Genomic DNA, 48,120 nt, shown 5'->3' with positions numbered 1-48,120 from the left:
ACAGAAGTCCAAGCCACTAATCCTCCGCAAACCCCCCAAATTACAGAAGTCCAAGCCACTAATCCTCCCGAAAACCCCCAAATTACAGAAGTAACAGAAACTAATCCTCCCGAAAACCCCGAAATTACAATAGATGTTTCACCACAGAACCAATCTCTAAGTCAACCAGAAACAAGTGCAGGTGCAGGGCTTTCTCATAAGGAAATGCAGAGATTAACAGGCGTTCCCATTAACACCATCAGAAGCAAGGCAAGCCTTGGCAAGACCATCACAACTAAAGATGGCGTGACCTACCGCTATGATAAAAATTCCAAGGTGTTGAAATGGGTCAGAATTTAGGGTTCTGTTGCAAAAACTCTTAGCAATCTGTTATACAATTTTACGAAAAGGATGATACCAATCGGTAATGTAGAGACGCGCCATAGCGCGTCTTTACAGAATTTAAATGTATCGCGATTAACGTGAAATGGTATTAGAAGTAAAATTGATGATAATCATGTTGACTTTCAAGCTTACAAATGAATTCCAAATCTTTGCAACAGAACCTTTTTTAGAATCAGGTCATGCTTACTAAACAGCACAGACAACTAGTTAGTTACAAAAAAATTACGATTTATGAACGAACTTACAAATTACCTGTTCTAAAAAATACCAAATTAAAAGCTGTTCAAAAAAAAATCAAAGAACGTCGAAGATTAATTAAAGAAGGCGTTCGGTATCATCAGCTTTGGGGAATAATTAAGCGAAAAGAAGAAAATAGTCAGGAGAAAATTTTTCAAGAAAGCCAATTATTAATAAAAGATTATACCCACCTTATTGATTTTCTAGAAAATTATAAGGATAGTTATCAAAGCTTTTTGCTGAAGCTGACTGATGATTTTAAAAAGTTGTTTATACAAAAATACATTGAAATAAAAAGCTTGGACAATGAAAGAAAAAAACTTGAAATTAAAAATGATAAAAATCAAAAAATACTTGATGAATTAAAATGGGAAAAACAAGAAAATTTTAAAGCAATTTTACTATTGAGTAATGCTTGTTTTTTAATGTTAGAAAAAATAAAATTGCTTAGTGAAGGACTGAAAACGCTGGCAGAAGATACCAAAAATCAAAAGAAAATTGTCCAGCAAGTAGCCAAAGATTTGGAAGTTTATCAAGAAATTTACGAATATCAAAGAAAAGCCTATAAAATTCGTCAAGAAATAGTAGAAATAGCAGAAACTGCAATTAATTTTGAAAAAAATTTGCACGATTACTTTAATCCGTTTCAATCGTTAATAGATGAAGTAGTCAAAGTAGATGAGGATTTTTACTCAACTGTCGGAGAAATTAAAAATTTAGCGGATAATATTTTCAAGTCTCAGTCAAATTTATTAATTCCCAAAGAAACTGACGGAGTTTCTGAAACTTTTCTAGACTTTATGGTATCAAGTTATGAAAAGAAAGAAAGATTAAAAGATGCGTTGATTCAATGTCAATTATTAGATTGGCAAATGCATAATTTTGATTTAGCGAATAATCCCTTTTTTTTAGACAAAGAGATTGACTCAATATCTAACTATATCTCCAAGCAACTTATCGAGCAAAGAAAAGAGATAGGGATAGTAGAAACAAATTTTGTCTCTATAACGCCTCTCGCTCCTGTTCAAGAAACCGGATTGATAAAACTGACTAATGACGATGCGACTGACAATGCTACTTTAACAAAAGAAGTTAAAAAGACAAATAACATCGATTATACCAAACTGCGGGAACTCCTCGCCCAGCATAAGTGGAAAGAAGCTGACATTGAAACCACTAAATTAATGCTAAAAGTCATAGGTAAGAGCTATTGGAATGAAGTTTATAAGGAAGATATTGATAACTTTTCTTGTAAAGACTTTCAAATTATTGATAAATTATGGCAAGAATACAGTCATGGTTATTTTGGCTTCAGTGTTCAGCAAAGTATTTGGAGCGAAATGGGTAGCCAAGTAGACTATGAAACAGAAAAGAGACTCGGCGATCGCCTTGGTTGGCGAAAACAGGGAAACTGGTTAGATTATGATCAACTCACTTTTGAATTATCCCTCACAACACCGATAGGACATCTACCCGCGCAATGGTTGCACTATGACCAAGATACCTTTGACTTATCCCCATCATCTGCAGAACACCTTTCAATGGGAGCCTGGCGGGTGGGATCTTGGTTAGTTTGGCAGATGCACTTATTCTTTTCTCGTGTAAAAATTTGTAACGAAACTTTCCTATGCGTTAATCCCACATTTCTTAATAATAACGAAAAGTAAAGTCAAAGCTAATTTGAGGATAGACATGAGTAACACTAAACTTTCTGATATAGAAATAGAAATTTTACTTTTTGGAAAATGGCGTTATGATACGTCTTCAGAAAAAATAACTATTCAATTTAAAGATGATATGACTTATGAGCAAACCAGAATTCAAACATTTATTTTCTCTAAACCTAAGGAACTTATAACAGGTAATAAATTTACTGGTGTATGGTATATAACTGAAAGAACACTGTATTTAAATCTTAAAACTGTTCCAAAATCCTTTTTGAATTTGAGGATCCCGCTAGCTTTTAATATTTCTATTGCAGATATGATAGCTACTTTAGGTTCTATATTTCTAGCAGAAAAGTATCAAGTCATTGACATTAATAGCTCTAAATTTATAATAATGGATAAAGAGCAATCAATTATTGGCACAAAAATAAAATAATAATATCCCCTAATTTTAATGATGTTGTTGGTCAATTCGTGTGGGGTGATACCCCTGATAAACTCGTTTCCAGCCTGAGGCTGGAAATGCCAGCGAAGAGGCTCTGCCTCTAAGTACCGGAGGCCGAGCCTCCTAGTAGTGCATTCCCTGGCTCAGCCAGGGAACGAGAAACTTAGGGGGTGTGGCTCCTCATTTATTCGCCAACAACATCTTTTAATTATGGGGATTCTCTTTTTACTTTTTACTTTTCTCTTTTTACTTTTTAATGCTAGGTTAGCTGGCAACCCAAACTTGGCTCTCAAGTCTTCGTAAACAATGCCCTGAATTGTCAGCCTACTTGTTATTTCTGGCTTGATTACTTGGTTAGTCTAATTACAAGTTTCCGCAAAAGCATAAAGAACTACTTCGAGTTTTTCCGACTGCAATGGTGTGGAGTTGAGTTTACTTTCCTAGCGTCAGCACTTGTTGCATGAATTCGACCTACTCACAATGTGAGTATAATTATAGACTACAATCCCTCGTTGTGTTTTTCCGGAGATTGTTAAAAACGAGCGCTATCTCCACTTCCTTTGTTAATCGTAGATTAACATAGGTCGGAAGACGTTTCGTTTTTAACCCGCAATTCCTCAAGGGCACCGAATCAAAGATTAAGTAAGTCGGCGCAAATAATCATCACTGGTTTGTAGTAGCGCTTTAGCGCTGTTCGCGCAGCGTGGCGTCAGCCATAGCGCTACTACGAGCCAAATACAGAGATTTTACTTTTCTTTACATAGTTTGGTTTTTCCACGCTGACTTACTTACGGTGTGAGCCCCCTTGTGGAAATAGGTGAAGTTTTTACAAACGCTCGGCGATCGCTAACTAAGATTTTTTCACTTTCAACACGTCGGCAAAAGAGATAGTGCTTTTTCTTATACCAGAAGAATTAAATGTACTGTATAAAGCAATACGGTTCAGATAAGACCAGAATCTTTATCAGGAACACAATGTAGAGTTCTCGGATGGCGCGTCTTTACACACATTATTTTTTACACATCAACCTTAACTGAACCGTATTGCTGTATGAAGCTGTAGCCAATAACCTTTGTACCCACCGCTCATAGCACAATTGCCTGCTGGTATTACAACAGCTCACCCTACTGCCTCCAGTTCTCTTTGTCAATTCGCTATCAACTTGTAGCAAGCTGTACTTAGTGTCATTTTTTTTTGGAGTGATTAGAATTGGAATAACGAAGAATAGGAAATTATAGCGATTCTCATTTGAATCACATCTACCACCAGGAATAATGTAGAGACGTAGCATACTATGTCTCTACAGCCGTGTATTGCCTACTACCGAAAAGCCCACTACCTACAAAGTTGTCGTAAATCACGAACAACAGTATTCAATTTGGTTTGCCGACCGGGAAAACGCTCTCGGTTGGACAGATGCTGGTAAAACCGGGACAAAGTCAGAATGCCTGGGTTACATCAAGGAAGTATGGACTGAGATGAGACCACTTAGCTTGCGTCACCAAATGGAACAATCGGCACAATCAAACTAAGTATTAAATTTAACTTCAGATAAATGAAAAAGAATAATATTGAAGATATTTATCAACTATCCCCAGTGCAGCAGGGAATGCTCTTCCACACCCTTTATGCTCCCGATTCTGGAGTGTATTGTCAGCAATTTAGTTGTACTTTTACAGGCAAACTGGATGTTGACGCATTCACTGCAGCATGGCACCAAGTGGTAGCGCGGCATGTGGTCTTGCGAACTGCTTTCATTTGGGAACGCCAAGATGTGCCACTACAGGTAGTGTACCGACAGGTGAAACTACCTGTAGAAATTTATTCTTGGACTGGGCTATCTGCGGATGAGCAGCAACAGCAACTACAAGTGTTTCTTGAGTCCGATCACCATCGTGGCTTTGAACTGTCCAAGGCACCATTGATGCGCCTAGCTGTCATTCAAATGTCAGATGATGCCTACCGATTTGTGTGGAGTTATCACCACATACTTCTAGATGGGTGGTCACTGCCGTTAGTGTTTAAGGAAGTACTGGACTATTACGAAGCAAAGTCTTTGGGGCAACAGTTACAACTGCAACCGAGTTGTTCCTACCGCGAGTACATTGCTTGGTTACAGAAGCAGAAGTTGACAGAAGCCTGCCAATTTTGGCGGCAAACACTCTTAGGTGTGACAGCACCAACACCGCTCGTAATTGATAAAGCACACCACAGCAATCAAGTGCAACAAAGCTATAGCGAGGAGATTCTTCTGCTATCAAGTGAAGCAACAACAGCCCTGGTGAAGCGTGCAAGGAAATATCAACTGACGTTAAACACCTTAGTACAAGCAGCTTGGGCAATACTACTCTGGCGATACAGTGGCGAAACCGACGTGGTTTTCGGCGTGACTGTCTCAGGTCGTACAGCTGCCATAACAGATGTAGAGTCGATAGTTGGGCTATTTATCAATACCCTGCCGATGCGGGTAACACTTTTGGGTGAGGACACAGTTCTAGCTATTCTCAAGCAAATACACAAGCAACAGGTGGAAATGAGTACTTACGAGTACACGCCACTGGTAGAAATTCAGCGGATGAGTGATGTGCCGCAAGGGCTGCCATTGTTTGAAAGCATCGTGGTGTTTGAGAATTATCCGGTAGATGCGGCTTTAGAACAGCACTCAAGGAAGTTGCACATCAGTGATGTTCGTACCATAGAGAAAACCAACTATCCACTCACACTCATCGCTCAGCCGGGTGTGCAATTGTCGTTGCGCTTCATGTACAATAGTCAGCGCTTTGATACTGCTGCGATCGCTCGCATGGCAGATCATTTTCAAACCCTCTTAGAAGGGATTATTGCCAATCCTTCACGACAGCTATCAGATATACCACTACTGAGTGCCGCCGAACAAAATCAAATATTGGTGGAATGGAACAACACGCAAGCAGATTATCCGAAACAATTGTGTCTGCATTCCTTGTTTGAGGAACAGGTTCAGAAGACGCCGGATGCGGTAGCGGTGGTGTTTGAAGATGTAGAGACGCGCCATGGCGCGTCTCTTACCTACCGGGAGCTTAACACAAAAGCGAATCAACTAGCGCACCACCTACAGAGATTAGGTGTGGAACCAGAAGTGTTGGTCGGTCTGTGCGTAGAACGCTCGTTGGATATGGTTGTGGCATTGCTGGGTATTCTTAAGGCGGGTGGAGCGTATATGCCGTTAGATCCGGCACACCCGTGCGATCGCTTGGCATTTATGCTAGAAGACGCTTCTGTACCAGTGCTGCTAACCCAAGAGCGGTTGGTAGCAACATTGCCCGAACATAAAGCTAAGGTAGTATGCTTGGATGCCGACTGGCAAGAGATTGCTCAAGAAAGCGAAAGCAATTTCCAAAGCAAAGTAACACCCGAACACTTGGCTTACGTAATTTACACTTCGGGATCGACTGGCAAACCAAAAGGAGTTCAAATTCTGCATGGTGCTTTGGTTAACTTCTTAAATGCCATGCATTTAACTCTAGGGCTGAGCCAGAAAGATATCCTTCTATCAGTCACTACATTATCTTTTGATATTGCCGCACTGGAATTGTACCTACCGTTGATTGTAGGCGCAAGTTTAGTTGTAGTCAGCCGCGAAGTTGCCACTGATGGAACCGAGTTGTTAAAGCGTCTGTCATCCTCTGGTGCTACAGTCATGCAAGCCACTCCAGCTACTTGGCAACTGCTTTTAGCATCAGGATGGCACGACAGTAGGCAATTGAAAATTCTCTGCGGTGGTGAAGCACTCAAGCGCGAACTCGCCAATCAGTTGCTTGAACGGTGTACTGAACTGTGGAACCTATACGGTCCTACAGAAACCACCATTTGGTCAGCAGCCCACAAGGTAGAGACTCTCAACAGCGCTTCTTGCGCTGACGGCATCATCTCTATCGGTCGCCCAATTGCCAACACGCAATTTTACATTTTAGACAAACACCAAAAGCCAGTTCCTGTAGGAGTTCCTGGAGAACTACATATCGGCGGTGTATCCTTAGCTCGTGGTTATCTCAACCAACCAGAACTTACATCTGAAAAGTTCATTCTCAACCCTTTTAGCAACGAGCCTGGGGCACGCTTGTATAAAACTGGGGACTTGGTTCGCTACAACAGCGATGGCAATCTGGAATACCTGAGACGGATTGACGAACAAGTGAAAATACGGGGCTTCCGAATTGAACTGGGAGAAATTGAGGCGGTACTGAGTCAATACCCAAACGTGCGAGAAACCGTTGTGACCGTAGGAGTTGATGTTTCACAGGATAAGTGCTTAGTGGCTTACTTAGTTGTGAAACAACAGCCTTCCCCCAAAATTAGTGACCTCCGCCACTACCTCAAGCAGAAGTTGCCCGAGTACATGGTTCCTGCTGCCTTTGTCTTCTTGGATGCCATGCCATTAACACCCCACGGCAAGATAGACCGTCGCGCTTTGCCTGCACCGGATACATCTAGTTTCAGTCGTTCCAACTTTGTCGCACCCCGTAACCCCATAGAAGAGGTCTTAGCCGTTATCTGGGCAAAAGTTCTGGGTACTGAACACATAGGCATTCACGATAACTTCTTTGAGCTTGGGGGGCATTCCTTACTAGCAACACAAGTGATTTCTCGGATGCGCCAAGCTTTCAATGTAGAAATTCCGCTACAGTTGCTGTTTGAGACACCGACTATTGCTGATTTAGCAAGTGCGATCGCTGTAAAGCGGGCGCTTTGCGCCATCGCCTACGGCGGGGCGCAGCCCATCGCTTCGTTAAGCAACGCTTATGCACTTAGTAAGAGTCAGGGTATGGAAGAACTAAAGACCATTCCCCGAGTTGCCAACCGAGACTCAGCGCCTCTATCGTTTGCCCAGCAGCGATTGTGGTTTTTTGAGCAACTTGAGTCAAATAGTGCGGCTTATCATATTCCTCTCTTGTTGCGGTTGCAAGGTCATCTCAAGGTAGATGTCCTGCAACAGTCATTAGATGCAATTGTCGCTCATCATGAAATTCTGCGAACCAACTTGATTGCATCGGATGGCGCGAACGTGCAGATAATTCGTGAACCTCGCCCAGTAGAACTCAAGCTCATCGACTTACAAACTTATCCAAAAACCGAACAACACAAGGTTTTACAACATCATCTCCATCAGGAGATGCAACGCCATTTCAACCTAGTTGAGGACTTAATGCTGCGTGGGTGCTTGCTGCAACTCTCTGCACAAGAGCATATCCTGCTACTGGTCATGCACCATATTGCTTCGGATGGTTGGTCTATCAAAATTTTAGGCGAGCAGTTGACAAATTTGTATCAAGCATTCACCAATGGTTTGCCTAACCCTCTGCCAAAGTTACCCATTCAGTATGCTGATTATGCAGTTTGGCAACGCCAGTGGTTCTCTGGTCAGATACTTGAAAACCAACTCAACTATTGGAAACAGCAGTTGAAAGGTGTAAGCCCAGTGCTGGAGTTACCTACCGATAGACCCCGACCATTGGTGCAGTCTTATCGAGGTGCAAGATATGATTTTTTCGTCCCCCAAAGCTTATCGCAAGCACTTTCTGCACTCTCACGTCAAGAAGGTGTGACTTTGTTCATGACATTGCTTGCAGCGTTTGAGATCCTACTCTACCGCTATAGCGGACAAGATGACATTTTAATTGGTTCGCCCATTGCAGGCAGAAATCGCGTTGAAATCGAAGACTTAATCGGATTTTTTGTCAATACTTTGGTAGTCCGTGGCGATTTGTCGGGCAATCCCAGCTTCCGGGAACTTTTGCAACGGGTCAGATCTGTAGCACTGTCGGCTTACACTCACCAAGACTTGCCGTTTGAAAAGCTCGTGGAAGAACTGCAACCTGAGCGTTCTTTGTCCTATCATCCTCTGTTTCAGGTGATGTTTGTGTTGGAGAATTTACCAGCACAAACATTGGAGTTACCAGGATTAAGCATCACGCCGATGGATGTGAATGCTGTGACATCGAAATTTGATTTGAGTTTATTACTTACACATACAGAACAAGGATTGCGTGGAACATGGGAATATAGCACTGATTTGTTTGATGCTGGCACGATCAGCCGTATGAGCAGACATTTCCAGACATTGTTGGCGGGGCTTGTTGATAATCCACAACAGCGCATTTGTGAACTACCACTGCTTACTGATGCTGAAAAAGAACAGATACTAGTGAAGTGGAACAATACTCAGACAGAGTATCCTAATGATAAGTGTATCCATCAATTATTTGAAGAACAAGTAGAGCAAACACCCGATGCTGTTGCAGTCGTCTATGAAGACCAAAAGCTGACTTACCGGGAGTTGAATGCACGTGCAAACAAATTAGCTCACCACTTGCAAAACTTGGGAGTGAAACCAGAGATGCTAGTAGGTATTAGCATGGAGCGTTCTTACGAGTTGGTAGTGGGTAGCTTGGCTATTCTTAAGGCTGGTGGCGCATATGTCCCCTTAGACCCAACTTACCCCAAGGAACGTCTGTGCTTGATGCTAGAAGATGCACAACCACAACTGCTGTTAACCCAACAGCACTTGCTCGAACAATTACCTTCTAATGGGAGAAAAGTGGTTTGTATCGACTCAGACTGGGAGGCGATAGCGAGAGAAAACGCGACAAACCTTGCTTGTCAGCTCAAGGCTGGTGATTTGGCATACATAATTTATACCTCTGGTTCTACAGGTCAACCAAAGGGAGTTGCTGTCCCCCATCAAGCAATTAGCCGGCTCTTGTTCAATACCAACTACATCAATATAGAACCAAGCGATCGCGTTGCTCAAGTTTCAAATATATCTTTTGACGCTGCCACTTTCGAGATTTGGGGAGCACTTGTTCATGGAGCACAGCTCATTGTCATTACTGAAGATATCGCTCTGTCACCTGATGAATTTGTCACAAAGCTGCAACAGCAAGAAATTAGTACAATGTTCCTGACAACAGCCTTGTTCAATCAGTTAGCAAGCGTTGTCCCTGATGCTTTCAAAAATATACGTCACCTTTTATTTGGTGGCGAAGCTGCCGATGTTCATAGCGTCAAAGCGATTCTGAAAAACGGTTTACCCCAACGACTACTGCACGTCTATGGACCGACAGAGTGTACAACTTTTTCGACTTGGTACTTAATTCAAGATATACCCGAAGAAGCAACAACAATCCCGATTGGTCGTCCGATTGCCAACACGCAAACTTACATTCTTGACCGCTATCTCCAACCCGTACCCATTGGTGTCGTGGGTGAATTGTACATTGGTGGTTCTGGTTTAGCTAAAGGATACCTCAACCGTCCAGAATTGACAGCTGAAAGATTCATTCGCAATCCTTTTAGTCGTGAACAGCAAGCGCGTCTGTATAAAACTGGGGATTTAGTGCGCTATTTGCCAGATGGGAACATTGAGTTTGTTGGGCGTATCGATAATCAAGTCAAAATCAGGGGTTTCCGTATAGAGTTGGGAGAAATAGAGGCAGTACTCAGCCAACATCCTGCTATACAATATGCGGCAGTCATTGTTCGTCAAGATACTCCTAGCGACAAACGTTTAATAGCCTACGTTGTTCCAAATCAAAACCAAGCAACTACAGTCAGTGACTTGCGTCACTTCTTGAAGCAAAAGTTGCCTAATTATATGATTCCAGCAGCGTTTGTAATGCTTGAGGCGTTGCCTTTGACTGCCAACGGCAAAGTTGATCGTCAAGCTTTACCAGCACCCGAGAAAGTAAAACAAGAGTTAGAAGCAACTTTTGTCGCTCCCCGTAATGAGTTAGAACGCCAGCTAACAGCAATTTGGGAAGATATTTTAAGTGTCAAACCGATTAGTGTTAGGGATAACTTCTTTGACCTAGGAGGTCATTCCTTGCTTGCGGTGAGTTTGTTCGCGCAAATAAAGCAGAAATTCGGCAAAAAATTGCCTCTTGCTACCCTTTTCACTTCAGCTACGGTGGAAGGTCTTGCCCAAATGCTTTCTATACAGGAAAAAATACCTGATAACGAAGTTTTAGCAGTATCACACCAAGACAAGCAAGCCACTTGTTTGTGCCTCGTACCCATTCAAGCTCTCGGTTCTAAGCCACCTTTCTTCTGCATTCATCCAGCTAATGGAGATGTTTTATGTTATAGACCTTTAGCACTGCATCTAGGAACCGATCAACCATTTTACGGGCTAAAATCACAAGGACTTGATGGAACACAGCCTCCTTTAACCCAGATTGAAGACATGGCAGCGCTTTACATCAAAGAAATTCAGACGATTCAACCGATTGGTCCTTATTTTATCGGTGGGTTCTCCGTAGGAGGTGTTATTGCTTATGAAATGGCGCAACAGCTTCGTAGACAAGGTCAGGAAGTAGGTCTTATCGCAATGTTAGATAGCAGTGTTCCGGGTTCTACAAAGCGATCGCCATTTAGGGAACGATTTTTTATACACATAAAAAATTTTTTCCAATTTGGACCCGACTACCTCAGTAAAAAACTTGTGAACTGGAGCAAGTGGGGCAAATTCTATATTACAGAGAAATACACCAGTTTTTTGGGAAGAACCCTACCTTTACCTGAGACTGACAACTACATGTTTATTCTTCACCAGCAGGCTTGGGAAACGTATACTTTCCAACCTTACCCTGGTCGAATCATCCTCTTCCGAACTGACGATAACTCTCGAGACACACAAGAAGCATATGTTGGCTTTCAAACCGATCCGCTATTAGGTTGGGGCAATCTAATTACTGGAGAAATAGACCTCCATAACATTCCCTGCGGTCACTCTACCATTTTAGGGGAACCCCATGTAAGGGTGGTAGCAGAGAAATTGAAAGATTGCTTGGAGAAGGCTTATAAGGAGGCTCTAATGATATAAGACGAAATTGTAATTGTACAAAGAGGCAATGGCAAGTGATATCATGTTCGGCTAATTAGTTATAATTCCCACGTTAACTGCACCCCACCCCTTTATCCCCTCCCCCTTCGGGTTCGCCAGTCGCCTACGGCGGGAAACCCGCCTGCAGCGCTGGACTCACCGCATGCGGGGAACTCGGGGTCCCCTCTGGGGATTAGGGGCAGGGAGCCTAAGCGCAGATGATTGCGGGGTGGGGTTCTCCAGGAATGATAAGTAATCTACCGAACCTGATATGAGACCGGAACCCTACACTGTACTGCTTGCAGTACAGTGTAGCTACTTCACTTAATGTAAGTGTCCATTTTGCGACGAAAAGGATTTGTCTTTTGACAAACCATGACTACGCAAAACTTCTAACTGCTGAGACATGAGCTGTAGCTGTTGTGTGATAATTTTTTCTACCAATGCTTTAGATGGTATCCCTCCCCCATTGCCATGAACTGACGCAACAGGTTTAGAACCATTGGTGGTATTCACATTGACGACATTGTCAACCGTATTTTGCGATTCAATCCAGTAACGTTTTCTTTGGAACGCATAGGTAGGAAGTGGCAGTAGCTGACGCGAATCATCGCCTTCAAATCTTGTCCAGTCAATATCTACTCCTTGCAGATACAATAGTGATAAACTTTCCAGCAATGTTTGCCAATTATCGGACTTTGCAGTCAAAGAAGGTAACCAAACAGCATTTTCTACTTGCTGGCAGCGTTTGCCCAGACTACAGAGAACTGGCTTGGAACCAATTTCTATAAATAATTCGTAACCCTCTGCCAACAAGGTATTCAACCCTGCCATAAATTTTACAGCTTCACGGGTGTGGCATCGCCAATATTTGGCATCGGGTACAACTCCTGAAGGCAGCCAAGTTCCAGTAACATTGGAAATTAAAGGAATGCGCGGTGCTTGGAATTGTACTCCACTTGTGGTTTGCTCAAAAGCATCTAGCATTTCGTCCATCAAAGGAGAGTGGAAGGCGTGAGATACTTTTAAGCGTCGAGTCTCAATTCCTTGGACTTCGAGTTTAGCGATGACTGCCTCAACTCCGGCAATGGTACCAGAGATGGTGATATTATCAGGAGCGTTAACTGCAGAGATGGTAACTTCTTGGCTGTAAGATTCAATCGCCGCTTGCACTTGAGCCTCATTGCCAAATACCGCAGCCATCGCACCCATTGACTTGATTCCCTGCATCAAGCGCGATCGCTCGGCAACAAGCTTGAGTCCTTCTTCCAGTGTAAAGACTCCAGCTATGCAAGCTGCGACATATTCACCGAAACTGTGACCAATGACGGCTGTTGGTTCTACACCCCAAGACTTCCACAACTGCACCAGAGCGTATTCCACAGCAAATATCGCTGGTTGGGTGTAAGCAGTTTCATCGATGCAGCTACTTTCGGTTTCAGTTTGAGGATACAAAACCGACAGCAGAGGTTTATCTAGATAAGACCGCAAAAATTTATCGCATTGGTCGATGCAAGCGCGGAAAGTCGGTTGAGTTTCATAAAGTTGGCGACCCATATTTACATATTGGGAACCCTGACCTGTAAACAAAAAGGCGATTTTGGGATGCTTTTTACCGCCAATTTTACCGCTTACCAACTGAGACATTTTTTTACCAGCAGCGTAAGCACCAAGTACCATTTGTAATTCCAGGTTAGATTTCGCGATCGCAACTAGGCGATGATCGAAATGCGATCGCCCGGTATTTGCCGTGAAACAAATATCTGGTAATGATGCATCAGGGTTATTACCAAGATAATTCTCATAACGTTGTGCTAAATCGCGCAAAGCATTTTCACTTTTAGCAGATAGCGTGAGAAGATGCACCTGCCGTTCAATTGCTTCTTTACTTTGACTTTTGACTTTTGACTTTTGACTTTCTACGGGTGCTTCTTCTAAAATCACATGAGCATTGGTACCACCAAAACCAAAAGAAGATACACCAGCCAAGCGTTGTTTATTGCCTCTATTCCAAGGCACAACTGTAGTAGGGATGGACAAGTTTGTGCCAGCAAAAGAAATGTGGGGGTTAACTTGTTTGAGGTGCAAATGGGATGGAATTTCCTCGTGATGTAGCGATAGGACAGTTTTAATTAAACCAGCCATTCCTGCTGCTGCTTCCAAATGCCCAATATTGGTTTTGACAGAACCAATAACACAAGGTTGCTCAGACGAACGTCCTTCCATAAGGACTGCTTTGAGGGAGTTTACCTCGATAGGGTCGCCTAAAAAGGTTCCAGTACCATGTGCTTCAACGTAGCTAATTTCACTTGGTGACACACCAGCATTTTGCATTGCTTGGCGAATCACTGCTTGTTGGGCTAGTCCATTGGGTGCTGTGAGTCCGTTGCTGCGTCCGTCTTGGTTAATTGCTGAACCTTTAATAACTGCAAGGATATTATCTCCATCACGTTGAGCATCACAAAGACGTTTGAGAACTACGACACCACAACCTTCTCCCCGTACATAACCATCAGCATCGGCATCAAAAGTTTTACAACGACCATCGCTAGACATCATCCCAGCTTGGGAAAATGTAATAGTTAACTGTGGGGTGAGAATTAAATTTACACCAGCAGCTAAGGCAAGTTCGCATTCTCCCTGACGCAGACTTTGACAAGCCTGGTGAAGTGCAACTAAGGATGAAGAACAAGCTGTGTCTACTGCCCAACTCGGACCACGCAAATCTAACAAATAGGAGATACGGTTAGCGGCGATGCTAAAAGCGTTACCTGTACCTGTATAAGCATCGAATCCAGCAACTTGTTTGGGTAGCAACTGAGAGTAATCAAAATTACTAATCCCAACAAATACACCTGTATTGCTTCCTGCTAACTTATCTGGTGCATAAGCTGCATTTTCGAGTGCTTCCCAGCTAACTTCTAATAATAATCGTTGTTGCGGGTCGAGAGACTCTGCTTCGCGTGGGGAAATTCCAAAAAATTGCGCGTCAAATTTATCTACTTGTTCTAAAAAGCCACCCCAACGAGTATTCATTTTACCTGGTGTAGCGCGGTTTGAGTCATAGAAAGTATTCGCATCCCATCGCTCAGAGGGGACTTCGCTAATCGCATCGACACCACGGCGTAGTAATTGCCAAAAGGCTTCTGGGTTATCAGCGCCTGGGAAACGGCAACCAATACCAACGATCGCAATCGCATTATTTTCTTTTTGTTCTTTTTGTTCTTTTTGTTCTTTTTGTTCTTTTTGTTGCTGCGATACTACCTTTTGTTGTGGGACTCCACCGCCTAAATGTTGTGCTAAAGCTGCGATTGAAGGATAATCATACAACAGAGTTGGTAAAAGTTCGCGTCCCAACCATTCCTGTAATTCTCCCGAAATTCTCACCGCTGCCAAGGAACCCAGACCGTATTGTGCGAGAGGTTCGTTAATATTGATTTCTTGGGAGGAAATTTGCAATTGTTCGGTGACTTTGGTAACTAACCAAGCTGCGATCGCTTCGGTGTTTGCTGTCTCAATTTGGGTTTGTTCTAACTGCGGTGCGGTTGACTCCAAAGTTTCTAATTTACTCTTGTTGTGAGAATCAGCACTCCAAATAGCAACCACGTCGAGAGTACCAGCTTCAAACTCAGCCCGACAGGTACTGCGCCGTACTTTACCAGAAGAAGTTTTCGGTAAACTATTTGTTTTAATCAAAACAATGGCATGAGTCTGCAAATCATGGTGTTCGGCTACGGCTTTACGAATTGCTCCTATCACTTCATCAGCGTTAAACTTGCGGAGATGACTGCGTTCGACTTCTTGGACAATCACCAACTTTTCACCAGTTTTGATTTCAACTGCAAAGGCTGCACCACCACCCGGACGTAGTGCAGGGTGACTATTTTCCACAGTGAATTCAATATCTTGAGGATAATGGTTGCGACCCATGATGATAATTAAATCTTTGAGACGACCAGTGATAAACAACTCACCATCGTGCAAAAAGCCTAAATCCCCAGTCCGCAGAAAAGGACCAGTTTTATTGTCGGCAAGGTACGCATTAAAAATATTTTTTGTTTGTTCAGGGCGATTCCAGTAACCTTGAGCGATACTAGGTCCTGATACCCAAACTTCTCCCACCTGTTCATCTGGACAAGCCAGAAATGATTCGGGGTTGACAATCAGCACTTTTTGGTCAGGGCTACTTTTACCACAACCAACAATCGCTTTGCCACCATCAGAAGCACTAGTATATATGACTTGATTTTGTTCCAAAGCTGTGGGTTCAATATGACGAACAATTGGAGCCTCAGATTTCAAACCCCCAGATACAATTAAAGTTGTTTCCGCCATTCCATAGCAAGGATAGAATGCTGAGTGACGGAAACCGCAAGGAGCAAAAGTTTCGGCAAAACGTTCCATTGTTTCGGCACGTATCGGTTCTGCACCTGTAAACGCAACTTCCCAACGACTTAAATCAAGAGTTGCTAGTTGTTCGGGGGAAATTTGGCGACAAGCAAGGTCATAAGCAAAATTTGGACCTCCACTGGTGGTTGCTTTGTAATTAGAAATCGCCTGCAACCAACGGAAAGGCTTTTGGAGAAAAGCAACTGGTGGCATGAGAATACAAGGTCTACCAAGATACAATGGCTGGAGCAAATTCCCAATTAATCCCATGTCATGGTATAACGGCAACCAACCTACAACAATAGTCTCGTTTGTATGGTCAAAAGCCCTCAAAATCATTTGCTCATTGTGCAATAAATTACCATGACTCACCATCACCCCTTTTGGGGTTCCCGTAGAACCCGAAGTGTACTGGAGAAAAGCCAAAGTATCACTGTTGATATTTGGATGGTGCCAATCTACAGCTATGTCAGTGTTAATATTATCGGTTGTTAACCAGGGTATTGCAGCCAATGTATTATTTTCAGCCAATTGAACCGCCATGGTTGTTAATTCGGATGCTGTAGTCAGTGCTACCACTGCTGAAGCATCTGATACAATCGCCTGTAACCTAGACATTTTTTGATTGCGTCGGGGTGGATAAGCAGGAACCGCGACAAAGCCAGCATATAAACAACCAAAAAAGGCGGCGGTAAATTCTAGTCCAGGTGGATATAGTAACAAAGCCCGCGAACCTGGTACTCCGTGTTGAAGAAGTTGAGTGGCGATCGCCCGTGCTTTTTTATCTAATTCTTGATAACTTAGATTAACGCTTTCTGTTTCTCCATCAAGAAGAAAAGTATAAGCTGTTTGTTCAGTTTGATTTTGCGCTCTGTAGGTTAAAAGTTCTACTAAAGTAGAAAATTTAAGATCATTGTTATTGGTAAAATCGTTTAAATTAGCAATCATTTGATGTTTCCTCAGAAAAGATAAAGTACTTGGCAGAATCTGTTATTAACAGTTATTAAGTATCCGCATTATTAGTTTCATTATTGGCGGAAACACCACACCAATTGGTGGAAGGCGTTAATCCACACCATACGCTTGATAACTGCGGCTGGTACTGTTCACTGGTTTAATATTCCGAAAAGTTGCTTTAAATAATCGCAACTGCGGGATGTATGCAATGGATTTAGTGCGTTCTTGTGTTTAATACCAGTCGTATGCCAAATTTTATGCAGTAAGTAAGCTGGCAAGAGAAAATAAAACTATGTAAAGAAAAGTAAAGCTTGGAAAGTAGCTTGTAGTTAGCGCTTATTACATACCTTTAATTATCTACACCGACCTGCTGTTGGGAAAGTTGCAATAGCTCAGGTTGTACCCGATGAAACATTGCCAACAAGAGAGCGAACACAAGTATTGGGCGATCGCAATTTCCAAATTGATGGAGGTGCAACTCGTGGCAGCAATCTTTTCCACAGTTTCAGCCACTTTTCAGTACCCACAGGCGGTGAAGTCTATTTCAATAATGCAGCGAATATCCAGAATATCTTCAGCCGTGTAACAGGTGGGTCAATTTCTAATATTGATGGATTCATTCGGGCAAACGCGAGAGCGAACCTGTTTTTAATCAATTCCAATGGGATTATTTTTGGTGCCAATGCCCGGTTAAACATCGGCGGCTCATTTTTAGCCAGTACAGCAAATAGCATCAACTTTGCCGATGGCTTTAAGTTTAGCGCCACCAATCCCCAAACTGAACCGGTGTTAACAATCAGTGTTCCTATTGGCTTGCAATTTGGGCAAAATCCCGCAAGTATTGCAGTGCAAGGTACAGGATACAACTTATCTGTTCAGGAGCCACTAACTTTACCAACGATTCGCGAACCACTCTTTTTTTGTCCAAAGTCCAAATTTATAGCGAATTGCAATGCTCAGGCGATTCGTAAACGTTCAATATCCTTCATGGGTGGGGCACCAAATAAGCGGGAATATTCACGACTGAACTGTGAAGGACTCTCATAACCAACCTGATAAGCCGCCTCGGTTGCATCAGCGTTTTCAGCCAGCATCAGACGGCGTGCTTCCAATAATCTCAACTGTTTTTGATATTGCAATGGACTCATTGAGGTGACTGCCTTGAAATGGCGATGGAATGATGCAGGAGACATACTCGCTTGCTGAGCCAAATCATCAACGCGCAATGATTTTGTAAAATCAGCTTTGATCCGTTTAATGACCTCTGCCACGCGCTGCATATTGCTACCGGATGTCGCAATCTGGCGAACTGCTTCGTCCTGTTCGCCAATTAAAAGGCGGTAATAGATTTCGCGAATAATCATCGGTGCCAGGAATGGAATATCCTGGGGCGTATCCAGAAGCTGTGTTAGTCTGGTGGCACAATTAATCAACGATGCATTAGCATCACTAACGAACAAGCCTCTAACCGAAGTTTCTTTTTTATCTGGGCTGCGCTGGATTTGGTCAATAATATTCCAAAGTTGAGTTGCGTCCAGGCTCAGCTTAAATCCTAGATACGGTTTGTCTGGTGTCGCTTCGACAATGTATCCACTGAGCGGTAAATCCACTGTGACAACGATATATTGAGCCACACCATACTGATAGGTTTCCTTTCCCAGTAAGGTTTCTTTTTTGCCTTGAAGAATAATGCAAAGAGTCGGTTCATATACGGCGCAGAGTGCTGTAGGCGCAGCAGATTCCCGCATAAATTCCAACTGATTGATCGCGGTTGAATGGATACCGTTACCCTTGTCATCCGTATGGCGGGTCACTAGTTCCACCAGTTCTTGACAAGCATGAATCGCCGTCTCGCGTTTCAAGGGTTCAATTGCCATAGCAGTTTCTCGCTCGCTCCGATCATTTTGCTGCACTCCGATCATTTTGCTGCGATTATTATAGAGGATTCTTTTGAGTACCATCTGACTGCTTGAGAGGATCAGGCAATAATCTGCGAGGTTTATGTATTTAAAACCCTTCTGCTTAAGCCTATGATGAACCTATACCAGAAAGACAATGAAAGGATAAGGCAATAGAACAGGGCACAACAAGCAAATCCAAATCGCTTTGATTACAAAATCGAGGTGAGGACGGAGCAAAAATACCGCTTTTGCAACTGCCTAGAAACGAATTGATGTCGGTTCAAGAATCTAGCTGTGTTACTAACTTAATGTAAGGAGATCTACAGATGACTCAGAGAACATGGTTCATTACAGGTGCTTCCCGTGGAATTGGAGCCGAAATCGCAAAAGCCGTTTTGGCAGCAGGTGACCAATTAATTGCAACCGCCCGCAACAAAGCCGATTTGCATCAGTTCGAGTCCAGTCAAAATGTGTTGACGCTCAGCCTGGATATTACCGACGAGGCTCAAGTGAAAGCAGCAGTTGCAGCAGGACTGGAACGCTTTGGGCAGATCGATGTGTTAGTCAACAATGCGGGATTCGGTTTGCTGGGAGGCATCGAAGAAACCAGTGCTCAAGAGGTTGAGCGGGTATACCGCACGAACGTCTTCGGGCTGTTGAATGTGACCCGTGCCGTGTTGCCCAGTATGCGTCAGCGCCGCTCCGGACACATTATTAACCTATCCTCGATCGGAGGCTACCGCTCCACTCCAGGGTGGGGCATCTACTCCTCAACCAAGTTTGCAGTTGAAGGCATTACCGAAGCTCTGCACGATGAATTAGCTCCTCTGGGCATCCATGCCACTGTGGTCGAGCCGGGATACTTCCGGACCAATTTCCTCGATGGCAGCTCGCTCCAGCGCACTGCCATGGAAATTTCCGATTACGCGGGGACGGTCGGTAAAATCCGTAACCACGCATCTGAACTGAACTATCAACAACCGGGAGATCCCACCAAACTCGCCCAGGCGATCCTTGAGCTCGTCAACGCAGATACCCCACCTCTGCGGTTGCCTTTAGGGACAGACACCCTTCAGGCAATTGCTGATAAAAACGCTTACGTCGAGCAAGAAACGGCACAATGGCGGACTCTGGCTGAATCTACTGATTACAGAGAGTGAGTGCAAAATGGTGAAAAAAAGTAGATATGAATAAATGCTTTCAAGTTCTCGGTGGCGAGATTACGTCCTACTGAGGACTTGAGCTGCGTAACAAAGGTTATGTTCCTGACTTGGTTACCAAAAAATTGGGTCTCAAGCCCCGTCCTAAAGGAGCGGCTTTTTCTTTGTCTTTAAAGATCTAACGAGTTCTCGCGCGTACATCGCTTTTTGTTCTGCCAACCCATGCACAGTAATTCTCAAGAATTTCAAGTTTATATTCTTCTAGTCTAAAATTTAATCGTTTCTTCATGAGATTGGTAAACCTGGACATTCTCCAAAACTCTGAGGAAATTCAAAAGGGAGGGTGACTGGTCACACTCAACCAAAGGGATCTCAGCATCCTGTCGTCAAAAAAAGTCAAAATCAACACCTAATAAACAAAAAGCCGCGTAAATTTTCTTAGACTTTAGGCATTTAACTCAGTTTTACTCAGGAGCGAAAAATAACTGGAGCAATTTATCATGCCTAGTTTTTATTCGCGCAATCTATACGCGAACTCACTTTTTTGTCCAAAGTCCAAAAAGCAACGGGTTAATCAGAAATTCGTTTGCTGCTGAGAAATCTATCTTTGGTTAGAGAACATTTGAAAATATTTGCCGAACCGATAGCCCCCTTTTGTATTACAGTTCAATAGAACACCTGTGCCTTGGGAAGCAACCTCCATGATTGCTAGAAACTGTCTTGGCAAGTGGCTATTGGCAACAAGTGGCTTAATTTTGTCTAACTTGCTCAGTGTTGCCAAAGTTGCAATCGCTCAGGTTGTACCCGATGAAACATTGCCAACCAAAGAGCGAACGCAAGTATTGGGCGATCGCAATTTCCAAATTGATGGGGGTGCAATCCGTGGCAGCAATCTTTTCCACAGTTTCAGCCAGTTTTCTGTACCCACAGGCGGTGAAGTCTATTTCAATAATGCAGCGAATATCCAGAATATCTTCAGCCGTGTAACAGGTGGGTCAATTTCTAATATTGATGGATTCATTCGGGCAAACGCGAGAGCGAACCTGTTTTTAATCAATCCCAATGGGATTATTTTTGGTGCCAATGCCCGGTTAAACATCGGCGGCTCATTTTTAGCCAGTACAGCAAATAGCATCAACTTTGCCGATGGCTTTAAGTTTAGCGCCACCAATCCCCAAACTGAACCGCTGTTGACAATCAGTGTTCCTATTGGCTTGCAATTTGGGCAAAATCCCGCAAGTATTGCAGTGCAAGGTACAGGATACAACTTATCTGTTCGGGAGCCAGCACGTTCACCAACGATTAGAGGGAGTGCCTTAACTGGTTTACGGGTGCTACCAGGACAAAGCTTAGCATTGGTTGGGGGTGATGTAGACATACAAGGAGGCACGCTGACAGCAGAGCAAGGACGGATTGAGTTAGGCAGTGTCGGCGATGGGCAACAGGTTGCTCTAAGTTTCATTCCCCAAGGCTTTGCTCTCAACTATCAAAGTGTACAAAGTTTCCGAGATATTCGATTATCTCAGCAGGCATTAGCTGATGCTAGTGGAGGCGGTTCGGTTCAGGTGCAAGCGAATCAAGTATCGCTCAGTGATGGCTCACTCATGTTGATTCAAAACCAAGGCGAGCAGAGAGGGGGAAGCATTAACGTCAATGCTGCCCAATCTCTGTCCCTGAGTGCAACGAGTTTAGATGGCAGGCTTCGTAGTGGTTTGGATACTCAAACTGTGGGAAGTGGAACAGGAGCAGATATCGTCATTTCCACACGCGAGTTAATTGTTCAGGGTGGGGCAGCAGTCAACGCCCGTTCCTTTGACACCGGTCAAGCAGGGAATGTAACTGTGGATGCCTCTACTTCCGTACAAGTACTAGGGTTTTCGCCGTTTGATTTCTTGCGAACCAGTAGCATCGGTGCTGTAGCGCTAAGTTCTGGGAACGCGGGAGATATCAGGCTGTCAACTAGGCGATTAACGGTTCGTGACGGAGGCTCTGTAGCAGTTTCAACCTTAGGAAGCGGTGACGGAGGAGAGTTAACAGTCAATGCTCTTGACTCTGTAGAATTGCTGGGAGCGAGAAACGCTTTCCAATTTAGTAGTGTATCGGCTGCAACTTTGGGTGCTGGCAATGGTGGGAAAATCACTATCAATACAGCACGGCTCGTGCTTCAAGATGGAGGAACTGTGAATTCTTCCACTGTCGCAACTGGTAACGCAGGTAGTGCAATCATTAATGCTAGAGAATCTGTTGATATCAGTGGTAGAAGCTTAGACTCTGGATTACCTAGTAGTATACGTGTGTCTGCTCCAATTATCAGTAACCAATTGCAACAGGCTTATCAACTGCTGCCAGTATCTAGTGGTTTTTCTGGGGATGTTATTATTAATACTGGACAAGTAAGCGTTAGAAATGGTGCAAAGATTGAAGTCAGTAATCAAGGGCTAGGCAATGCCGGGACTCTTCAGGTTAATGCGAAATCTATCATTCTAGACGGTGGAGGTGCGATTACAGCCGCCACCACATCCGGTGAAGGGGGCAACATTCAACTCCAGGTGAGAGATTTGCTGCTCATGCGCCGTAACAGTGAAATTACTGGGTCGGCTAGGGGTACTGGCAACGGCGGCAACATCAATATTAATACTCCCTTCCTCGTCGCCGTCCCCAACGAAAATAGCAACATTAGCGCCAATTCTGCAAATGCTCGTGGTGGAAATCTGACTATCAATACGAATGGTATTTTTGGCTTTCAGTTCCGTCCACAAAGTACTGCCTTAAGTAGCATCACCGCCACTGGAGGAAATTCTGCGTTAAATGGCACTGTGCGAATTAACGTTGAGAATTTTACCCCCACCAATGGATTAGTAGAACTGCCTTCAGTACTGGTGGATACTAACACACTGATTGCTAATAGCTGCATTGCCCGCAACAGCCAAAAGAGCAAATTCATCATCACAGGTTCTGGCAGCTTACCCACTTTACCTGATGAGTTGGCTAACTCTGGGTTTCCAACTTATGAGTTAGTTCCATCAACCAGTGATTTGCCGATTGGGATACAACAGAGCAATCCAGCTATTGTCGAGCCTGATGGTATCTATCAATTATCGAATGGGGAAGTTGTGCTGGGGCGTTCTTGTCGTTAAAGTGAAAAACTGCCAAATTTTGAAATCTAAGTTTCCAAACTTGGAAAGCAATTTGCGCTAGAAGTTGATGTTTTTAGTATGGCGATCGCTCTACTCTATAAATGAAGCCTCCAAGGTAACGCAAAGCTACAGCATTTAAATGAACTCAAAAACTTAAATATTAATCAACTGGATTACAAGGAGCGATCGTGATGATGAAACTTGTGAGTCTACAAAAACTGGTAAACCAGTGGTTTGATGCCATAGAGTTTGACGATCCCAATACGGCACAGTTATTGTGCAAGATAATCCCCGCTCATTGTCCTTTTGAGCGAGAAATTAAACTTTGTAACTACACCTTCGGGACGCATTCCACCCCTGCGCAAGCTCAACCCTGCTTACGAGCAAGTAGTTAGTCTTCGCTTCAAAGCTCTATCCTATCTTGCTGATGAATGTGGTGAGGATGTCGCACGAGGCTTGCTGACTGAATTAAGCTTCACGATTCACCTCACTATGAGCGTGTTGCTCTGTTTAACAGTTATCAGTTACCAGTTATCAGTTATCAGTTATCAGTTATCAGTTACCAGTTACCAGTTATTAGCTGTTTACTGTTTACTGTTTACTGTTTACTGTTCACTGTTCACTGTTCACTGTTTACTGTTTACTGTTTACTGTTCACTGGTTTAATAACTCGCTTTGTGTTAACAAATATTTAGGTAGGTTTATGTCTATTACAAAAACAACCCGCAAGCGTGGCGTTATCCTTTCTGCTACTGGTTGGGACAAGTTTCAGAAAGTGAAACGCTCCTTTGAGTTTCAAGACAATCATGGTAGCCGCTACACTTTAGACCAACTGAGCGATCGCACTAATCTATCGTTGCATACCATGTCTCGAATCATCGCCCGCGTAGAAGGGGTAGACAAGCTTTCGCTAGAATACTGCTTCCGAGCCTTCGGGTTAGAGTTAGACAAAAATGATTATACCCGACCGAAGGGAGGTGAAACAGTTAACTGGGGCGAAGCGGTAGACGTTTCAGCATTCACCGATCGCACTGAAGAACTAGCGCAGTTACAAAAGTGGGTGTTGATAGAGCGCTGTCGTTCAGTTGCTGTGTTGGGGATGGGCGGAATTGGGAAAACGAGTGTTGCAGTTAAGTTTGCCCAACAAGTCCAGCATGAGTTTGATTATATAATTTGGCGATCGCTCTCCCAAGCTCCACCTGTTGATACTCTCATAGCTGATTTGGTGTGTTTTTTGTCAAATCAACAGGAAACCAAAGGTGATATTGCGCGACTCATGCATTATCTGCGTAGTTCTCGGTGTTTATTAATCTTAGACAAGATGGAATCAGTTTTGGATGCCGGTCATGCTGGGCACTATCGTCCCCGTTACGAGGGATATGGTGAGTTACTCCAGCTCGTTGGAGAAACTGTTCATCAAAGCTGTTTGATTTTTACCAGTCGTGAAAAGCCTGCCGAAATTGCCGCCAGTGAGGGAACTGAGCTATCGGTGCGTTGCTTGAGGTTGGTTGGTTCGCAACAAGCTGCTTTTGCCTTGCTTGCGTCAAAAGGACTAGTAGGGAGTGAGGAGCAAAAGCAAGAATTATGCGAGCGCTATGGTAACAACCCGAAAGCATTGAAGATAGTTGCTACTTCAATTTATGATTTGTTTGACGGCGATATTGAGGAATTCCTCAAGCAAAATACCCTAATCTTCAATGGTATTCGCCGCTTATTGGATGAGCAATTCAATCGCCTCTCACAGTTGGAACAATCGATAATGTACTGGTTGGCAATTAATCGCGAATGGACGAGTATTGCAGACTTACGCGACGATATTGTACCTGGTGTTTCCACCGCAGAGTTGTTGTCAGCTTTGGAGGGGCTAAATGGGCGATCGCTTCTTGAAACAGATTCTAGTTACTACACCCTACAGCCATTGGTGATGGAGTATGTTACCAACAAACTGACTAAACAGATGGCAACTGAATTAACCACTAAAGAACTTTCTTTTTTTATTAGGTATGCGCTGATAAAAACAACAGTCAACAACATTGTAAAACAAAGCCAAGAAAAGTTGATTTTGCAGCCACTTGCTAACTTTCTCCTTACTAGTTTTTATTCGGCATCAGTTCTCGAAAAACAAATTCAGGAAATTTTTCAAGTACTGGAGGATGAAAACCGTAGATTGCCTGGCTATGGTGTTAGCAACTTAATTAATCTCTGCCGTCACCTCGGACTTGATATAACTTCCTATGACTTTTCCGATTTGACTATTCAGCACGTCTCTAAAAAGAAGAAAAATTTGCGCCCTATTAATTTTGTCCACGTTAACCAGGCGAAAGCCGTGTAATTTTCTTCTACAAACAAAAGTTAATTAGCAAAACTAAATTAAGGAGGTAGGTTATGGAATCAAACATACAAAACTTTATCTATCCTTTGCAACGCTATCACGGTGAAGTTAAGCCAGACGCTTTAGTATTTAATGCCAACTTACAAGAATTTGCCACAAAAATTAGCTATATCTGCAATTTACAAACTAATGGAAAACTCTCCCTGGAAAAGTCATACCAGCAAATGAATACTATGAATGAAACAGTTACAATGCAGTCATTCAGCACTAGGAATTGGCAAAGATGTAGATGATTAACAAACTAAATTTTCGGTTCAACTTGACTAAAATACTCAAATGAGAAAATCATGTCTATTACTGGCTTCCGGGTACGGGTGCTGTTTCCATTAGATTAGTAAGTAAGCGGACATAATTAAACGTAGGATGTGTTAGGCGCAGCCGTAACGCATCAGTTCCTTGAGCAGCATGGGTTAGGCTGTTGCGCTTTCCGTCCTACTAAGATGGTTCATTCTATAGCGCTTTTCATTGAGCGTGAGGTACACGGGTAGGGGCATACCCAGACTCAAAAAATATATGGCTACAAGTAAGTTAGAAGTAGATGCCTTAGTGCCAAATCATTCAGCACAGCCAATCAAGGGAGAACTCACCTTTGTAGATAATACCTTGGATACCACAACTAGAACGATTCAACTAAAAGCCACCTTTAGCAACACCCAAGGACAGCTATCATCAGGGGAATTTGTGGATGTGGTGCTGAAACTGGCTCAGTTATCCAATGCGATCGTTGTCCCTTCCCAGGCATTACAAACTGGACAAAATGGACAGTATGTGTATGTTGTCAAATCTGACAAAACAGTCGCAGCCCGTCCAGTGAAAGCTGGGGATACACTGGGAAACGAAACAGTGATTAATCAAGGACTTCAACCCGGTGAGCAAGTCGTTACCGATGGACAATTCAATCTTGCACCTGGTGTATCTGTTGCTATCAAACAATAATAAATAAACTTTTAACTAACCATGATTGCATATACTGTCAAGCATCTTCTCAAACAATTTTCGTTGGTAATAATCGTTTTAGCGATCGCCCTGTTTGTTTTTCAAAATGTCGCTCTAGCTGATAAGCCACCAACTAAAGATTCTGTAGTTGCCGTAACCGGAACAGTGACAGGCAATGTCCAACAGGTAGGATTCCGGGCTTTTCTGTTCAAACTAGCAATTCAGTACAACTTAGCTGGTTGGGATCAAAACCTCAGCGATGGAACTGTGGAATTTATTTGGCAAGGAAAACAATCCCGAATTGATCAAGCCATAGCGCAAATTCCTACAGGTGATACATCGGCAATTGTTACTCAGGTTTTGACTAAATCAATACCAGTGAATCCTGAACTGAATACTTTTGTTGTCCGAGGTTGGACTTCTGTTAGTCGTCATTATTTTAAACCCACTGACCTAACTTTCACGCTGCGCGATGACAATAGCGTTATCTCTGCAAAGGCGGCACAAAAAATTTACAAAAATACTATTCGTCCAATAGTTGGGGACGAGTAACATTATTAGCCATGAATATGACTTCTGTGTTCATTCGCCGCCCAATTATGACCACCTTGGTTATGCTGGCGATTCTAGTTTTTGGGCTGATGAGTTACTTTATATTACCCGTCAGCGACCTTCCTAACATGGATTTTCCCACAATCTCGGTGTCTGCTAGTTTACCAGGAGCCAGTTCAGAAACGATGGCGGCATCGGTAGCAACGCCTTTAGAGCAGCAATTTTCCACCATTGTCGGCTTGGGTTCCATGAACTCCACCAGCGCCATAGGGAGTAGCCAAATCGTCCTGCAATTTAATTTGAGTCGAGATATTGATGGTGCAGCGCAGGACGTACAGGCAGCGATCGCTCAGGCAACTAAGCAATTACCTAGTGATATGCCTAGTCCCCCATCATATAAGAAGGTGAATCCAGCAGAGCAACCGATTCTTTACATTACCCTCAGTTCAGACTTGGTGCCACTTTCCGAGGTAGATAAGTATGCAGAGGAGACACTGGGGGAACGCCTGTCGATGGTAGATGGGGTGGCGCAGGTGCTCGTTTATGGTTCTCAGAAATATGCTGTTCGTATCGAAGTTGATCCCCAATCATTGAAAGCCAAAGGGTTAGGCATTGATGATGTGGCAAAAGCGATCGCTCAAGGTAACGCCGATTTACCTACTGGGAATCTCTACGGTAATCACAAAAATTACACCGTTGAAGCTAATGGTCAACTGCTCAATGCTGCCGGCTATCGCGGCTTGACTGTTGCCTACAGTAATGGTGCGCCAGTGCGTTTGGGTGATTTAGGTCAGGTCATTGACAGTGTGCAGAATGACAAAATTGCCAGTTGGTATTTTACGAATCAGGGACAGATTCCTAAACGTTCGATTATTTTGGCAATTCAACGTCAGCCAGGAACAAACACCATCGATATTGTGGATGCCATCAAAGCACTGCTCCCTAGTTTGCGCTCGCAAATTCCCGCTGCTGTGAATATGGATATTTTCTATGATCGCTCTCAAAATATCCGTGACTCGGTGAATGATGTCAAATTCACATTATTACTCACCATTTTCTTGGTGGTGTTGGTCATCTTTCTCTTTCTGCGAAACCTGCGTGCTACTTTAATTCCCAGTTTGACTGTACCCCTATCCTTGGTTGCCACCTTTGCAGTCATGTTCCTACTGGGCTTTTCCCTAGATACACTTTCCCTAATGGCGCTAACCTTAAGCGTTGGTTTCGTGGTAGATGACGCGGTGGTAGTCCTGGAAAACATCGTCCGTCACATGGAAATGGGGGAAAATCGTCTGCAAGCTGCGATCAACGGCTCAAAAGAGATTGGCGGCACAATTATTTCTATGACTTTATCGCTAGTGGCAGTCTTCATTCCCATGTTGTTCATGCCTGGTATTTTGGGAAGATTGTTTCATGAATTCGCCGTTACCATTGCCGCTGCTATTCTAGTTTCCGGTCTTCTTTCCCTCAGCTTAACGCCGATGTTATGCAGTCGATTTTTGCAATCAGAACATCAGGAAGTAGGGGAACACAAAGAAATTGACGACAAAACTCAAAACTTTGCTTTGCGTTTCTACGCTTGGAGTCTGCGAAAGTCCTTGAAATATCACCGCACAACGATGATTCTCTCTGGTGCAATTTTGCTAGTGACAATGTATTTATTTGTTATCGTTCCCAAGGGCTTTCTCCCCAGTGATGATAACGGATTGATTACTGCCCAAACCCAAGCAGCCCAAGATATTTCCTTTGGCGACATGATCAAGCACCAAGAAGCAGTGGCAAATATCATTCGTAATGACCCGAATGTAGATGTACTCAACTCAGTTGTAGGCTCATCGGCAACTGGAACAGCGGGGAATAATACGGGGATTATTGTCATTCGGCTCAAACCCAGTTCTCAAAGACACCTCAATGCTGATCAAGTGATTCAGGAATTACAACCAAAATTACGGCAAGAACCGGGAATTAAGGTGTTCTTAATCAATCCACCACCAATTAACATTGGTGGTAAGCAGACAAATGCTCAGTACCAGTTCACCTTACAAAGTACCAACTTCCAAGACCTTTATAAATACACCCCCATCCTGCAAGACAAACTCAGCAAAATACCAGGATTGCAGGATGTGAATAGTGATTTGCAAATTGATAACCCTCAAGTGAATGTGCAAATTAACCGCGATCGCGCTAATGCCCTTGGTTTAACTGCCCAACAAATCGAAACAGCCTTAGGTGATGCCTATGGTACTATCCAAGTTTCCACGATTTACGCCCCAGATAATGAGTATGAAGTCATACTAGGGTTGTTACCACAGTATCAGCAAGACCCTAATGCCCTCAACTTGCTTTCGATTCATTCTCCTAATGGTCAGCTTGTCCCCTTAAATACAGTTGCCACCTTAACAAAAAGTGTAGGCTCGTTAACTGTCAACCATCAAGGACAACTCCCAGCGACAACCATCTCCTTTAACCTTAAACTGGGCGTATCTCTGGGAGATGTGACGGGAAAAATTCAACAAGTTGCCCATGATACGTTACCTGCAACCATTAGCACCAGCTTTCAGGGTTCAGCCCAAGCTTTTCAATCTTCAATCGCCGGACTGGGGTTGCTGTTGTTGGTGGCAATTTTGGTGATTTACATTGTGCTGGGTATTCTCTACGAAGACTACATCCACCCCCTCACAATTTTATCCAGCTTGCCTTCTGCTGGGTTTGGCGCACTGCTCACACTGATATTGTTCCATATTGATCTCAACGTTTACGCCTTTATTGGCATCATCTTGCTAGTGGGCATTGTCAAGAAAAACGGCATCATGATGATTGACTTTGCAATGGAAACCCAACGCCATACAGATAAATCCCCCAGAGATGCCATTTACGAAGCCTGTTTAGTACGTTTCCGCCCCATTATGATGACTACAATGGCAGCTTTGATGGGAACATTGCCGATTGCCCTTGGTTTGGGCGCTGGTGCAGAATCACGCCGACCTTTGGGGATGGCAGTTGTAGGAGGGTTGCTATTTTCTCAACTGCTGACACTATACATTACACCCGTGTTTTACACATACATGGAAGCGCTGCGCAGAAAGTTAGAAAAAAGCAGCAATAGGGAACTTCTGCATACACCGTAAGGGCTTACAGATGTATGCCCTCATAGCATAAGTAATTTTGAGCCACCCATCAACGATATGCACACATCAAATCCGAAACCCAACCCACTACTCCCCAGTACAAGGCGCTTGGAAGCTTTGAGCGATTGTGTTTACTCCATTGCCATGACCTTGCTAGTGCTAAATGTTAAACTGCCTAATATTCCAGCAGCTAAGGTTGCTCATGTTCTGCCAGAAGCCATACTGGGATTGATCAGTCGCTTGCATGACTACTTGGTGAGTTTTTTGGTGCTGGGTTCCCTTTGGCTAATTAGTCATCAACAATTTCATTACATCCGCAATGTTAACCGCACGCTGCTATGGATCAATCTGCTGATTCTCATGTTCATTACCTTAATTCCCTTTTCTGCTTCTCTAGTAGGGGATTATGGTGATCAGCAGATTTCTGTGCTGTTTTTTGATGGGCATCTTTTAGTATTGAATTTATTATTTCTCCTAAATCGCTACTATGCTATTAATCGTAAGTTTCTAGAACCTGCGATTGATCCTGTATGGCGCAAACGCATAGGCAATCAGGAAAGCCTGCTCAACTTTGCTCTAATTGCTTGGTCAATCGTCTGGTCTTTTTTCAGTCCCCGGTGGTCGCAGTTGCCCTTCTTACTCATGCCCTTTACGCCTATCTTTGCGAGAAATTTGGTCAAGATATAAATCAAGTACTCTTAGTAAGAAACAGAACTAAAAACATGAATAAATATTAATTTTTACAACAATTTTACCATGTTTTTGATTCATTTAAGAGAGATTTTTAATTCTGCTCAAAAAATTTAAATAACATTCAAAGCGCTGAAGAAAATCATGAGACAAGAAACCACAAATCATCATTGCGATCGCATTATTTATTCTCCTTTTTGTAAAGAAGATCAACCTAGATTTATCATCGGTAATGGCGGGGCAGGAATTACTCACTTTGTAGATTATATGGGTGAGTGTTTTTTGGCGCAAACAAAAGCAGAATATTGTATTGGTTGGAAAAAATCAGATACAAAAGAGACACTGCAAGGTTTAGTTAATGGTTCCATTGATGTCGGCTGGGCTTATGGAATTGAACGGGTATACAAAGAGTACAAAGAGCATAATATTAGTTTTGCACCTATCTATATTTTTCGTGATCATTTCACACTCGTCGGTCCTCTTAATAATCCAGCTGCTTTACCTGTATCTGAAGAACCTACACCGCACTACTCTAATCACGAAGTCCTGGAGCTTTTCAAAAAAATTGCTTCAGGGAAATCTGGCGTTTATTTTTTAACGCGCAACGACAAATCCGCCACTAATTATTTGGAATGCCAAATATTTAAAAAAATCCTGGGTCGTCAACCTGAAGTTGGAACGGATTCGTGGTATATTCCGCTTGCAAGCCAAGAACATTATCAAGGGTACTGCTCTCCAAGAAGCTAATGAGCAAGGTTACTATACTCTCACTGACCGTGGTATTTGGAACTGGGCAGATCCTGATAAACGTAAAAATCTTCGTGTATTCTGTGAAGCTGGGGATACTAATCCCAATGATATTTTGCTCAATCCCTGTGTAGCAATGGTAAGAAAAACTAGTCTACCTATTGAGGCGATGCAGTTTGTAGAGTGGCTCGCTAATCCAGGTCAGGCATTTGTTGAGGAATACAAATTACATGGGGTACGGCTTTATAGCAAAGCTCCTATTCCTAAATATATCACCTCAGCATAACTGTTTTTCTTAACAATTTTGGCAAAACAAATGCAAAACAAAGTTTCTCCTCTTACTAAAATCTATTTGTACTTATGAGTATGCGTTGGATTCGATTTTCACCAGTGGTATTTATCGGTTTATTCTCGACCGCACTTTTCAGCTTTGTATTTAGCCCTCAGATTACTACCGCAATTACTGCACAAAAAGCTAAGACAGTGGCGTTCATTGCCCTAAAACGGGGCAGTGATGGATTTAATTTGTATACTGTCCAGACTAATGGTTCATCTCGCCGTCAGCTTTCTCAAAAGTTGAGCGTTAGTCCTACAGTCCTTTGGTCGAAGAATGGTCGGCGACTTGCTTTTGTTAGCAATAACACTAATATTTATGTAGTCAATGCAGATGGTTCTAGACTCACTCAGGTATTGTCTGAGTCTGACTGCAAAGCTTCTACTTTTAGCATTGCCTGGTCGTCGAATGACCAGAAACTTGTTTTCACGAGACATTGTGACGGCGCTACTTATGACACTCCTGGTAGTGAATCCCTTTACGTAAGTGATACAACTGGTACAAAAGGAACTAAGCTGGTTCAAAGATGGCAGGAAGGAGGAATACCTGCTAAATCAGATATTTCATCGTTTCTATATCTATCACCAAATGGGCAACAGGTGGTATTTTTCAAAGACAAAAATATCTACAAGATGAATACTGATGGTTCTGGATTGATGGAACTAAGTCATGCACCAGGTGAGTATCCTTCTCAACTCATTTGGTCGCCAGATGGCAGACAGATTGCCTTCTCATATGGTAAATATCCTAACCAAGAAATTTATCTGCTAAATGTAGAGAGGAAAACCTTGACAAATCTGACAAACGAACCCCAAAAACAACCATATGATGGCATTTTGTCATGGTCGCCTAATGGAACTCAACTGGCTTACTATCATGATCAAGGTGGTAATCGCCCTGGTACTCGGCTAGATATCTATCTACTTGATGTTAACCGTGGAACTGTGAAGAATCTAACTCAGAAGCCAGGGGAATATAGTACTTTAACATGGTCGCCAAATGGCAAAGAAATTGCCTTTGCGAACGGAGATTTTTCTCAGAGAAAGCTTTATACGATGAATATTAATAACTCAAATATGACTGAGTTAGCTCCTCAACTGCCACCATCTAGGATTGACGGTTTATCTTGGTCTGGAGATAGTCAACAAATTGCTTTTATCATAGAGGACAAAAGTAATCAAAAATCAGATAGCAGGAGCATTTTATATGTAGTTAATCGAGATGGTTCAAAGTTGACTAAATTATCAAAAACTGAAGATTTATTTACTTCAGAACCTGTCTGGCAACCGTAACGACATAAAATACAAAATTCTGATTTCACCTATCATATCAATTCCGATTTATCAGTTAACAGTACCGCCTAATATACCCTATCTAGTTCTGATACCATTCCTTCGTATCAAAATTCAAGTGAAATGGTATCAGAATAATGCTTCTCGCTGATGCCTGTTTATACAACATAACAATTTATGCTGTTTTATAAACAATTGTAATTTCCTTCAATTTATTGCCTTTAAAGAATAGCAACAACAATGAAAAGATACTTTATCGGTGCTTGTATCATGTGTTTGTTTTGTTTACAAGGTAGCGGCAATACTCATGCACAAGAAAAGGGAAAAGTTTGTAAGGTAACAGATTTTGGTGCAAAAGCTAATGGCGTCGATAAAGATACCAAAGCTATTCAATCTGCTATAGATAACTGTGCTAAGGGTGGAGGAGGTCTTGTTAAACTCTCATCTGGAAAATATCTCAGTGACCCCATTTTTCTTAAGAGCAAGGTGACGCTTTTTCTAGATAAGAGTGCTGTGTTGCTAGCTTCTCAAAACCCAGGCGATTATCAATCGACGACCTCCGGCGCGAACAGTACAGTCAACTCTAGAAACCTTCTAGCCTTGGTTAATGTAATCAATCAATCGGATGTTGCGATCGCAGGAAAGGGTACTATTGATGGCGCAGGCGCACCTTGGTGGAATGCGGTACGATTAGCCAAAAAAGCTGGACAGCCAGATGTAGTGCGTCCTCGACTTGTTGTATTCTCTCACTGTCACCGAGTGCGAGTTGAAGGCATCACCCTAATGAATTCTCCTAGTTTCCATTTAGTGCCAACGTTTTCTGATGATGTGACAATTAAAGATGTGACAATTAAAGCGCCGGCGAACTCTCCAAATACAGACGGGATTGATCCCTCATCTTCTCGCCACGTTTGGATATCCCATTGCACAATTGATAACGGAGATGACAATATCGCCATTAAATCAGGTCACATAGATCCTGCACATCCTGATGCTGGTAGCGCTGACATTACTATCTCTGAGTGTACATTTCTCCATGGTCATGGAGTTTCGATTGGTAGTGAAACTAGTGGTGGCGTTCGCAACGTCATTGTAGAAAATTGTAAGTTTCTTGGGACTCAAAATGGTTTACGTATTAAGTCGTTGCGAGGTCAAGGAGGAAATGTAGAAAATATCATTTATCGCAACATTCAAATGGAAGGTGTGAGCCCGGCTATTACTTTCACCAGTTACTATCCCAAAATCCCCAAGGAAGATACGCGTCAAGCCATCACAGTTAAGACTCCAGTCTTCCACAAAATCACGGTCACGAATCTCTTTGCAAAAGGTGGAAAAATCGCTGGAATCATCGTTGGCTTACCAGAAAAGCCACTATTCAACATTGCTTTGAAAAATATCAAGATTGTTTCTCAAACAGGTTTTTTTGTAAAAAATGCTACAATTAAAACATCTAATGTACAGATTTCCAATCAACGGGGACGCGCTTTCGTTCTCGAAAATCAAGGACACATTACGGGATGATATTCATAGTTCTCTAATTTCAATAACTTCATCAATTTATGAAGGAGTGACGTAGACCTGAAGTTAGAGAGGCAAATGCCAGGGTTTAAAAGTATCCAAAAGGCTCTAAATTGCTTCATCGCGCTCATTGACTCGCCGAAATGAGGGCGTTTTTCGACTTGAGCAACAATATCAATTGATACTACTACGTCTTAAAGACATTCCTAACAGCCAGTTTTATCCCGCACAAACACCGCTCCAAACCAAATTATCCCACCAAGAGGTTTGATTAGCAGCCAAAATTAGAAAGATTGTATCGGCTCAATAATCCGGGGTAGCCAAAAAAATAAAAAGGTGAGCAAGGTGTACAAAACGTCATAGAATATGGCACATGACGACAAAAATCACCCCCTGACTCCTCTGTATCTGATCTGCTGCAAACCATTGACCCCTCAGGGATTGCAGACGAATCAGTGCGTCAAACCGTAGAGATATTGCTGAACCTCATAGAAGAATTAAACTCACAGATCAATGGTATACTATGGCCAGGTATAAAACTATCATAGCAGAAATCCAGGAAGCATTTGGCGGGTCGCTTGCCGCAATGGATATTCTCAATGTATCTGGTGTTGGTGATCTGGCATCGGTCTATGCTGTTACCGATTTGGCGATAGCATCCCTTGCATCTGCTGGAATGGCGGTTGCCGAATTTATTGCCATACGCAGTGGCAAGATGCCGCTAATTCAGGTGGATCGACGGCTTGTATCCATGTGGTTTTCTAGATCGTTACGTCCAATAGGGTGGCAGTTGCCTCCGCAATGGGATGCAGTGGCCGGTGATTATAAGGCAAGTGACAACTGGATAAGATTACACACCAATGCACCGCACCATCGCCGTGCTGCACTGCAAGTGCTTGGTTGTTCAGAAGATAGGGAAGCCGTAACGAAGGTTGTTGCGAGTTGGCAAGCAAATGAGCTTGAAGATGCAATAGTTTCTGCAAACGGTTGTGCCGCCGTTATGAGATCAGCAGAAGATTGGAGCATGCACGCTCAGGGGCGAGCGGTAGCCACTGAGCCGCTTATGCACATTTCTGCTACGGATTCCGCTCATATGCCAAACTGGCTAATTCCGGCAGGGCGGCCTTTAGAAGGCATACGTGTACTTGACCTGACCAGAGTTCTTGCTGGCCCCGTTGCAACACGGTTTCTTGCCAGTTATGGGGCGCAAGTATTGCGTATTGATCCGATAGGATGGGAAGAACCAGGTGTTGTGCCGGAAGTGGTATTAGGCAAGCGCTGTGCCCGGCTTGATCTAAAGAATGCCAACGGTATGGCCACACTGAAAAAACTTTTGGGTGATGCTGATGTAATTATCCATGGATACCGAACTGGCGCACTGGCACATCTTGGTCTTGACAGTGAAGAAAGACAAAAGTTGCGTCCTGGGCTGGTTGATATTTCACTCAATGCTTATGGCTGGAACGGGCCATGGAAATTGCGTAGGGGATTTGATAGCCTGGTACAGATGTCAAGCGGTATTGCACATACCGGGATGGTCAAAGCAAATAAAAACTGCCCATTTCCGTTGCCCGTGCAGGCTCTTGATCATGCAACGGGGTATTTGCTTGCAGCAGCAGCGATACGAGGCTTAATTAGGCGTGTGACGAGCGGCCAAGGTATGGAAGTACGGGCTTCGCTTGCCAGAACAGCAGCAATACTTGCTTGTTATCCGGTTGAAAATGGTCTTGCTGCAAAGATTGAGGCGGAGAATAGGAATGATCTCGCTCCAGCCATCGAAGCTACCGCGTGGGGGGCGGCACAGCGTCTGAAACCACCTTTGGTTATAGAAGGTTGTCCGATGTATTGGGATTTACCGTCATCGCCGTTAGGTTCCTCATTGGCTGAATGGCTTTGATAGAAGAAAGGCACGAGGCAGAGGGCAGCTATGCTGAAGGAAGAAAAGGTACAAAGCGAGTGGAATTGTAGGCGAAAAAGTAGGAATATTCTTTTCGAGATGCACAGCACAAGAAAAGATGCGTCCTTGCACAAACCTCTTCCCTTCATGGGAGAGGTGTTCCTCCAGCATAGCTGCCTCCAGCATAGCTGCCTTGCCGCCAAAGGCGGCTTGATTTGCTCTCAATTTTGGCCACAAGAACAATGGTATGAACGGGATGTTTGCCAAACTGTCGATGCTTGAGTTGCGCTCGACTCAACAAGTATGTGGCAGTCAGTGCAGCACTTTTGGCTGCTATAAAGGCAGTCCCGATGAAACAAGTTTCACAGTCATAGATGAAAGATATCTTTCTCCCACACCCCTACACCCTTACACCCCTCTTTCAAGTCAGTGGTTACGAGGAATAAGATTAATTACTCTCTAGCCGTATTTAAAAATTGGACTTTAGACTAACAATAGGCGATCGCTCGCACGATGCAGTGTGATTGATGGGTATAAAAAATGAAGGGATGCCTGTTGATAAAACAAACACCCCTTAGGTCTCGAGTTTAGACTAAGAAGCACAAAATAACCCAGTGACGCTGAGCTGAGAAGAGCCAAACAAAAAAATAAACAAATTAGAAATCAAGAGGATTTTTGCGGCTGCTTAGGTGGTTTTGCAGTACTCTTTTTAACAATAGGATAACGGATTCTACGTTGGCGTGATTGTCCAGTCTTCCAACCAGGAGATAACCCTTGTGGTTTTGGAGGAGAGGCTGGTGTAGAAATCAGCGCTAAAATTCCTCCCATTGCTTGTGCAACCCTTCCTGGGGTTAATTGAGTCAGAGTTTTTTGCCAAGGAAGCGGATTATCACAGACAATATCACGCGCCAGCCACAACTCCCAACTCATCAGTGGTATCCGCCATAAACACAGATTGGAACGTAAACGTATCACCTTATCTGCTTCAATCTCGGTCAAAGCATCTGCCGGTGCATAAGCTGAGCAAACAGCCCCTCTTGATGAGCTAACTGCTCGAAACTGCCCTGCTGCACCACCCGACCGTTCTGGAGCACATAAATGCGGTCAGCATTACGGATTGTGCTAAGTCGGTGAGCGATCGCCACCCGAGTCACTTTTAGTCGCTCCAAGCTTTCACTCACGATCGCCTGCGTTTTGTTATCTAAGGCACTCGTTGCTTCATCAAAGAACAAAATCTGGGGTTTCAATACCAATGCCCGTGCTATCAACAATCGTTGGCGTTGTCCGCCAGAAAGGTTCGTACCTCCCTCACTAACAACAGTGTGCATCCCCATTGGCATTGCTTCGATATCCTCTGCCAAGCCAGCCATCCGGGAGGCTTCCCATGCTTCATCCATTGTAATCAAAGCACCACTGGCGATGTTATCGAAGATAGACGCTGAGGTCAATCGGCTATTTTGGATAACGACTCCTAGCTGTCGGCGCACCGCATTCACATCTAGCCCAGCTAAATCTTGTCCGTCATAGTAAATCGTGCCAGATTCTGGGATATCAAACCCAAGTAATAATCGGAACAAGGTCGATTTGCCGCTTCCAGACGGTCCCACCAGTGCAATAAACTCTCCTGGTTCAACTTGGATGCTGACATCATCCAGTGTGAGTGGTCCATCATCTCGGTAGCGGAACACTACATGATCAACAAGCAGACGACCCGATAACTTACCTGGATCAGTTTTATCAGAATCAACCTCTGGTGTCGCCAAAAGAATTGGTTCTGCACGTTTCCATAATGGCAAAATCTGCAAAACATCTACTATGGTGCTGCTCAAACTCGTTGCACCGCTAATAAACGTGCCGAAAGCAGCATTAAATGCTAGAAAGGTGCCAGTAGACAAACTACCTCCTTGCATCTGAGATTGGTGCAGCAAGTTAGTAGCGAGCCAAAAAATTGCAGCCGTTGTTAATGCAGGCAACACCTTATTGACAATAGCAAGGTTGTCTTCAATGCCCTGCGTACTCAGCATGAGCTTGAGTTGATGGCTATACTGTTTGCCCCAGTAAGCAAAAGCCCTAGACTCAGCTCCAGTCACTCGCAGTTTGGTCACTCCATTGATCAACTGCACCATCACGCCAAAGAGTTTTCCTTGAAGATTCAGCAAAGAACGAAACCGCTGGAGGGTGAGAATGCCAGAGAAGACGGTGACAGCAATATTGAGCAGCGCCAAAACACAAGCTATCCAAGCCAATTGAGCACTGTAATAGAACAGTAGTCCCAGATTGAGTAACGAAAATAAACTAGAGAAAATACTTTTAAGTACTGTGCTACTCAACTTCTGGCGGATTTGAGTGATGGCTGAGACACGGGCATTTAAATCACCAATCGAGAACTGCCGAAAGAAAGATGCATGGAGATTCAACAGCCGATCCCACACAGCTGCTTGGGTCGATGAATCAGCAAACGTTTCCAGCCTCATAATGGCAAATCCCTGAACCAGTTGAAACAGTGCTCCACCAAAAGCTGTTACCAACAAACCTAAGGCGATTTGTACCAATAATCCCCGATTTGCATCAGGAATGGCGTTGTCAATCAAGATCGCCGTGGCTTGGGGCGTGAGCATCCCCAACAATGTTACGGTAATTCCAGTCAATAGGATGACGATCAGTTCCTTGAAATGCCCTCGCAGTGCAAACTGAAGCAAACTCAGGGTTTTTATCTTTTCAGGTAACGGTCGATAAAAGGTGTAAGCAGTTGAAGTCAGCAGCGCAGCACTGTGGCTGTCAACGGGAATGCGGGTTTGCTTGAGTGGATCAACAATCTCATAGCGAGTATCCCCAATGGGCAAAACTGCTACTGGACGGTCGTCTTCCTGCATATAGGTAAGTACCGGACCAACATCCTTTTTCCACCAGTTATCCGTCAACGCTATTTGACGCATTCGGATACGTGAGGCACGTGCGATCGCCTCTATAGGATTTTGCACCCGTTCGAGGTTTTCTGACTTGGCTGGTGGATGAATCGTGATCCCTAAAGCCCGTCCCACAGCACCTGCTGCAATCAAAAGAGGTGCGTCATGGTGAATTGTCTATGGTAATTGTGAGGAAAGAGCAGCTTGTGGGGATTGCAGCACAGATGCCAACTCTCCCAACGTCTCCTCAACAACCTGATGATCCAGACGTTGCCGTTCCTGAAAGCGGAGGAATTCTTGTTGCATATCCTGCCGTTCCAGTTTGTCAATGTATTGGAGGACATACGTCTGGAGTAGACTCAGCCCATCGAGCAAAGCATCTTCATTTTGGATCTCTGATGTGCGAAGGCTCTCTAACTCAATCGTATCTTCTGCTTTTACCCACATTTTGGCACTCAATGGCATCATCCCAAAGGCAGATGTTAGTCTAAATTCTGGGAGTCCCATCCATGTAGCACATCCTTGCTGAATGCGTACCCAAGATACCTTGTCTTGCCGGGATTGAAAAATTTCTCCAGGTGCTAAACTGAAGTAGTTGATTCCTTCAGGCTGCGCTGGCACGATTGGCAGGGCAATGTCTGACAGGGTCAAACCTAGTTGATGAATCCAGCCTTCGACTAAAGCGATCGCTTCAGGATTGTTGTTGGCAATTGCCTTACCAAAAGTCTCTCTCGACACCTTAAGGAGTGTTGTTTCCTCAAGAGACACTGCAAGAATTTGCTGTTGCTGTCCTTGAGAATCTGGTATTGTAGAGAACATTGCTTCAAAAGCGTTCATCCGAAACAGATAGCGTCGCTTTCCTACTGGGGTTCCATGTTCAACTGGAATGGCAAATATTGCCAGGGAACCAGATTGCACCACCCAAAAAGTTTGTCGGTCATCCAGTAGCAGGGATTTATTGCTTTTAAAAGAATACAGTTCTCCCTGCAAATCCTTAATTCTGGGTTGAATCAGCATCTCGTGTCTCCTATAGGGCTTCTCCCTCGCTACGGATCAATTGCAAATAGGCACCCTCAACCTGCTTTAACTCGTCATGGGTTCCCCGTTGCACCACTTTTCCGCGTTCAAGAACAATGATTTCATCACAATCTCGAATGGTGCTTAACCGATGCGCCACAATAATGCATGTACAACCTCGCAAACGCAGGTTTTGGTCAATGATTTTTTCTGTCTCTGTATCTAAAGCACTCGTGGCTTCATCCATCACCAGGATCGTGGGGTTGTTGACTAAAGCACGCGCAATTTCCAGTCGCTGTCGCTGACCTCCGCTGAGGTTGGTTGCACCTTCTAACAAATCGGCATCATAGCCCCCTGGTAGCGAGAGGATAACCTCGTGGAGGGCTGCATCTTGACACGCTTGCACCAAGTGACTGTCTGGTATAGTTGTATCCCAAAGAGTTAAGTTGTCGCGTACACTGCCTCCAAATAGCAAAATATCCTGCTCTACGAGGCTAAGTGAATTCACCAACACTTGACGCGAAATTTGTGGTCGGGGTTTACCGTCAAACAGAATTTCTCCTTCCCACGGTTCGTACAGCCCACACACCAGTTTGGCAACAGTTGACTTACCTGAACCACTCCCTCCGACCAATGCAACTCGTTGCCCTGGTTTAAGTGAAAAACTCAAGTTTTCAATCAAGGGAGAAGCAATTCGGTTGTAGCCAAAGGTGATGTTTTTTAACTCTACGTATCCTTGCAATTTAGGCATAGGTGTGAGCAGCGAATGGCTAGCGGCTACTGATAATTTCTTCTCCTGCTTCTGTTGTTCTAATTGCGGGTCGATTGGGTTGCGTAAGACATCATCGAGGCGATTGATATCACCTTCTAATTCTTGGAGGTCACTCCCAAGGCTAATAAGATTATTCGCGGGTTCCATAAACTTCTGCATAAGCCCTTGAAAGGCAATCAGCATTCCAATACTGAGGGCACCATCCATAACTCGCAGACCCCCTATAACCAACAGCAGCATAGAAGCGATCGCCGACAAAAAGGACGGTAACACTCCCAAGAGTTGGTTTGTTGTATCCATCTCTTGCTGAACGTTGATTGCCTTGGCATAGTTACCTGCCCAGCGTAAGAAGAAATCAGACTCTAATCCAGATGCCTTAAGCGTTTCTATACTTTGGAGTCCAGAAATTGACACTCCGCTGACTTTTCCCCGTTCCTGCACCAAGCGAATGTTAGCATCTATACGCCGCCCAGAAATCCATCGTAAAGTAGCTAGATTTATTGCCACAAAGGAAATCCCAATTAAGGTCAGCACTAAATCATATTGCAGCATCACCACGGCATAAAAAATTACTACCACAGCTGAAATGACTGTAGTCGCTAATTTTCCTGAAAGCAGACTAGCTAAGTTGTCATTGAGTTGAACACGGCTACTAATTTCTCCAGCAAACCGTTGATCGTAAAAACTGACGGGTAAATGCAAAATGTGCCACAGAAACCGACTCGACATTCCCACAGACAGCTTAATTTTCGTGCGGCGCAGAAGTTGCAATTGTAGCCGTGTTAAGAGTCCGTTTAAGATAGCAATAAAAATAATTCCCAGTATAAGCGGATGCACCCATTCTTCTCTGCCTTTGACCAAGATATCGTCCACAAAAACTTGTGAGAAGGCAGGCATGGCTAGCCCCGGAATGACTAAAAACAATCCTGTTAAAATACAGTAGGCAAGTGCTTCAAACGACCCTTGCAGTCGTTCCCACAATGCCCTAGTTGTGCTCGGCTTGCGTCCTCCTGGCTTAAAGTTCGGACCTGGCTCTAGTACGAGTACGATACCTGTGTAAGCTTTGTCGAATTCCTCTAGAGAAGTGGTGCGCGGTCCAGTGGCGGGGTCATTGAGATAGACACGTTCTTTGTCGAATCCTTCTACCACCAAGAAATGGTTAAAGTTCCAAAATACAATATAAGGAAATTTGAGTTGCTGTAGTGCATCCAAGTCGGTCTTAAAGCCTTTTGCTTCTAGTCCGTAGTTTTTCGCGGCGTTAAGAATATTGGACGCTTTACTTCCGTCCCGTGATACTCCACACTCTTGCCGCAGTTGCGCCAGAGGTACAATTCGACCGTAGTAACCCAGAATAATTCCCAATGCTGCTGCGCCGCATTCTACCGCCTCCATTTGTAGGAGCGTGGGGGTACGACGTCGAACACCTTCACGCTTAAGTAAGCTTTGCAATTTTTGCCATAACATAATCAATCAAGACCACTCCAGGATTTCAGAATGGGTAAGACAAATGAAATTGGGGCGCGTTCATCCACAGTGACTCGCACCGAGGTTGTGGTTCCAGGTGTTATGTGAAGCTGCGGACCTTGGGAGGAAGACCAACGAAAGCCACTGTAGGTTGAGGGTTCGAGCTTGAGTCCAGCAAAAACTTCAAGCTGCGGACCAGCAGACGTGATCCCTTGCACGATATCTGAATTGCCCACTAAACTAGCTGCACCTTCTTTGGTTATCGGAAAAGCTGAGACATTTGTGACTGCACCGACAATACCGCCAAATTCCTCCCGCTTTACAGAGGAGGGGGTAATTTCCACCTGCATTCCTTGCCGGATCTTTTTGCCCTCGCTGACTGGGAAAAAAGCAACGTTAACTAACTGAGCGGATGAATCTTCTGCGGCTATCGAGCCAATGGGAGTTCCTGGTCCAATCTCTTGTCCAGGCGTTGCCGCGATTTCTAAAACACGTCCGTTGTAATCACTGACAATTTGGGTGTTGTTTTTTAATTGCTCTTGTAATTGTGCAATTGTTCGCTGTGTATCCTGAATTTCTTTTTCCCGGTTTGTTGTTGCTTCTAAATCTTGTTGAGCTTGAGTTGCTGCTTGAGTATCTAATTGTTTCAACTGAGCTTGCAATTGCTGGATCGAGTTGAGGTTCTGGAGGTACTGCTGTTGTGCATCTGCTTCCTTAAGATCCAATTGCTTGAGTTCAGATTCAGCTTCATCAATTTGAGCGATACCATTAAGGTAGTCCTGTCGTGCTTGTAGCACTGTATCGTCAGAAAGAGCGCCCTGCTCAAATAGCTTTTGGCGAAGCTCATATCGTTTTTTGAACGTTGGTTGCAGTTCCTGCATGGATTGCAAACGTTGTTGTAAATTTTGGCGATCGCGTTGAATCGATTCCAATCCTTTTTCCCTCAAAACAGGCGTTAGAGTTTGAGTTGCCTGTAAACTTTGCAAAAGCGCCTGACGTTGTAGTGCGATCGCCCCTTTGTCCAGTTTGCCTCGTTGCATTTGAACCAAATTGACATTTTGATCTTCTATTTGCAGTTGAGTCAGTTTATCGCGGGCGAGTTGAAGTTGCTTTTGCAAATCTGATTGGTCGATTGTTGCCAGCACTTGCCCTTTTTTGACAACATCACCAACATGCACATTAATTGCCCGCAATGGACCAGAACTAGGCGACTGGAACGACACAACCTTGTGAGGAAAAATGAGGACTCCCTGACCTGTAACTGTAATTGGGATTCGCCCCATAATACTCCAGCCCAGTCCTGCGACAACAAGTGAGCCAAGAGCCGCTAAAGAAAGCCACCTTTTGGGGCTGACAACTTGAATTAACTGATCCAAACGCTCAGGCGATGAAGCACGCTCTAACGCTTCTTTGCGGAACAGATTACTTTTTTGTTGAGTAACCATCTGATATCACCTTGTTAAGACTGTATTAATGAAGTCGAATTCGTTTGAGCATCCAGTCAAATCTGGCTCCGGCTAACACCACTTGAGCCAAAAAATCAGAGCTTAGTTCATTCCCATATTGGGAGTTTTCATCTAGTGACTGATCCTTGCTGTAACTAACTCTGCCATAGCCGAGCCGACTCACTATTGCCTGCTGTTTATCTGCTAGCAGCACCGCCAGTACTCGATAAAAACGAGCAGCAAACCCCACATCATTCAGTAGTTTTGCTGCCAGTCGCGATCGCGGAATCGATAATACGATTGAATCTTCCAATGCTTTGAAGGTGACTGAAGGTGGAGGAGCCTCTACAAACGGTGTTTCTCCAATGATGTCGCCTCGCGATAATCTCGCAAACTCCCGTTCTGGAGTATCACTGCCTTCCAAGCTCGAAAAAGCCCGCTCTAAAGGACTGCGGTCATCGTCAGTAGCTCTTAGCGCCACTTTTCCATCTAGTACGATATATAGAGCTTCAATAGGTCTGTTTCCTTGAATGAGAACTGTGCCAGCAGCAATCCTGTCTACATTTCCAACAGCTACCAACCAATCGATATCGCTATCTCGCAATTCTGCAAAGACAAATAAGATTTCTCTGAGTTGAGGTTGACTGAGAACGACTGTGCTATGACCAAGTTGGCTAAATATCTGCTCCACTCTCTTTGCGAGTAGAATTGCACTAGCTCGATAAAGATGAGCAGCAAAACTAACATCCTGTTGCAGCTTTTGTGCTAATTGCTGTTGTGGAATTGACAGCACCAAAGACTTTTTCAGCGCTTTGATTGTGGTAGAGGGCAAGTAAGACTTTAAAAATGGGATTTCTCCAAGCATCTCACCACTTGATAGTCGAGTAATTTCCCGTCCTGTCATTTCACCCCCTTCCAAAATAGAAAAGGCGCGCCCTAACGGATTTTGGTCAGCTTGAGCAATCAAAACAGACATTGCTCCGTCTAACAAAACATATAACGCGTTCACGGGTTGACCTTGACGGATAAGAACAGTACCAGCGGCAACTTCTTCCCGACTGCCTATTGCCAGCATCCAGTCAATATCGCTATTAGTTAATTCTTTAAGTAGAACCTCTGTCATAAGTTAACTTCCTTATGTTTAAGAAGAATGGGAGAGTTTTTTCAGTCACTGCAAGTATCTTAATTTCCAAACTCTCGCAACATATAAGAAAATTCTGCAACTGTTTAGGTAAATCGAAAATTGAAATTACCTAAAAACAGACAGTCTTCACAAACAATTGAGATTACAGCAATTTTTACTGAAATTAACCTTAAAAGACAATGCAATTTCATCCAGTTAACAGGCAACTTTGCTTATTGAAGCAATCACGTTACTTGCTCAAATTCACTGTAAAAACTGCTGTAAAGGAACATATAGCAATCCGCGCAGGATTTATGAAAAATCTTAAGTATTGTAGGGTGGGCAGTGCTTACCGTATTTTGCCTACTACATCCAGGTTTTGCTAAGCACTGCCCTCCGCAAGCGTGTCGTTCAAAAATCTGCGGAGGAGTCCTATATCTTAACGTAAGTTATGACTTTTATCATGTTAAACTGATACCAATTCCCCATGAAGATGCACTTAATATTAGAAAACCAACCGCCAAAAAGCCAAGAACGGCAAGGAACAGAGGGATACTTATTAAGTGCAAGTTTATAGAGAATTGGTATCAGTGATCGCAAAAGTGAAGTACTTCACGAAAGCTCTGACTGAGTCGTGATGCTTCCCTGCGTTTTGCTTTCCTTAGAATCACAGTTCTGGAAAAGTTATACGCGGTGTTTTGAAACTTCTTCTGGTTGTTGCTAGGAAACGGTTAAATCACCTGTCAACACCTGCTTGATGCGGGTGAGTCGGAATTGGGGTCAACCGGGATAGGTTCATACCCGCCAGATGATTCTGGTACTACCACTGGTCCCAATCCACGAGGGTCGCGACCCTCAACAAATGGTGCTCCTTCTAGTCCCAGTCCGCGAGGATCCCGACCCTCAAATGGTGCTTGATAACCTCCTGCAATAGTTTCTAACTCTTCCTCTGCCATTTGTTCCACATTGTCTGGGTGAGTGCTGGATAATGTCACAGAGTCTTTACCTTTAAATTTGTATTCTTTTGGCATGATTCATTTCCTTTCAAATGCGTTCGTTGATTGTTGTTTCGGATTGAAGGTTAACTAAATCGCCGTAAGTCCCGCGCTATAAGGCGGGAGGCAAGGAAGACACCCCACTCCCTTAATCACCAAAGGTCATTGAGGGAGTGGGGTGGCTGATGAGTGTCCTCTCTCTGGGCTTGGTAATTGCTTGATGTAGTCTCTGATCAATTCCGCCGACGAAATTCCTTTTCTTTGAGCAGCATTCTCCAATTTGCCCCATTCTTGCTGAGTCAGTCGAACTCGAAAAACTTTGTCTCTTGCCATAATTGTAGCCCGATTGTGCTACAATTACTCTATCAGCTAACCACTGACCAGATTGAGAGTAAAAGCCAGATTCGTCGGGACCTCCAAACTCTGGGAACGGTACGGAACCATGACAATTGGTATGGGGTTGCACCAAGAAAGATGGCGATATTGCTTGAAGCCATTGGTGCGTAAAACCAGTTTGGCTGCGTTGTTTAACTTTCGTGTCCTTGTACACAGTTCCGGTGGGGCGTCACGGAACTCTAAACTGCCTGTGGAGGTATCGTTATCGGGGATAATCATGCGCAAGTGTGTCTATCTAGATGCGACCAATGAAGCAGGAAATTTCTCTGAAGCGATTTAGGGAAGCCCGCACTGTACCGCTTGCGGTCAGTGCCGGGAGAACGTCACGTGTACTTGCTGTCCTTCACCTTTCATAGTTTTGGGTTAGGTTTCTCAAATTGCTCAAGTTTTCCGAGCAATTGGCTTGCATCCGGAATACCTGTAGCAATGAGTTCAAAGGCAGAACTGACTATATGCACAGATTGGGAAACCGATGCTGTTGAAACATCGTTTGAACCAGAATTGCTTTGTTGAGCAGCAAAATTAGCATCTTGCTGAAAAAAGGAACTAGCAATCATCAAATTCATACCACCAGTAACAGAGTCTAATTCCTGCTGAGATAACTCCATCACTCCATCCATGTTGTCGGCTTCATCTGGCATAATTCACTCCTAAGTTCGTTAAGTGATTAAGTTTGATCAAGCAGGAGTGCGAACTCCCTAAGTGAATTTATTGGGATAACCCCTGCTTGAAGATTTGCCTAGAGTGACATCATCTAGCTATTGGTGAGCAATGATGTTGTTGAGAGCATTGCTTTGAGTTTGCTGCAATTCGGCTGCTGTACCTGTAGAAGCGCCCCCAGGACCTGCAGTTGTGAAATCCTGTATTTCAAAGTTAGTTGCCTTAAAGTTACTGGCACTATCTTGAGTAAAATTTCCAACATTGCCCAAAGACACATCCAGACCACCAGCAACAGAATCTAGTTCTTGCTCGGACATTTCGACTTGGTTGTTTTTGATTTGAGATGACATGATTTTCTCCAAAAATAAGTTGAGTGATTTCGTTTACTTAAGCAGGAGTGCAAACTCCTTGAGTGAATTTATTGGGATAACCCCTGCTTGAGGCTTTGCCTCGAGTGACATCATCTAGCTATTAGTGAGCGATGATGTTGTTGAGAGCATTGCTCTGAGTTTGCTGCAACTCGGCTGCGGTACCTGTAGAAGCACCTCCGGGATATGCAGTGGTCAAATCCTGTATTTCAAAATTAGTTGTCTTGTTGTTGCTGTCACTATCTTGAGTAAAGCCTCCAACATTACCTAAAGACAAATCCAGACCACCAGCAACAGAATCTAGTTCTTGCTCGGACATTTCGACTTGGTTGTTTTTGATTTGAGATGACATG

The 48,120-nt window shown here is 43.7% G+C and carries 33 protein-coding genes and 2 pseudogenes; 22 read left to right on the top strand and 13 right to left on the bottom strand.

Annotation, left to right across the window (positions count from 1 at the left end; translation table 11 throughout):
• From AACT52_RS22345 to AACT52_RS22325, 5 genes and pseudogenes are all read left to right on the top strand, one after another.
• Positions 1-339 (top strand): annotated as a pseudogene (locus AACT52_RS22345) (ABC transporter ATP-binding protein/permease); the annotation flags it as partial.
• A gap of 224 nt (positions 340-563) precedes the next feature.
• Positions 564-2,288: a GUN4 domain-containing protein gene (locus AACT52_RS22340; RefSeq protein WP_073633426.1), complete on the top strand. Its 1,725-nt coding sequence runs from the start codon at positions 564-566 to the stop codon at positions 2,286-2,288.
• A 25-nt stretch (positions 2,289-2,313) separates the two neighbouring features.
• A complete protein-coding gene (locus AACT52_RS22335; RefSeq protein ID WP_073633425.1) occupies positions 2,314-2,724 on the top strand; it encodes a hypothetical protein in 411 nt (136 codons plus the stop codon).
• Positions 2,725-4,047: 1,323 nt separating this feature from the next.
• Complete coding sequence (locus AACT52_RS22330) at positions 4,048-4,266, top strand: MbtH family protein (protein WP_073633424.1); 219 nt, start codon at positions 4,048-4,050, stop codon at positions 4,264-4,266.
• Between the two features lie 23 nt (positions 4,267-4,289).
• The gene (locus AACT52_RS22325; RefSeq protein ID WP_073633423.1) at positions 4,290-11,594 is read left to right on the top strand and encodes an amino acid adenylation domain-containing protein; all 7,305 of its coding nucleotides are present in this window, start codon (positions 4,290-4,292) and stop codon (positions 11,592-11,594) included.
• A gap of 324 nt (positions 11,595-11,918) precedes the next feature.
• On the opposite strand, the gene AACT52_RS22320 is transcribed toward AACT52_RS22325, so the two are convergent.
• A complete protein-coding gene (locus AACT52_RS22320) occupies positions 11,919-16,931 on the bottom strand; it encodes a type I polyketide synthase (protein WP_073633422.1) in 5,013 nt (1,670 codons plus the stop codon).
• 423 nt (positions 16,932-17,354) lie between these two features.
• Here AACT52_RS22320 and AACT52_RS22315 point away from each other — a divergent pair, with 423 nt between their 5' ends.
• Entirely contained in the window at positions 17,355-17,987 is a 633-nt protein-coding gene (locus tag AACT52_RS22315) for a filamentous hemagglutinin N-terminal domain-containing protein (protein WP_073633421.1), read from the top strand.
• On the opposite strand, the gene AACT52_RS22310 is transcribed toward AACT52_RS22315, so the two are convergent.
• On the bottom strand, positions 17,897-18,817 hold the full coding sequence (locus AACT52_RS22310; protein ID WP_073633429.1) for an AraC family transcriptional regulator: 921 nt from the start codon (positions 18,815-18,817) through the stop codon (positions 17,897-17,899). The two genes, AACT52_RS22315 and AACT52_RS22310, sit on opposite strands and share 91 nt — an antisense overlap.
• Positions 18,818-19,167: 350 nt before the next feature.
• Between AACT52_RS22310 and AACT52_RS22305 the strand changes: the two genes are divergently transcribed.
• The 16 genes from AACT52_RS22305 to AACT52_RS22235 all read left to right on the top strand — a co-directional run bounded on the left by AACT52_RS22305 (position 19,168) and on the right by AACT52_RS22235 (position 36,903).
• A complete protein-coding gene (locus AACT52_RS22305; RefSeq protein ID WP_073633420.1) occupies positions 19,168-20,001 on the top strand; it encodes an oxidoreductase in 834 nt (277 codons plus the stop codon).
• Positions 20,002-20,702: 701 nt separating this feature from the next.
• A complete protein-coding gene (locus tag AACT52_RS22300; protein WP_073633419.1) occupies positions 20,703-23,138 on the top strand; it encodes a two-partner secretion domain-containing protein in 2,436 nt (811 codons plus the stop codon).
• Between the two features lie 191 nt (positions 23,139-23,329).
• Positions 23,330-23,533 (top strand): Mo-dependent nitrogenase C-terminal domain-containing protein, encoded by a 204-nt coding sequence (locus AACT52_RS22295; RefSeq protein WP_443216664.1) that lies wholly within the window; start codon positions 23,330-23,332, stop codon positions 23,531-23,533.
• A complete protein-coding gene (locus AACT52_RS41490) occupies positions 23,445-23,804 on the top strand; it encodes a Mo-dependent nitrogenase C-terminal domain-containing protein (protein ID WP_073633418.1) in 360 nt (119 codons plus the stop codon). Before AACT52_RS22295 ends, AACT52_RS41490 begins: the two co-directional genes overlap by 89 nt.
• A 37-nt stretch (positions 23,805-23,841) precedes the next feature.
• Positions 23,842-25,470 carry an NB-ARC domain-containing protein gene (locus AACT52_RS22290; protein WP_073633417.1) on the top strand — a complete coding sequence of 543 codons (1,629 nt, stop codon included), beginning with the start codon at positions 23,842-23,844 and terminating at the stop codon, positions 25,468-25,470.
• Positions 25,471-25,523: 53 nt separating this feature from the next.
• Positions 25,524-25,763: a DUF7219 family protein gene (locus tag AACT52_RS22285; RefSeq protein WP_337251656.1), complete on the top strand. Its 240-nt coding sequence runs from the start codon at positions 25,524-25,526 to the stop codon at positions 25,761-25,763.
• 238 nt (positions 25,764-26,001) lie between these two features.
• Positions 26,002-26,466: an efflux RND transporter periplasmic adaptor subunit gene (locus tag AACT52_RS22280; protein ID WP_272937117.1), complete on the top strand. Its 465-nt coding sequence runs from the start codon at positions 26,002-26,004 to the stop codon at positions 26,464-26,466.
• Between the two features lie 21 nt (positions 26,467-26,487).
• Positions 26,488-27,018, top strand: a complete 531-nt coding sequence (locus AACT52_RS22275) for an acylphosphatase (protein ID WP_073633415.1) — start codon at positions 26,488-26,490, stop codon at positions 27,016-27,018.
• A gap of 11 nt (positions 27,019-27,029) precedes the next feature.
• Positions 27,030-30,143, top strand: a complete 3,114-nt coding sequence (locus AACT52_RS22270) for an efflux RND transporter permease subunit (RefSeq protein WP_073633414.1) — start codon at positions 27,030-27,032, stop codon at positions 30,141-30,143.
• Between the two features lie 57 nt (positions 30,144-30,200).
• Complete coding sequence (locus AACT52_RS22265) at positions 30,201-30,830, top strand: TMEM175 family protein (protein WP_073633413.1); 630 nt, start codon at positions 30,201-30,203, stop codon at positions 30,828-30,830.
• A 147-nt stretch (positions 30,831-30,977) separates the two neighbouring features.
• Positions 30,978-31,580 carry a hypothetical protein gene (locus AACT52_RS22260; RefSeq protein WP_073633412.1) on the top strand — a complete coding sequence of 201 codons (603 nt, stop codon included), beginning with the start codon at positions 30,978-30,980 and terminating at the stop codon, positions 31,578-31,580.
• Positions 31,534-31,866, top strand: a complete 333-nt coding sequence (locus AACT52_RS22255; protein WP_073633411.1) for a hypothetical protein — start codon at positions 31,534-31,536, stop codon at positions 31,864-31,866. The genes AACT52_RS22260 and AACT52_RS22255 overlap by 47 nt, the downstream gene beginning before the upstream one ends.
• Positions 31,867-31,940: 74 nt before the next feature.
• Positions 31,941-33,206: a PD40 domain-containing protein gene (locus AACT52_RS22250; protein ID WP_073633410.1), complete on the top strand. Its 1,266-nt coding sequence runs from the start codon at positions 31,941-31,943 to the stop codon at positions 33,204-33,206.
• Between the two features lie 240 nt (positions 33,207-33,446).
• Positions 33,447-34,727 (top strand): glycoside hydrolase family 28 protein, encoded by a 1,281-nt coding sequence (locus AACT52_RS22245; protein ID WP_073633409.1) that lies wholly within the window; start codon positions 33,447-33,449, stop codon positions 34,725-34,727.
• A gap of 520 nt (positions 34,728-35,247) precedes the next feature.
• Complete coding sequence (locus tag AACT52_RS22240) at positions 35,248-36,621, top strand: CoA transferase (protein ID WP_096549606.1); 1,374 nt, start codon at positions 35,248-35,250, stop codon at positions 36,619-36,621.
• A gap of 30 nt (positions 36,622-36,651) precedes the next feature.
• Positions 36,652-36,903, top strand: a complete 252-nt coding sequence (locus tag AACT52_RS22235) for a hypothetical protein (RefSeq protein ID WP_143172856.1) — start codon at positions 36,652-36,654, stop codon at positions 36,901-36,903.
• 381 nt (positions 36,904-37,284) lie between these two features.
• On the opposite strand, the gene AACT52_RS22230 is transcribed toward AACT52_RS22235, so the two are convergent.
• The 11 genes and pseudogenes from AACT52_RS22230 to AACT52_RS22180 all read right to left on the bottom strand — a co-directional run.
• The gene (locus AACT52_RS22230) at positions 37,285-37,620 is read right to left on the bottom strand and encodes a hypothetical protein (RefSeq protein ID WP_233154053.1); all 336 of its coding nucleotides are present in this window, start codon (positions 37,618-37,620) and stop codon (positions 37,285-37,287) included.
• Positions 37,617-40,544: pseudogene (locus tag AACT52_RS22225) on the bottom strand (NHLP bacteriocin export ABC transporter permease/ATPase subunit). The gene AACT52_RS22230 and the pseudogene AACT52_RS22225 overlap by 4 nt, the downstream one beginning before the upstream one ends.
• A gap of 10 nt (positions 40,545-40,554) precedes the next feature.
• Complete coding sequence (locus AACT52_RS22220; protein WP_073633406.1) at positions 40,555-42,780, bottom strand: NHLP family bacteriocin export ABC transporter peptidase/permease/ATPase subunit; 2,226 nt, start codon at positions 42,778-42,780, stop codon at positions 40,555-40,557.
• Positions 42,781-42,782: 2 nt separating this feature from the next.
• On the bottom strand, positions 42,783-44,225 hold the full coding sequence (locus tag AACT52_RS22215) for an NHLP bacteriocin system secretion protein (protein WP_073633405.1): 1,443 nt from the start codon (positions 44,223-44,225) through the stop codon (positions 42,783-42,785).
• Between the two features lie 25 nt (positions 44,226-44,250).
• Positions 44,251-45,348, bottom strand: a complete 1,098-nt coding sequence (locus tag AACT52_RS22210) for a cyclic nucleotide-binding domain-containing protein (protein ID WP_073633404.1) — start codon at positions 45,346-45,348, stop codon at positions 44,251-44,253.
• Between the two features lie 743 nt (positions 45,349-46,091).
• The gene (locus AACT52_RS22205) at positions 46,092-46,379 is read right to left on the bottom strand and encodes a hypothetical protein (protein WP_073633403.1); all 288 of its coding nucleotides are present in this window, start codon (positions 46,377-46,379) and stop codon (positions 46,092-46,094) included.
• A 126-nt stretch (positions 46,380-46,505) separates the two neighbouring features.
• A complete protein-coding gene (locus tag AACT52_RS22200) occupies positions 46,506-46,676 on the bottom strand; it encodes a ribbon-helix-helix protein, CopG family (RefSeq protein WP_096549605.1) in 171 nt (56 codons plus the stop codon).
• 36 nt (positions 46,677-46,712) lie between these two features.
• The gene (locus AACT52_RS22195; RefSeq protein ID WP_143172855.1) at positions 46,713-46,958 is read right to left on the bottom strand and encodes a hypothetical protein; all 246 of its coding nucleotides are present in this window, start codon (positions 46,956-46,958) and stop codon (positions 46,713-46,715) included.
• A 131-nt stretch (positions 46,959-47,089) separates the two neighbouring features.
• A complete protein-coding gene (locus tag AACT52_RS22190) occupies positions 47,090-47,380 on the bottom strand; it encodes a CTB family bacteriocin (protein WP_073633402.1) in 291 nt (96 codons plus the stop codon).
• A 117-nt stretch (positions 47,381-47,497) separates the two neighbouring features.
• The gene (locus AACT52_RS22185) at positions 47,498-47,749 is read right to left on the bottom strand and encodes a CTB family bacteriocin (RefSeq protein WP_073633401.1); all 252 of its coding nucleotides are present in this window, start codon (positions 47,747-47,749) and stop codon (positions 47,498-47,500) included.
• A gap of 121 nt (positions 47,750-47,870) precedes the next feature.
• A partial coding sequence (locus tag AACT52_RS22180; protein ID WP_073633400.1) for a CTB family bacteriocin occupies positions 47,871-48,120 on the bottom strand: 250 nt, incomplete at its 5' end.

The sequence above is a fragment of the Scytonema sp. HK-05 genome (genome assembly GCF_963872035.1).
GTDB lineage: Bacteria > Cyanobacteriota > Cyanobacteriia > Cyanobacteriales > Nostocaceae > Kalymmatonema.
Note: the sequence above shows the minus strand (reverse complement) of the source record. Positions and strands in the feature narration are given on the sequence as shown.

Bases quoted from the DNA above. Each gene is read 5' to 3' on its own strand.
- AACT52_RS22340 (WP_073633426.1), top strand. From the start codon at position 564: ATGCTTACTAAACAGCACAGACAACTAGTTAGTTACAAAAAAATTACG.
- AACT52_RS22335 (WP_073633425.1), top strand. From the start codon at position 2,314: ATGAGTAACACTAAACTTTCTGATATAGAAATAGAAATTTTACTTTTT.
- AACT52_RS22325 (WP_073633423.1), top strand. From the start codon at position 4,290: ATGAAAAAGAATAATATTGAAGATATTTATCAACTATCCCCAGTGCAG.
- AACT52_RS22320 (WP_073633422.1), bottom strand. From the start codon at position 16,931: ATGATTGCTAATTTAAACGATTTTACCAATAACAATGATCTTAAATTT.
- AACT52_RS22310 (WP_073633429.1), bottom strand. From the start codon at position 18,817: ATGGCAATTGAACCCTTGAAACGCGAGACGGCGATTCATGCTTGTCAA.
- AACT52_RS22305 (WP_073633420.1), top strand. From the start codon at position 19,168: ATGACTCAGAGAACATGGTTCATTACAGGTGCTTCCCGTGGAATTGGA.
- AACT52_RS22300 (WP_073633419.1), top strand. From the start codon at position 20,703: ATGATTGCTAGAAACTGTCTTGGCAAGTGGCTATTGGCAACAAGTGGC.
- AACT52_RS22295 (WP_443216664.1), top strand. From the start codon at position 23,330: ATGATGAAACTTGTGAGTCTACAAAAACTGGTAAACCAGTGGTTTGAT.
- AACT52_RS22290 (WP_073633417.1), top strand. From the start codon at position 23,842: ATGTCTATTACAAAAACAACCCGCAAGCGTGGCGTTATCCTTTCTGCT.
- AACT52_RS22285 (WP_337251656.1), top strand. From the start codon at position 25,524: ATGGAATCAAACATACAAAACTTTATCTATCCTTTGCAACGCTATCAC.
- AACT52_RS22275 (WP_073633415.1), top strand. From the start codon at position 26,488: ATGATTGCATATACTGTCAAGCATCTTCTCAAACAATTTTCGTTGGTA.
- AACT52_RS22270 (WP_073633414.1), top strand. From the start codon at position 27,030: ATGAATATGACTTCTGTGTTCATTCGCCGCCCAATTATGACCACCTTG.
- AACT52_RS22265 (WP_073633413.1), top strand. From the start codon at position 30,201: ATGCACACATCAAATCCGAAACCCAACCCACTACTCCCCAGTACAAGG.
- AACT52_RS22260 (WP_073633412.1), top strand. From the start codon at position 30,978: ATGAGACAAGAAACCACAAATCATCATTGCGATCGCATTATTTATTCT.
- AACT52_RS22250 (WP_073633410.1), top strand. From the start codon at position 31,941: ATGAGTATGCGTTGGATTCGATTTTCACCAGTGGTATTTATCGGTTTA.
- AACT52_RS22245 (WP_073633409.1), top strand. From the start codon at position 33,447: ATGAAAAGATACTTTATCGGTGCTTGTATCATGTGTTTGTTTTGTTTA.
- AACT52_RS22240 (WP_096549606.1), top strand. From the start codon at position 35,248: ATGGCCAGGTATAAAACTATCATAGCAGAAATCCAGGAAGCATTTGGC.
- AACT52_RS22235 (WP_143172856.1), top strand. From the start codon at position 36,652: ATGCTGAAGGAAGAAAAGGTACAAAGCGAGTGGAATTGTAGGCGAAAA.
- AACT52_RS22220 (WP_073633406.1), bottom strand. From the start codon at position 42,780: ATGTTATGGCAAAAATTGCAAAGCTTACTTAAGCGTGAAGGTGTTCGA.
- AACT52_RS22215 (WP_073633405.1), bottom strand. From the start codon at position 44,225: ATGGTTACTCAACAAAAAAGTAATCTGTTCCGCAAAGAAGCGTTAGAG.
- AACT52_RS22210 (WP_073633404.1), bottom strand. From the start codon at position 45,348: ATGACAGAGGTTCTACTTAAAGAATTAACTAATAGCGATATTGACTGG.
- AACT52_RS22205 (WP_073633403.1), bottom strand. From the start codon at position 46,379: ATGCCAAAAGAATACAAATTTAAAGGTAAAGACTCTGTGACATTATCC.
- AACT52_RS22200 (WP_096549605.1), bottom strand. From the start codon at position 46,676: ATGGCAAGAGACAAAGTTTTTCGAGTTCGACTGACTCAGCAAGAATGG.
- AACT52_RS22195 (WP_143172855.1), bottom strand. From the start codon at position 46,958: ATGATTATCCCCGATAACGATACCTCCACAGGCAGTTTAGAGTTCCGT.
- AACT52_RS22190 (WP_073633402.1), bottom strand. From the start codon at position 47,380: ATGCCAGATGAAGCCGACAACATGGATGGAGTGATGGAGTTATCTCAG.
- AACT52_RS22185 (WP_073633401.1), bottom strand. From the start codon at position 47,749: ATGTCATCTCAAATCAAAAACAACCAAGTCGAAATGTCCGAGCAAGAA.